General features: G+C 53.9%; 51 protein-coding genes (1 of these 51 only partly in view). 48 read left to right on the plus strand and 3 right to left on the minus strand.

The window, feature by feature from the left end; translation table 11 throughout:
• The first annotated feature begins 77 nt into the window (after positions 1–77).
• From pseB to ypfJ, 34 genes are all read left to right on the plus strand, one after another.
• Positions 78–1,088, plus strand: coding sequence for a UDP-N-acetylglucosamine 4,6-dehydratase (inverting) (pseB, locus tag KI810_RS08560; RefSeq protein ID WP_214175089.1), 1,011 nt, complete (start codon positions 78–80; stop codon positions 1,086–1,088).
• 12 nt (positions 1,089–1,100) lie between these two features.
• Positions 1,101–2,270, plus strand: a complete 1,170-nt coding sequence (gene pseC, locus KI810_RS08565; protein ID WP_214175090.1) for a UDP-4-amino-4,6-dideoxy-N-acetyl-beta-L-altrosamine transaminase — start codon at positions 1,101–1,103, stop codon at positions 2,268–2,270.
• The gene (pseF, locus tag KI810_RS08570) at positions 2,267–2,959 is read left to right on the plus strand and encodes a pseudaminic acid cytidylyltransferase (RefSeq protein WP_214175091.1); all 693 of its coding nucleotides are present in this window, start codon (positions 2,267–2,269) and stop codon (positions 2,957–2,959) included. Before pseC ends, pseF begins: the two co-directional genes overlap by 4 nt.
• Positions 2,941–4,041, plus strand: a complete 1,101-nt coding sequence (gene pseG, locus KI810_RS08575) for a UDP-2,4-diacetamido-2,4,6-trideoxy-beta-L-altropyranose hydrolase (protein WP_214175092.1) — start codon at positions 2,941–2,943, stop codon at positions 4,039–4,041. Before pseF ends, pseG begins: the two co-directional genes overlap by 19 nt.
• Positions 4,038–4,694: a formyltransferase family protein gene (locus tag KI810_RS08580; protein WP_214175093.1), complete on the plus strand. Its 657-nt coding sequence runs from the start codon at positions 4,038–4,040 to the stop codon at positions 4,692–4,694. The genes pseG and KI810_RS08580 overlap by 4 nt, the downstream gene beginning before the upstream one ends.
• On the plus strand, positions 4,694–5,749 hold the full coding sequence (gene pseI, locus KI810_RS08585) for a pseudaminic acid synthase (protein WP_214175094.1): 1,056 nt from the start codon (positions 4,694–4,696) through the stop codon (positions 5,747–5,749). Before KI810_RS08580 ends, pseI begins: the two co-directional genes overlap by 1 nt.
• 87 nt (positions 5,750–5,836) lie before the next feature.
• Positions 5,837–7,120, plus strand: coding sequence for a flippase (locus KI810_RS08590; protein WP_214175095.1), 1,284 nt, complete (start codon positions 5,837–5,839; stop codon positions 7,118–7,120).
• A 4-nt stretch (positions 7,121–7,124) separates the two neighbouring features.
• Positions 7,125–8,201: a polysialyltransferase family glycosyltransferase gene (locus KI810_RS08595; protein ID WP_214175096.1), complete on the plus strand. Its 1,077-nt coding sequence runs from the start codon at positions 7,125–7,127 to the stop codon at positions 8,199–8,201.
• 2 nt (positions 8,202–8,203) lie between these two features.
• Positions 8,204–8,998 carry a DUF268 domain-containing protein gene (locus tag KI810_RS08600; RefSeq protein ID WP_214175097.1) on the plus strand — a complete coding sequence of 265 codons (795 nt, stop codon included), beginning with the start codon at positions 8,204–8,206 and terminating at the stop codon, positions 8,996–8,998.
• A 250-nt stretch (positions 8,999–9,248) separates the two neighbouring features.
• The gene (locus KI810_RS08605; protein WP_214175098.1) at positions 9,249–10,145 is read left to right on the plus strand and encodes an alpha-1,2-fucosyltransferase; all 897 of its coding nucleotides are present in this window, start codon (positions 9,249–9,251) and stop codon (positions 10,143–10,145) included.
• An 18-nt stretch (positions 10,146–10,163) separates the two neighbouring features.
• Entirely contained in the window at positions 10,164–11,108 is a 945-nt protein-coding gene (locus tag KI810_RS08610; RefSeq protein ID WP_214175099.1) for a glycosyltransferase family 2 protein, read from the plus strand.
• A gap of 32 nt (positions 11,109–11,140) precedes the next feature.
• Entirely contained in the window at positions 11,141–12,196 is a 1,056-nt protein-coding gene (locus tag KI810_RS17575; protein ID WP_214175100.1) for a glycosyltransferase family 4 protein, read from the plus strand.
• A gap of 23 nt (positions 12,197–12,219) precedes the next feature.
• Positions 12,220–13,296 (plus strand): glycosyltransferase family 4 protein, encoded by a 1,077-nt coding sequence (locus tag KI810_RS17580; protein ID WP_214175101.1) that lies wholly within the window; start codon positions 12,220–12,222, stop codon positions 13,294–13,296.
• Between the two features lie 102 nt (positions 13,297–13,398).
• Entirely contained in the window at positions 13,399–14,463 is a 1,065-nt protein-coding gene (locus tag KI810_RS08625) for a hypothetical protein (protein WP_214175102.1), read from the plus strand.
• A 19-nt stretch (positions 14,464–14,482) separates the two neighbouring features.
• On the plus strand, positions 14,483–15,610 hold the full coding sequence (locus tag KI810_RS08630) for a glycosyltransferase family 4 protein (RefSeq protein WP_214175103.1): 1,128 nt from the start codon (positions 14,483–14,485) through the stop codon (positions 15,608–15,610).
• Positions 15,594–16,184, plus strand: coding sequence for a sugar transferase (locus KI810_RS08635; RefSeq protein ID WP_214175104.1), 591 nt, complete (start codon positions 15,594–15,596; stop codon positions 16,182–16,184). The genes KI810_RS08630 and KI810_RS08635 overlap by 17 nt, the downstream gene beginning before the upstream one ends.
• A gap of 67 nt (positions 16,185–16,251) precedes the next feature.
• Entirely contained in the window at positions 16,252–16,518 is a 267-nt protein-coding gene (locus KI810_RS08640; RefSeq protein ID WP_246525382.1) for a four helix bundle protein, read from the plus strand.
• 122 nt (positions 16,519–16,640) lie between these two features.
• Positions 16,641–17,270 (plus strand): acetyltransferase, encoded by a 630-nt coding sequence (locus tag KI810_RS08645; RefSeq protein ID WP_214175105.1) that lies wholly within the window; start codon positions 16,641–16,643, stop codon positions 17,268–17,270.
• 57 nt (positions 17,271–17,327) lie between these two features.
• Entirely contained in the window at positions 17,328–18,569 is a 1,242-nt protein-coding gene (locus KI810_RS08650) for a DegT/DnrJ/EryC1/StrS family aminotransferase (RefSeq protein ID WP_214175106.1), read from the plus strand.
• Between the two features lie 325 nt (positions 18,570–18,894).
• The gene (locus KI810_RS08655; protein WP_214175107.1) at positions 18,895–19,155 is read left to right on the plus strand and encodes a type II toxin-antitoxin system Phd/YefM family antitoxin; all 261 of its coding nucleotides are present in this window, start codon (positions 18,895–18,897) and stop codon (positions 19,153–19,155) included.
• Positions 19,152–19,427 carry a type II toxin-antitoxin system RelE/ParE family toxin gene (locus KI810_RS08660; protein WP_214175108.1) on the plus strand — a complete coding sequence of 92 codons (276 nt, stop codon included), beginning with the start codon at positions 19,152–19,154 and terminating at the stop codon, positions 19,425–19,427. Before KI810_RS08655 ends, KI810_RS08660 begins: the two co-directional genes overlap by 4 nt.
• Before the next feature lie 246 nt (positions 19,428–19,673).
• Entirely contained in the window at positions 19,674–20,939 is a 1,266-nt protein-coding gene (locus KI810_RS08665; RefSeq protein WP_214175109.1) for an ATP-binding protein, read from the plus strand.
• Between the two features lie 324 nt (positions 20,940–21,263).
• Positions 21,264–23,216 carry a polysaccharide biosynthesis protein gene (locus KI810_RS08670; RefSeq protein WP_214175110.1) on the plus strand — a complete coding sequence of 651 codons (1,953 nt, stop codon included), beginning with the start codon at positions 21,264–21,266 and terminating at the stop codon, positions 23,214–23,216.
• 336 nt (positions 23,217–23,552) lie between these two features.
• Positions 23,553–24,674: an outer membrane beta-barrel protein gene (locus tag KI810_RS08675; RefSeq protein ID WP_214175111.1), complete on the plus strand. Its 1,122-nt coding sequence runs from the start codon at positions 23,553–23,555 to the stop codon at positions 24,672–24,674.
• A gap of 224 nt (positions 24,675–24,898) precedes the next feature.
• Positions 24,899–25,888 carry a UDP-glucose 4-epimerase GalE gene (gene galE / locus KI810_RS08680; protein ID WP_214175112.1) on the plus strand — a complete coding sequence of 330 codons (990 nt, stop codon included), beginning with the start codon at positions 24,899–24,901 and terminating at the stop codon, positions 25,886–25,888.
• 47 nt (positions 25,889–25,935) lie between these two features.
• On the plus strand, positions 25,936–26,214 hold the full coding sequence (locus tag KI810_RS08685) for a type II toxin-antitoxin system RelE/ParE family toxin (protein ID WP_214175113.1): 279 nt from the start codon (positions 25,936–25,938) through the stop codon (positions 26,212–26,214).
• A gap of 12 nt (positions 26,215–26,226) precedes the next feature.
• The gene (locus KI810_RS08690; protein ID WP_214175114.1) at positions 26,227–26,517 is read left to right on the plus strand and encodes a HigA family addiction module antitoxin; all 291 of its coding nucleotides are present in this window, start codon (positions 26,227–26,229) and stop codon (positions 26,515–26,517) included.
• A 29-nt stretch (positions 26,518–26,546) separates the two neighbouring features.
• Positions 26,547–26,921: a 6-carboxytetrahydropterin synthase QueD gene (queD, locus tag KI810_RS08695; protein ID WP_214175115.1), complete on the plus strand. Its 375-nt coding sequence runs from the start codon at positions 26,547–26,549 to the stop codon at positions 26,919–26,921.
• A gap of 87 nt (positions 26,922–27,008) precedes the next feature.
• Positions 27,009–27,215, plus strand: coding sequence for an AbrB/MazE/SpoVT family DNA-binding domain-containing protein (locus KI810_RS08700; protein WP_214175116.1), 207 nt, complete (start codon positions 27,009–27,011; stop codon positions 27,213–27,215).
• Positions 27,212–27,583, plus strand: coding sequence for a type II toxin-antitoxin system VapC family toxin (locus tag KI810_RS08705; RefSeq protein WP_214175117.1), 372 nt, complete (start codon positions 27,212–27,214; stop codon positions 27,581–27,583). Before KI810_RS08700 ends, KI810_RS08705 begins: the two co-directional genes overlap by 4 nt.
• A 30-nt stretch (positions 27,584–27,613) precedes the next feature.
• Positions 27,614–28,366 carry a 7-carboxy-7-deazaguanine synthase QueE gene (locus KI810_RS08710; protein ID WP_214175118.1) on the plus strand — a complete coding sequence of 251 codons (753 nt, stop codon included), beginning with the start codon at positions 27,614–27,616 and terminating at the stop codon, positions 28,364–28,366.
• A gap of 173 nt (positions 28,367–28,539) precedes the next feature.
• Positions 28,540–29,262, plus strand: a complete 723-nt coding sequence (locus KI810_RS08715; RefSeq protein ID WP_214175119.1) for a creatininase family protein — start codon at positions 28,540–28,542, stop codon at positions 29,260–29,262.
• 108 nt (positions 29,263–29,370) lie between these two features.
• Positions 29,371–29,691 carry a hypothetical protein gene (locus tag KI810_RS08720; protein ID WP_214175120.1) on the plus strand — a complete coding sequence of 107 codons (321 nt, stop codon included), beginning with the start codon at positions 29,371–29,373 and terminating at the stop codon, positions 29,689–29,691.
• A gap of 127 nt (positions 29,692–29,818) precedes the next feature.
• Positions 29,819–30,673, plus strand: a complete 855-nt coding sequence (gene ypfJ, locus KI810_RS08725) for a KPN_02809 family neutral zinc metallopeptidase (RefSeq protein ID WP_214175121.1) — start codon at positions 29,819–29,821, stop codon at positions 30,671–30,673.
• Positions 30,674–31,091: 418 nt separating this feature from the next.
• Here the strand turns inward: ypfJ and KI810_RS08730 are convergent, their stop codons facing one another.
• From KI810_RS08730 to KI810_RS08740, 3 genes are all read right to left on the minus strand, one after another.
• The gene (locus KI810_RS08730) at positions 31,092–32,753 is read right to left on the minus strand and encodes a cytochrome C (RefSeq protein ID WP_214175122.1); all 1,662 of its coding nucleotides are present in this window, start codon (positions 32,751–32,753) and stop codon (positions 31,092–31,094) included.
• A gap of 342 nt (positions 32,754–33,095) precedes the next feature.
• Positions 33,096–33,728, minus strand: coding sequence for a response regulator (locus KI810_RS08735; RefSeq protein ID WP_214175123.1), 633 nt, complete (start codon positions 33,726–33,728; stop codon positions 33,096–33,098).
• A complete protein-coding gene (locus KI810_RS08740) occupies positions 33,700–35,055 on the minus strand; it encodes a sensor histidine kinase (RefSeq protein ID WP_246525384.1) in 1,356 nt (451 codons plus the stop codon). Before KI810_RS08740 ends, KI810_RS08735 begins: the two co-directional genes overlap by 29 nt.
• Positions 35,056–35,474: 419 nt before the next feature.
• Between KI810_RS08740 and KI810_RS08745 the strand changes: the two genes are divergently transcribed.
• From KI810_RS08745 to waaF, 14 genes are all read left to right on the plus strand, one after another.
• Entirely contained in the window at positions 35,475–37,535 is a 2,061-nt protein-coding gene (locus tag KI810_RS08745) for a S8 family serine peptidase (protein WP_214175124.1), read from the plus strand.
• A gap of 226 nt (positions 37,536–37,761) precedes the next feature.
• Entirely contained in the window at positions 37,762–39,543 is a 1,782-nt protein-coding gene (locus tag KI810_RS08750) for an FKBP-type peptidyl-prolyl cis-trans isomerase N-terminal domain-containing protein (RefSeq protein WP_214175125.1), read from the plus strand.
• A 28-nt stretch (positions 39,544–39,571) separates the two neighbouring features.
• Positions 39,572–39,985 (plus strand): hypothetical protein, encoded by a 414-nt coding sequence (locus KI810_RS08755; RefSeq protein ID WP_214175126.1) that lies wholly within the window; start codon positions 39,572–39,574, stop codon positions 39,983–39,985.
• Positions 39,986–40,048: 63 nt separating this feature from the next.
• Complete coding sequence (locus tag KI810_RS08760) at positions 40,049–43,717, plus strand: multicopper oxidase domain-containing protein (protein WP_214175127.1); 3,669 nt, start codon at positions 40,049–40,051, stop codon at positions 43,715–43,717.
• Positions 43,718–43,951: 234 nt separating this feature from the next.
• Positions 43,952–44,836, plus strand: coding sequence for an FKBP-type peptidyl-prolyl cis-trans isomerase N-terminal domain-containing protein (locus KI810_RS08765; RefSeq protein WP_214175128.1), 885 nt, complete (start codon positions 43,952–43,954; stop codon positions 44,834–44,836).
• 188 nt (positions 44,837–45,024) lie between these two features.
• Positions 45,025–48,213: a multicopper oxidase domain-containing protein gene (locus tag KI810_RS08770; RefSeq protein WP_214175129.1), complete on the plus strand. Its 3,189-nt coding sequence runs from the start codon at positions 45,025–45,027 to the stop codon at positions 48,211–48,213.
• Positions 48,214–48,369: 156 nt separating this feature from the next.
• Positions 48,370–50,508: an SLBB domain-containing protein gene (locus KI810_RS08775; RefSeq protein ID WP_214175130.1), complete on the plus strand. Its 2,139-nt coding sequence runs from the start codon at positions 48,370–48,372 to the stop codon at positions 50,506–50,508.
• Between the two features lie 12 nt (positions 50,509–50,520).
• Positions 50,521–51,750: a GumC family protein gene (locus KI810_RS08780; protein WP_214175131.1), complete on the plus strand. Its 1,230-nt coding sequence runs from the start codon at positions 50,521–50,523 to the stop codon at positions 51,748–51,750.
• Between the two features lie 20 nt (positions 51,751–51,770).
• Positions 51,771–53,261: a flippase gene (locus KI810_RS08785; RefSeq protein WP_214175132.1), complete on the plus strand. Its 1,491-nt coding sequence runs from the start codon at positions 51,771–51,773 to the stop codon at positions 53,259–53,261.
• Between the two features lie 30 nt (positions 53,262–53,291).
• Positions 53,292–53,984, plus strand: coding sequence for a class I SAM-dependent methyltransferase (locus KI810_RS08790; RefSeq protein ID WP_214175133.1), 693 nt, complete (start codon positions 53,292–53,294; stop codon positions 53,982–53,984).
• Between the two features lie 52 nt (positions 53,985–54,036).
• Positions 54,037–54,972, plus strand: a complete 936-nt coding sequence (locus KI810_RS08795) for a class I SAM-dependent methyltransferase (RefSeq protein WP_214175134.1) — start codon at positions 54,037–54,039, stop codon at positions 54,970–54,972.
• Positions 54,969–55,913, plus strand: a complete 945-nt coding sequence (locus tag KI810_RS08800; RefSeq protein ID WP_214175135.1) for a glycosyltransferase family 2 protein — start codon at positions 54,969–54,971, stop codon at positions 55,911–55,913. The genes KI810_RS08795 and KI810_RS08800 overlap by 4 nt, the downstream gene beginning before the upstream one ends.
• A gap of 8 nt (positions 55,914–55,921) precedes the next feature.
• On the plus strand, positions 55,922–57,346 hold the full coding sequence (locus KI810_RS08805; protein ID WP_214175136.1) for an O-antigen polymerase: 1,425 nt from the start codon (positions 55,922–55,924) through the stop codon (positions 57,344–57,346).
• A protein-coding gene (gene waaF, locus KI810_RS08810; RefSeq protein ID WP_214175137.1) for a lipopolysaccharide heptosyltransferase II crosses the window boundary here: on the plus strand, positions 57,346–57,671 show its 5' portion. 835 nt of this gene lie beyond the right edge of the window; 326 of the gene's 1,161 nt are visible here — the first part of the coding sequence; it begins with the start codon at positions 57,346–57,348; its stop codon lies off the right edge, out of view. Before KI810_RS08805 ends, waaF begins: the two co-directional genes overlap by 1 nt.

Below are 57,671 nucleotides of genomic sequence, written 5' to 3' on the forward strand. Positions count from 1 at the left end.
GATTCTAGAGATTTTACAATTTACGAAAATTTGAGCTAGCTGGTCCTTATAATTATTTAAGTTGGATTGGAGAAACAATGCTGAAAGGTAAATCAATTCTTGTTACTGGCGGCACCGGTTCGTTTGGAAAAAAATTTGTCGAGACCATCTTGTTTAGATATCCAGAAATTGAAAGAGTTGTTGTTTTTTCCCGCGATGAACTGAAGCAGTTCGAGATGGCCCAGCAGTTCCCAACGGAGAAGTACAAGCAGATACGTTACTTTATAGGTGACGTTCGCGATAGGGAACGGCTGGTAAAGGCCATGGAAGGAATTGACATCGTCATTCACGCTGCTGCATTGAAACAGGTGCCTGCCTGTGAGTACAATCCGTTTGAAGCAATCAAGACAAACATCCATGGTGCACAGAATGTCATTGAGTCTGCAATTGACCGCGGCGTGAAGCAGGTAGTAGCCCTTAGTACGGACAAGGCGGCTGCTCCCATAAATCTCTATGGTGCCACGAAGCTCTGTTCCGACAAGCTTTTTGTGGCAGCCAACAATTTTAAAGGGAAACATGACATCAAATTTTCGGTAGTGCGTTATGGAAATGTAATGGGCAGTCGCGGAAGCGTTATACCCTTTTTTCTCGAAAAGAAGAACGATGGAGTATTGCCAATTACTGATGAAAGAATGACTCGGTTCAATATTACCCTTGAAGATGGGGTAAAGCTGGTTCTTTATGCACTTGAAAACATGTGGGGTGGCGAAATATTTGTCCCTAAGATTCCCAGCTACAGGATCAATGATGTTGCGGAAGCGATAGCCCCCAGCTCAATAAAGAAAATCGTAGGTATTCGCCCCGGAGAAAAACTCCATGAAGAGATGATTACCATAACGGATGCCCTGTGTACTGTGGAATTTGATAAATATTTTGTGATCCTACCATCTATACAGTTGTGGGATGTGGATAAATTTGTTTCTACTTTTAACGGCAAACTCTGTGAGGACGGTTTTTGTTATAACAGTGGAACAAACAGCGAATGGCTTTCTGTCGATCAGATACGTGAACTTATCAAGTCCCACGTGGAACCCGATTTCACCGTTTAAGGGAGTTGACTTATGACGAATCCGATTATTCCCTATGGACGACAATCTATATCTGAAGCAGACATTAATGCGGTTATCGACGTTCTCCGTTCCGACTGGCTGACCCAGGGTCCGGCAATCGAGCAGTTCGAGCAGGCGGTTGCGGCGTACAGCGGCGCCAGCTATGCGGTTGCCGTCAACAGCGCCACGTCGGCCCTTCATATAGCCTGCCTGGCCGCCGGTCTCGCTAAAGGGGACACCCTCTGGACATCTCCAAATACCTTTGTTGCTTCGGCAAACTGCGGCCTCTATTGCGGCGCGGATGTCGACTTTGTCGATATTGACCCCCGTACCTATAACCTGAGCGTTGCCGAACTGGAAAAGAAGCTGGTGCAGGCCAGGGAAAACGGCACCCTCCCCAAGGTCGTGGTTCCGGTCCATTTTGCCGGGCAGTCGTGCGAGATGGACAGGATTACCGCTCTCGCCAGGGAGTACGGTTTCAGCGTCATTGAGGATGCATCCCATGCCATCGGCGGGAAATATCAAGGGGCTGCCGTTGGCAATTGCCGCTTCTCCGATATGACGGTTTTCAGTTTCCACCCGGTAAAAATCATCACCACCGGCGAAGGGGGAATAGTGCTCACCAACAGGCGCGATCTGTACGAGCAATTGGTCCGCCTGCGCAGCCACGGCATAACCCGCGACCCGGCGCTGATGGAAGGGGACTCTCATGGCCCCTGGTATTACCAACAGATCGAACTCGGTTTCAACTATCGGATCACCGATATCCAGGCGGCGCTCGGGTTGAGCCAGATGCAACGGCTGGATGAATTCGTGTACCGCCGGCATGAACTTGTCGAGCGGTACAACGTCGAACTGGCATATCTGCCGCTTGTCCTCCCTTTCCAGCATCCCGATACCTGGTCCGCCTTCCATCTTTATGTAATCCGCCTACAGCTTGACCGGATAGCCAAGACGCACCGCCAAGTCTTCGAAGAGCTGCGGGAGGCAGGGATTCTGGTCAATCTGCACTACATACCGGTGCACACCCAGCCGTATTACAGGGCGCTCGGCTTCCGGGACGGCGATTTCCCTGCTGCGGAGAGCTATTATCAGGAAGCGATCAGCATCCCGCTGTATGCATCGCTCACCCGTGTTGACCAAGACCGCGTCATTGCCGCGCTCCGCGAGGCGCTCCGATGAATGTGGCGGTCATCCCTGCCCGTGGGGGGAGCAAGCGGATACCCCGCAAGAACATCAGGGAGTTCTGCGGGAGACCGATGATCGCCTGGTCCATCGAGGCGGCCGTGAAGAGCGGCTGTTTCAGCCGGATTATTGTCTCAACCGATGATGCGGAGATAGCCGATGTTGCACGGCAATGCGGTGCAAAGGCGCCGTTCATCCGCCCTGCGGAGCTGTCCGATGACCACACCGGCACCATTCCGGTCATTCGTCACGCCGTCGAATGGTTTATACGGCAGGGGGAGAGACCGGATCACGCCTGCTGTATCTATGCCACGGCCCCTTTTATCACTCCCTCAGATATCAGGCGCGGGCTTGATATCCTGACTGAAACCGGCAGCGAGTATGCCTTTTCTGTCACCAGCTACCCATTTCCGATCCAGCGGGCCATCCGGATCACGCCGCAGGGGCGTACCGAGATGTTTAACCCAGAACAGTTCAATACCCGTTCCCAGGATCTGGAAGAGGCCTTTCACGACGCCGGCCAGTTCTACTGGGGACAGGCGCGAGCCTGGCTTGCAGAGAAAATGATCTTTTCTCCGGAATCGGCACCGGTGCTCCTGCCGCGTCATCAGGTGCAGGATATCGACACCATGGAAGACTGGGAGCGGGCGGAATTGATGTTTGAGGCATGGAAGAAAACCATATGAACGTAATTTTTCGCACCGACGCCTCACTGCAGATAGGGAGCGGCCATGTCATGCGCTGTCTAACCCTGGCCGGTGAACTGAAGCAGCGAGGGGCGGATGTCATGTTCGTCTGCCGTGAACACCCCGGTAACCTGATCGGCCTGATCGAAGGGAAGGGGTATCGGGTAGAGCTCCTGCCGCAACCGCCTGCTGACTATATTGCCACAGCGGAAGATGTCGCCCATGCACCATTGCTCGGCGTCCACTGGAATCAGGACGCCGCGGAAACAGTCGCTGCGCTGGATGGGGGGCAACCGCACTGGCTGGTTGTTGATCACTACGCCCTAGACCGACGATGGGAACAGATTCTGCGCACCCGTGTCGGGAAGATCATGGTGATAGACGATCTGGCCGACAGGCACCATGATTGTGATCTCCTGCTGGACCAGAACCTCTATCAAAACATGGAGACACGCTATGATGCGCTGGTCCCTGAGAACTGTGTAAAACTGCTTGGCCCCCGCCATGCCCTGCTCAGGCCGGAGTTTACGGCTGCCCGCAGGAGCCTTCGCCAGCGTGACGGAGTGATACGGCGGGTGTTTGTTTTTTTCGGCGGTGTGGATCCGACCAACGAAACTTACAGGGCTTTGCAGGCACTAGCAGGCATTGCTGACCGAAGGTTTAGCGTCGACGTCGTGGTCGGCGGCGGTAACCCGCACAAGGAGCAGATCCGGGAGTTCTGCGCAGCTCATGATGGCTACATCTACCACTGCCAGGTTGACAACATGGCGGAGTTGATGTCTGTGGCTGACTTGGCCATAGGTGCCGGAGGTAGCACGACTTGGGAACGGTGCTCACTCGGATTGCCAGCTATCATTGTGGCCTTGGCGGAAAACCAGATCAATATCGCTGAGTCAGCGCATAGTGCTAACGCCCTAATATATATAGGTAAAGCAGCAGAAGTTAATGCTGAGGAGATAGCTAAACATATCACTGCCGTATTAAATGATGCTCCTCTAATAAAATTTCTTTCACAAAGAGCGCAGCAACTTGTCGAAGGAACTGGTGTAGTCCTGATTGTTAACTTTATGGGATTGACATGAATATTTCCATCTTGTGCTCCAATAAGGAGCATCCAGTATTTCCTACTCTTGAGCAATGGCAACAGGCCTGGCAGCACCTGCATGAAATAGAGTTGGTGCAAACCCGGCAGGATCTGTCGGGTGGAGACATTCTATTTCTTATCTCTTGTAGCGAACTGATAAAACAGGATGTGAGAAATCGCTACCGTGCAACACTGGTAATACACGCCAGCGACTTGCCACAAGGTCGGGGATGGTCACCGCACATTTGGCAGATTCTTGAAGGTAGGAAGTCAATAACTGTATCCTTACTCGAAGCGGAGGATAAAGTCGACAGTGGTGCGATCTGGGCTCAACGTGAATTGCTTTTGGAGGGCCATGAGCTATACAATGAAATCAACGAAAAGTTGTTTTCAATCGAAAAAGAGTTGATGGACTTCGCTTTGTTAAACCTTCAGACGATTGTTCCCACGCCTCAACGTGTTGAAGACCCAAGCTATTATCGAAAAAGAACACCTATAGATAGCCAAATCGACCCCCATCGTAGCATAGCAGAACAATTTGACTTACTTCGAGTGGCTGATACTGTTCGGTTTCCCGCTTTTTTTGAATATAGAGGTCACTACTACCGAATAATTATAGAGAAAATTTCTAATGTCGGAGAACTTGAATAATGTCAACAGTTCTTTCAATTGCAGGAAAAGCTATTGGTAGAGGTTGCACTCCGTTTATCATTGCAGAGATGTCCGGCAACCACAACCAGTCGCTGGAGCGGGCGTTGGAAATCGTCGATGCAGCGGCTGAATGCGGCGCCCATGCCCTGAAGCTGCAGACCTATACCGCGGATACCATGACGCTGGACATCGACGAGGGGGAGTTTTTCATTGCCGACCCCAACAGCCTCTGGAAGGGGACGTCACTCTACAAGCTGTACCAGGAGGCACATACCCCCTGGGAATGGCACAAGCCGATCTTCGACAGGTGCCGAGAGAAGGGGCTGATCTTTCTGAGCACCCCGTTTGACGATACCTCGGTTGATTTCCTGGAGTCATTGAATGTCCCCTGCTACAAGATCGCCTCGTTCGAAAATACCGATATCCCCCTGATCCGAAAGGTGGCAGCGACCGGCAAGCCGATGATCATCTCCACCGGCATGGCGACCGTGGCAGAACTGGACGAAACGGTGAGGGCGGCCCGGGAGGCCGGCTGTCGCGACCTGATCCTGCTCAAGTGCACCAGCACCTATCCGGCTACTCCGGAGAATACCAACATATTGACTATTCCCCATCTATCCGAGCTTTTCGGCTGCGAGGTCGGTCTCTCCGACCACACAATGGGTGTCGGGGTATCGGTGGCTGCTGTCGCCTTAGGCGCTACGGTGATCGAAAAGCATTTCACCCTGCGCCGGGCCGATGGCGGGGTCGATTCTACCTTTTCCCTAGAGCCGGAGGAGATGAGGCAACTCGTTGTTGAGACTAACAGGGCCTGGCAGGCGTTGGGCAAGGTTACTTACGGCCCAACCGAAAAAGAAAAGGCATCACTTCAGTTCCGTCGTTCGCTTTACATCGCGAAGGACATGAAAGAAGGCGACATCTTTACCTCTGAGAATCTGAGAGCGGTAAGGCCAGGATTCGGACTAGCACCAAAGTTTTATGAGATTTTCCTGGGAAAACAGGTTCGTCAAAATGTGAAAAAAGGCACACCAATATCATGGAATATGCTTTTATAATGACAAGAACAGGCTTTAACAACCCGTCTGTTTTGGGGAGAAGTTAATGCGTAGGTTTCATACCCGAACTCCGCAATTGTTACTGCAATGAGCAATGTGCGCGCCTTGCTGCAAAATGCAGCAGTATATTCCGTTTCGAATATCCTGAATGCCGTCATACCCTTTTTACTGCTGCCGATTTTGACACGTGTGTTGCCGCCGTCGGAGTATGGCGTGATAGCCATGTTTACCGCAACACTGGGGATTATGGGTGCCTTTACGGGGCTTAGCGTCCATGGAGCGGTAAATGTGCGTTATGTCGATCGGGATAAAATTGATTTCCCACGATATGTGGGCTCATGTCTTTGGGTTCTATTATCGAGCACCTTTATAACTTTGGCTGTGGTCACTGTTTTCCTGGCGCCGTTGAGCAAATTTGCCGCTGTCCCACCGTTCTGGCTTCTGATAGCGGTCCTGGTTTCTTGTTGCAATTTTTTGAACCAGATCCGTTTGGGTATCTGGATGATGGCAAGCAGGCCTGCGCTTTATGGGGCCTTTCAGGTAGCACAGAGTGCCGTCAATATGGGGCTCTCACTGGTGTTTGTATTGATTATGCATCAAGGGTATGCAGGACGATTGTGGGGACTGACCCTGGCTACGGTTCTGTTTGCGACCAGTGGAGTTGTTTCGCTCGCTAAGGCCGGTTGGGTGCGCTTTTGTCCACATCTGGAGTATATGAGGGAGACTTTGTCTTTCGGGTTGCCGCTTGTCCCCCATGTGCTTGGCATTTTCCTCATGGGGGTTGTTGATCGATTTGTCATAAATCAAAAGTTCGGGCTGGGTCAGGCTGGTATTTACATGGTTGCTGTACAACTCAGCTTAGGTATGAGTGTTGTAGCTGATGCATTTAATAAAGCCTTCGTCCCATGGTTATACAGCCTGTTAAACAATGATGACCTGGTGTCAAAACACCGCCTGGTCAGAGGCACATGGATCTATTTTCTTATTGCGTTGGGAATTGCTGGAACGGTAGCACTGCTTTCACATTGGATTATTTATATTGTTGCGGGAGCAAAGTACGTTGGTGCTGCTGGAGCGTTGTCTGGTCTGGCTTTCGGTCAGGCGTTCGGAGGAATGTATTTAATGGTGACGAATTACATTTTCTACGCTCGTAAAACCCGTCCCCTTGCAATGGTGACATTTGTTTCCGGTGTACTTGGTTTTGGGCTTCTTTGGGTTCTGATTCCATTACTTGGAATTGCAGGTGCCGGTTTGGCTAATGCCATTACAATGTTTGTGCGATTTCTCCTGACATGGGCACTGGCACAAAGAGTCTGTCCCATGCCATGGCTTTCATTTGGCAAAATTGAAGTTAAAACGCAGGCAATCTAATTATATGCACGATCAATCATTTAAAAAAATTGCTTTGGTATGGACAGAATTCCAAGCAAATATTTTAATGTCTATAATGAATTCATCAGGCATTAGCAGATTTGATATAGTTTTCCTACGCGACAAAATCGCCTCATCTACTCGATTAAGTGAGTTTGCCGACCGCGTAGTAATACTTAAAGATATTTCTTTGTCATATCGGAATATGCTTCTGATAAGATCTGAGGTAGCTACCAAAGTCATTCCTGCAATACCTGAAGTCCCCTTCGATTTATGGCTATGCAATTATACGTTTCCTTCTAGCCGTCGCCTGATGTTTGATAAGATGTGTAAATCTATTACCTTATTTGAAGAGGGTACCGGTTGTTATGTTAATACCGGTGTAATGAATTCTATTTATGGCAATAGAGCTTTTATTTCAGCATTTTTGCTCAAAATCTCATATCCTGACTATGGTGGCTCCATACGTTATTTACCAAAGGCAAAAACAAAGGGGAAATGGGGTTTGTTTTCTGGTTGTTTTCCTGAGCTTGATTTGCCAGAGCGTTGTATAGACCACCTAGACTTTGAAAGAACGCTTGACAGCATTATGTGTGGTAACAGAGAGGCGTTCACTGTTCCACCTGGATCAGCAGTTTATGTGCCATCGCCATTTGGTGATATTAATCTGCTAAGCCAGGAGATAGACTATCAAATCAACAGGGAATGCCTTCTGTCATTTATCAAAGAATACAGGGGAACCAAACTGATATTATGGAAGCCTCATCCTCGTTGCATAATGGCAAATGATATCGAAAAAGCTAAAAAATTGTCAGATTTAACAGGTATAGAAATTCGGATTGTTAAGGAGCGGAGTAATTTCGAAGAATTTCTATTTTCGATAAGATGTATTTCGTCTTTACCAGTATTTTCCACTACGTCCTCATCCCTGTTTATTGCGAAAGCTTTATCTCATAGGGGACTGGAGGCAGTAAGCATCAAGAGTATTACACAGCTTGACTGTATGAATAGCTCTCAACTAATTTATGATGTATTTAAGCGAGTTGGCGTTAAGCTAATTGATTCGTCACAAGGAAGATGAAGATGCGACAATTATTGAGAAGAATATACAGTCTATCACTGACGTTTGGGTTTAACCACCGCAAGACCATACAGGCTTTAAAGGGTTTGTTGCCATATTATCTTGATCTTCGAACACTAAAGCGACAGGAAACATTTGCAAAAATAAAGTTCGCTTTTGGAAAATCTTACTTATGTCTTGAAGATCGCTTACAACAAAGTGGCACGATCAAAGGTCACTACTTCCATCAGGATTTACTAGTAGCGAGGAGAATATATTTAGATAATCCAGGTACTCACGTTGACGTCGGCTCAAGAATCGATGGGTTTGTTGCGCACGTAGCTTCTTTTCGATTAATTGAGGTGCTCGATATTCGTCCTCTTTCAAACAGCATACCGAACATTAGGTTTATGCAAGCCGACCTAATGGCACCTGTAGATAAGAATCTAGAAGACTATGCTGACTCAGTGTCTTGCTTGCATGCATTGGAGCACTTTGGTTTGGGTAGATATGGTGACCCAGTAAATTATGATGGATATCTTCTCGGGTTAAATAATTTGTTACTCATTTTGAAAAAAGGAGGAAAACTTTACCTTTCGGTTCCTATTGGACCACAAAGAATTGAGTTCAACGCACAAAGGGTTTTCTCAGTCAGTTTTTTGCTGAAATATTTTTCTGGGAAATGTCATATCAAACAATTCTCGTTTGTGGATGATCAAGGAAATTTACACGAAAATGTACCGATCACTGTTAATGAAATAAATAGCAACTTTAACTGCATATTTGGATGCGGCATTTTTGAATTGGAAAAATTATGAACTAAATAATGACCGACAATGACGTCCACCCTTGAAAATAGTTCGTCCAAAAGTAGAGATTTCTGGCATATTGCACCACAAGAGGAAGAGCACTTTGCCATGAAGAAGTCGAAATTCACGGAGGAGCAGATTGTTTTTACATTGCGCTAATCATAGGCCAGAACCCAAGTCACAGAAGTATACCGCATAATGGGATTTCCGAATATACCAAGTTTTAATGGAAAGATATAACTGATCTGGATACTAATTTATGATTATTGTAAAACTGATAGGTGGCCTTGGAAATCAGATGTTTCAGTATGCTGTGGGGAGGAGTCTTGCCTTAAAGCACGCAACTGAGCTCAAACTTGACCGGACTTTCCTTGACAGCGAGCAAAATGGATACACACGACGTAAGTTTGAGCTGAATTGTTTCAACCTGAATGTACAATTTGCATCACCTTGTGAACTTTTAAAATTTGCTGTCAAAGACAGTTCAGTGCTGGTCAAGCCGCATTTATGGCTTCGCAGGCTCTGGAATAATGTTCTGTTGAAATCATGTGTTGTTAAAGAGAAGCACTTTCAATTTGATAGTACTGTAATGCAATGCCATGATAACAGCTATCTTGCGGGATACTGGCAAAGCGAAAAGTATTTCCAATCAGTTATAGATGTTATAAGGAACGATTTTACATTTTGTGATCCTCTGGAAGGAGTAAATTATAAACATGCCAATCTGATAACTACAACAGAATCTGTTTCACTGCATGTACGTAGAGGGGATTTCATTGCAAACAGTAAAGCAATTAATTTTCATGGGACCTGCGATCTGGCGTATTATCAACGTGCCATTTCTCATATTGCTCCAATAATTTCTTCGCCACATTTTTTTCTGTTTTCAGATGATCCTGAATGGGTCCGTGTAAATCTGCAACTGGATTTTCCTTCGACCATCATTGACAATAACACGGGCAGTGCTGGACATCATGACATGCATCTTATGAGCCTTTGTAAGCACAACATCATTGCAAACAGTTCTTTCAGTTGGTGGGGGGCCTGGCTTAACCGCAATCCCGATAAAATTGTGCTTGCTCCAAAGAGATGGTTTAATGACCCATCTATAAACACGGAAGATATTATCCCTGGATGGTTGCGAATCGAGAATTAACTATAGAGGTCATCAATAGTGTATCCTTTGTTTTCAGCGATAATAACTGTATATAATAAAGAAAAATGGGTTGCTCGATCTGTTACTTCGGTACTTAATCAGGCAGAAACAAATCTTGAACTGATTATCGTTGACGATGGCTCTACTGACGGAAGCATGAACATTGTCAGCAAATTTGATGACCCGCGGATCAAAATAGTCCGTAAATCAAATGGTGGCCTGCCTTCTGCCCGGAATGCTGGTATTGAGGTGGCAGAGGGAAGTTACATCGCTTTTCTCGATGCGGACGATGAGTGGCTTCCGTGGCATCTCACGACTACATTAAAGGCGTTTGAAAGCCACCCGGATGCGGTAATTGTGGGTAACAGGTATATAGAGATCCAGTCCGCAGATCCCGCTGGTCCGACTGACCACGGAATTGCATGTCCAGAATCATGGTATGTCGAAAAACTGGATAATTACATTAAAATGATTGCAAGTGACCGATTTTTATTCTGGGTTTGCTCTGGAGTCATAGCAAAATCGGCATTAGATCGCAGCGGTGAGTTGTTTGACACAGATTTGAGTATTGGCGAAGATCTCAATTTCTTCATTCGCATGTCTTTGTTTGGAGACATTTATCTTTCTGACGTTGTCTCGGTAATATACCATCGCTGTGACAACAACAGCATGATGAATTATTCCGGGCAGAAGCCAAAGGTTACCCCTGATTTTTTTAAAGGTGTCAGTATCGACAAGATGTCGAAGGAAAATCTGCGACATGCAAGGAAATTCATGTTTCGTGAGCACCTTAAAAGGGGGTATCAGAATAGAAGTTTGACCTTTAGTTTTCGAGAACTGAGCCAAAATAACTATGTCGTTGCCCCTGGAGCTACAGGTCAGTTGGCCTATGTCATTGTCAGATTTATGCCCGAATTTCTTCTTCGAGCCATTATTTCAGTTAAACATAAATTCAGTGTATGACCTGTCCAAGCGTCACAAAGGATAGCCTGAAAGTGCAAAAGATCGGTATTCTATCCCCAAGCTTCAACATATGGGGAGGCGGCCAGATATATATTGAACAGCTTTGTCTGCACATCTGTAAAAATGGTTTCCAGTGCAGTATTTACACCGCAGAACCGACAAAATTCCAGTGTGCGGTACACGCCATACCAACCATAAACACACCTCTCAAAAGATTGTCGAACGTTTTTTCCATAGCAAAGACCATGCGGGTTGATGGCGTATCACATGTAGTTCTTAACGATCTTTCTTCGGCGTGGCTGGCGCCTTTCTTTCGTCTTTCCGGTCTCAAGGTCATTTCACTTCTGCACATACCGCTCAAACTAACAAGGGGAACTCAGAAGGGGCACAAGTGGTTTTCTTATCATTCGATCAAGTGGGCGCTTCGCTTGGGCGCCCACAAAATATTGAGTGTGAATATGGACAATCTGCAGATTGCCCCTGGTAAAGCGGTTTTCGTAGGCAATTTCGTGCCTGCTTGGGCTTTTTCTTCTGAGGCTGCCGAGATAAAATATGATGTTTGTTTTGTCGGTCGGTTTTCCTGGGAAAAAAATGTTCCTTTACTATTGCGTATTGTCGCAAATGCACGTTTATATCATGGCCGTGACTTGAAGGTCCTTCTTGTGGGCGACGGGCCGGAAAAAGGAGAAATCGACAGGCTGGTCGTTGAGCTTGGTATAACAGACCTTGTAACCATGTCCGGTTGGCTTTCACGAAAAGAGTTACTATCTTCATTACGTTCTGCACGATGTTTTGCTGTCACGAGTCACCATGAGGGCTTTGCAACGACTCTTCTCGAAGCACATGCGTGTGGACGCCCAGCTTTTACAACGAATGTTGGCTACTGCGGAACCTTTGTCGAACATATCGGCAACAAAACTGGTTTTGTATTCAATGCTGAAGAAATAGATACAACTGAATTTTATACAAAATTATTTTGTATAATCGACAATTATTCAGATTTTGCCGATGATTGTATCGCCAAAGCGGTGCTGTTTTCCGAGGATAAAGTAATCGGTAAGATATTAGCAGCAATAATTTCCTGTTAATGCAGTCTGTAATGAGGAGTATTGTGATTAAATGCATACATCTCATACCGCGTGACGGTTTAGGTGGTGTTGAAGCTGCAGCACGTTCGTGTGTTGAAAATGCCTCTGATAACAAAGATATTGATTTCAAGCTAATGTTGTTGGAGCGTAACGCATATTTGTTACAACAATCTATACATAACCACAACAGAGTTATCGCTTCACGCTTCAAGTCCATCAATAACCCGCTCGCTTATATTTCAGCATTGTTCAAATTGATAGTCGAAAAGCCATCCGTGTTGGTATGTTCATTGTGGCGTACGATGCCCATAGGAATTATATATAAATTGTTGTTTCCAAATGTTAAGTTTGTCTGTTTTCTACATTCAGCGAAGTATGCTCATTTTGTCGATAAAATTCTAAGTCACCTTGGCATGTTTTTCGCTGATGGCATTTATACGGATTCAGGTAAAACACTCTCTTCGCGTGTCCCCGTCAAATTCCATCAATGTAAGAGATTGCGTATTGTTTCTTTTGTTTTGCAAAAAGTGGATGTTCGCAGTCTCCCTAACAATTCTCCAGTATTTGTTTCGTGGGGGCGTCTCAATCTCAGGAAAGGAATAGATCGCGCTTTACATGTGTTTGCACACATTTTGGGAAAACGTCCAGATGCCGTTTTTTATATTTATGGGCCAGACGGGGGCGAAGAAAGCAAATTGCGGAACCTGGCTGTTGAGCTGAATATATCTGCAAGTGTTATGTTTCTGGGGAAAACTCGCTTCGAGGAGATCAAAGAGATAGCGACCAAATTCTCATATTATTTGCAGTTGAGCAGGGATGAAGGAATGTCAATTTCCGTCGTCGAAGCTATGCAACTTGGGCTTGTCCCCATAGTCACGCCGGTGGGAGAGATTGGAAATTACTGTAAAGATGGTATCAATGCCATAGTAGTTAACGATTTTGACGGAATTGTTGAACGAGTCATTGCTGTTCTAGAAGATGACAGTAAGTATACAGCCATGCAGAAACATTGTGTTGCGCATTGGCAAAATGTGCCGTTGTATAATGATGACTTTAGAGCTGCAGTTGCAGAATTGGATTGCAATAGTTCTAAACAATAGATTAATGGAATATTCATAATGACATTATCCGGATATGTTTTTCTATTGCTTTGCATAAACATTACTATAGTAATTAGTTATAGTAATTTGATCAGAGCCAGAATGTTCCCATGGATAATCTTTATATACCATACTTTCTTTTCTCTTCTTTACTGGAGATATTCACTTAGCCATTCCGCAGACGCCGCCAGGTACTTTTCCGCAGTCAATAAAGTTACGCCATTCAAAATCGGAACCGGCTTCATTGAATGGCTCGTTAACCGGCTTTATGCTATTTTTTCCGGGAGTTATCTGGATTATTTCTTTTTGTTCACTCTGCCTGGCTTTATCGGCCTTTGTTTGCTGTATCGCATCATTATCGACACCATCCCTTTCGAACTTCCCCGGCGTGTTCAATTGGCAGCTATTTTGTTCGTTATGCTGCCTGGAATGAATTTCTGGACAAGTGCAATCGGCAAGGACAGCACTATTTTCCTGGGCATCATGCTGTTCATATGGGGGATGGTTATGCCATTCCGGCGTGTACCGGCATTAATGGCTGGGATGCTGGTTGTATTTCTTATAAGGCCTCACATGGCAGCCATTATGGGACTTTCACTCATTTCGGCGTTGTTATGGAGCAAACGGGTATCTTGGGCTTTAAGGATTATAGGCCTGTCGGCCATAACTCTTTTAATTGTAGTGATGTTGCCTACAATCACGAACTATATAGGCATTTCTTCAACCAACCCCTCTGACGTAGTGGACTATATCGAGTCACGCCAGGGGCAAAATATGGAAGGAGGCAGTTCAGTAAACATAAGTCAGTATCCGTTGTATCTACAGGTGTTCACCTATCTGTATCGTCCGTTGTTTATCGACGCAAATAGTGCACTGGCACTTGTGGTTTCCCTGGAGAATCTTTTGTGGCTGTACGGCTCGCTCCTGTTATTAACCGCCGCTTTCCGCAATGTCGTCAAGAACCACTACAATTCATTGTTCATTTATTTTAATATTTTCTATGTCATGTTTGGCACCATCGTGCTGGCAACCACAACTCCAAACCTTGGTATTGCTATTCGCCAAAAGACAATGCTTCTGCCCAGCCTTGGCCTGTTGATTTTGATGACTTACGCTGTCAGGTTGCGCGAGAAAATGTCAATACAAAGCAATAACACTTCAATTTAAGCAAACAGAGTTTTGACTATTGAAAAAGATTGTAATCATAGGCGGGTTGGCTGAGTCCCTCATAAATTTTCGTGGATCTCTTCTGGCTGAAATGGCATCGCAGGGTTTCGAGATCCATGCCTGTGCTCCGGCAGCGCCCCAGCAAGTCCAGGAGAAGCTTACCGCTCTAGGTGCTCATTACTACGATATACCTCTCTCCAGGACAGGCATCAACCCAATACACGACTTTTTGACAGTGCGGGCTATCTACCAGTTGCTGCGAAGCGTGCGGCCGGACTTTGTCCTCAGCTATACGATCAAGCCAGTAATTTATGGTTCTCTGGCGGCTCGTTTTGCTAGAGTTCCCGGTATCTTTTCCATTATAACCGGCGTTGGCTATCTCTTCTCGACGAAAGGTGCCAAACCATGGCTGGCAGGAAAGGTTGCAAGCTTCCTTTACCGTGCAGCACTTCGACATAATCGAAGAATATTCTTTCAAAACCCTGATGATCGCGATTTGTTCTTATCACTCAAGTTGATCAAATCGGAGCAGGTGGTGATTGTTAATGGATCGGGAGTTGACACTGACTATTTTCAAAGAGTGTCGCTGCCGGTATGCCCGGCATTTCTGCTGATCGCGCGTCTACTGAACGACAAGGGGATACATGAGTATGTGGAAGCCGCAAGGGTACTGAAAAGAACATTTCCCATGGCAACATTCGCACTTGCCGGGTGGCTGGATGAAAACCCGGCATGCATTAAACATGCAGAACTGCAATCCTGGATCGATGAAGGACTCATCAATTATCTTGGTCGGCTCGATGATGTCCGACCGGCACTGGCTGCGTCTTCAGTGTATGTCCTTCCATCTTACCGCGAGGGAACACCACGCACGGTTCTTGAAGCCATGGCCATGGGTAGACCGATTGTAACAACCGACGCGCCAGGCTGCCGCGAGACCGTCAAAGATGGAGATAACGGCTATCTTGTCCCGGTGAAGGATGCAACGGCCCTTGCAGCAGCGATGGAGAAGTTCATACTGCAACCGGAATTGATCGAACGGATGGGGAGACGCAGCAGAGAGATTGCTGAAGAAAAGTACGATGTGCATAAGGTGAATTCAGTGATTATGCATCACATGGGCCTATCGAATGAAACGTGCATTTGATGTCATGACAACCTTTACTGGTCTGCTTCTTTGCTGGCCACTGGTTTTGATTCTTGCACTGCTGGTACGAATCCGGCTCGGTTCCCCGGTTTTCTTCCAACAGAGCCGTCCTGGTCAGCATGGCAAGCCGTTTCTGATGTACAAATTCAGAACAATGACCGAGAACCGAGATGGGCAAGGCAATCTGCTGCCGGACAGTGAGCGTCTGACCGCCTTCGGCAGATTCCTCCGCAGCAGCAGCCTGGACGAACTGCCGGAACTTTTGAACGTGCTTAAGGGTGACATGAGCCTTGTCGGCCCCCGGCCGCTCCTGATGGAATACCTGCCCCTCTATACCCCCGAACAGGCCCGCCGCCACGAAGTGCGCCCCGGCATCACCGGCTGGGCCCAGGTGAACGGCCGCAATGCCATCAGCTGGGAAGAGAAGTTCAAGCTCGATGTGTGGTATGTGGACAATCAGTCCTTCTGGCTCGACCTGAAGATTCTCTGGATGACCTTTATCAAAGTGTTCAAACGGGAGGGGATCAGCCAGGAGGGGGAAGCTACTATGTCAAAATTTATGGGCAAATTTTGATATCAATTTTGAATTTTGAATTTGAATTGAAAAGCAATTTAAAGCAATTTTGGATTTTGGGTGAGAAATGAAAGAAGACAATATTATTCAGAAGAAAAGCTATGACTTTGCTCTTATGATCATTGCTCTTTATCGGCAACTCTGTAAGTCAGGCGAGTTTGTCTTGTCGAAACAATTACTCCGGTCTGGAACCAGCATTGGGGCTAATGTTGAGGAAGCGCAAGCTGGGCAGAGTAGAGCGGACTTTGTGTCGAAGATTTCAATTGCCTCAAAGGAAGCACGAGAAACCTGCTACTGGTTACGGCTGCTGCGAGATAGCAACATGATTCAATAAGATGAAGTGGTACCTCTTTTGTCCGAGGCAGAATCCATCGTCAATATTTTAACTTCAATTGTCAAATCAACGAATCAGAATAATTCAAAATCAAAAATTCAAAATTCAAAATCGGATTTTTTATGAAAGAAAAAATCTTCGTCTTCGGCGCAAGCGGTCATGCCAAGGTGGTAATCGATGTCATCGAACAGCAAGGGGTGTATGATATTGCCTTCCTTGCGGATGATGACCCTGCGCTGAAGGGAACGCACATTTATGGATACCCGGTGATCGGCGGGAAGGCTGATCTGCTTGCCAGCGGTATCAAGCGGGGCATTGTCGCCATAGGGAGCAACAAGGCCCGCAGCAGTGTTGCCGCATGGCTGTCGGGCAACGGCTGTGAACTGGTGAGCGCCATTCATCCGTCGGCGCAGCTGGCGCGCGGCGTAACCATAGGGAATGGCACGGTGGTCATGGCGGGGGCGGTGATCAATTCCGATACCTCCATCGGCTTTGACGTGATCGTGAACACGCGGGCCAGCATCGACCATGACTGCATCATCGGCAGCGGCGTGCACATCGCTCCCGGTGTGACCCTGTGCGGGACCGTGGCGGTAGGGGCGGGGAGTTTTGTCTGTGCCGGTTCGACCATCATCCCCAACCTGACCATCGGCAGCAACGTCACCGTCGGCGCCGGCTCGACGGTCATCAGGGATGTGCCGGATAAAGTGACGGTGGTGGGAAGCCCGGCTAAAGTTGTAAAGAAATTTTGACCCAGACTGCGGGCCTAAAGAGTTTTGGATTTTGAATTTTGAATTGAAGGCGTGACTATGAATTCGAAAAAACTTGCTATAGATGGCGGTACACCTGTCCGCTCTACCCCTTTCGCCCCCTGGCCCTTCTTCGATGCCGATGAAATAGCTGCTGCAACGGCCCCCTTGCAGTCCGGCAAGGTCAATTACTGGACTGGGACGGAAGGGCGGGAGTTCGAGAAAGAATTCGCCGCCTTTGCCGGCTGTCGCCACGCCATTGCCCTGGCCAACGGTACGGTGGCGCTGGAACTGGCCCTGTACGCTTTGGGGATCGGTCCCGGCGACGAGGTGATCACCACCAGCCGCACCTTCATCGCCTCGGCCAGTTGCATCGTCATGCGCGGCGCGACGCCGGTCATTGCCGACGTGGACCCGGTCAGCCAGAACGTGACTGCCGATACCATCCGCCCTTGCATCACCCCCCGCACGAAAGCTATCATCGCCGTTCACCTGGCCGGTTGGCCGTGCGACATGGATCCGATCCTGGAGTTGGCCCGGCAGCGCGGCCTCAAGGTCATCGAGGACTGTGCCCAGTGCCACGGCGCGACGTATAAGGGGCGGCCGGTCGGGTCGCTGGGTGACGTGGCGGCTTTTTCCTTCTGCCAGGACAAGATCATGACCACGGGAGGGGAGGGGGGTATGCTGACCACCAACGACCCTGCCCTATGGGAACGGGCCTGGGCATTCAAGGACCACGGCAAGAGTTTCGATGCGGTCTACAATCGCCAGCACCCACCCGGATTCCGCTGGCTCCACGAATCCTTTGGCACCAACTGGCGGATGACCGAGATGCAGTCGGCCATCGGCCGGGTGCAGCTGCGCAAGCTCCCCGAGTGGACCCGCATCCGCAATCGCCACGCCGCCATCCTCACCGAAGGATTCTCGCACATCCCGGCCCTGCGGCTCACCATCCCACCGCCAGAGATCGGCCACGCCTATTACAAATACTACGTCTTCCTCCGCCCGGGAACGTTCGAGAATTCAAAATTCAAAATTCAAAATTCAAAATTCCCATCTTTTCGGGATAGGGCCATGGCGGCAATTAACGCCGAAGGTATACCCTGCTTCAGCGGCAGTTGCAGCGAGATCTACCTGGAGAAGGCGTTCGACGGCCTGCGGCCCATGGAGCGGTTGCCCGTGGCAAAGGAACTGGGGGAGACGAGTTTGATGTTCCTGGTGCATCCGACTCTGGGCGACGAGGATATGCGGGACACGGTTCGGGCTGTGGAGAAGGTTATGAAGGCAGTTTTGAGTTCTTAGTTTTGAGTTTTGAGTTAAGGGCTTTTGACGCAGAGGCGCAAAGACGCAGGGAAAAACCGTGGCGAAAAACTTGTCTCAGAGCATAACCCCCCTCAATCCCCCCTTATCTAAGGGGGGAAGCGAGCGGAGCGGAGCAGGGGGGGTACTGATTCTCTCCGCGTGCTCTAGTGAACGGAGCGAACGGGCGAGAGAAAGACAGTTTTGAATTTTGAGTTTTGAGTTGAAACCCGGATCCCAGGTCCCGAGTCCCGGTCTGCGGATTGACAAACCGCTCTGTCAATAGTACTATTAACCGCACGGTGACAAGTCTTGTCGGAGGTGCGGTGTGAAGACGATTGCTGCGAACGAGTTGAAGACCAAAGGTGTCTCTTCCATCGAGAAGGCCCTTGAAGAGAATGGTGAGGCAATCATTTCGGTGCGTGGCCAGGACCGCTATGTGGTCATGGCCATGGAGGAGTACAACCGGTTGCGGGTCTGCGAACTGGAAGCCGCGCTTTACGAAACCCGCCAGCAACTGGCTGCCGGTGAGTTCGTGGAGGAGAGCGTGGAGGAGCATATCGCGCGGATCAGGCCTGCCGCGAAATGAGCTTCCGCATCGTCTATACCCATAGCTATCTGAAACGCGCCGCGAAGTTCATCAAGCGTCATCCCGAACTCCTCCCCCAGTACGAAAAGACCCTCAAACTGCTGGAACTCAATCCGATGCATCCGTCATTGCGGCTGCATCGCCTGGGCGGCCCCCTGCGGGACCTCCATTCCGTGTCGATCAACATCAGTTACCGCATCACCCTGGAATTTGTGCTGGAAGACGGGAAGATCGTCCCCGTGAATGTCGGCAGCCATGATGAGGTGTATTGAAAAGACAGTAAACCATAACCCCCCTCAATCCCCCCTTATCTAAGGGGGGAAGCGAGCAGAGCGGGTTACAGCTTCTCTCCGCGTGCTCGCTGCGTTCAAGGTGTTACCGGTCCTTTAGGCCCGTTTCTTGGTTCCGAGTACCGGCTGTTTTAAATTCCCTCACATATTTTTACATTTCAGGCACTATTTATATTGTACTGCACAAAATATTGATTTATTGTGCATAACGTCATGAAGAATATCGTAATGAGTCATAAAGTTGAGCGCGACGAGCTGCTGAAGGGTAGCTTCGTCCCGCGTGCAGGTCTTGCTGAAGCGGTGCAGAGCATGGCCGGCGGACTGATCAAGGTTGTTATCGGGCCGCGCCGCGCCGGTAAATCGGTCTTTGCCCTGCAGATGCTGACAGCTGCAACCGGTGCCGACTTCGCCTACGTTAATTTCGATGATGAGCGCCTGATGCAGCCGCTGGATCTGGATGAACTGCTGAAGGCCATGATTCAGGTATACGGCGACAACCGAACCATCTTTTTTGATGAGATCCAGAACGTGACGGGATGGGAGCTGTTTGTCAACCGGCTGCAGCGGCGCGGTTACAACATTGTCCTGACCGGTTCCAATGCCCACCTCCTGAGCCGTGAACTTTCCACACACCTGACCGGCCGCTATCGTGAATTTCGCCTTCTGCCGTTTTCTTTTGCCGAATTCCTGGCTGCCCGCTCCTTTGTGGTGGATGAAACCCTGGCTGCGACCGAACGGCAGGGACTGATACTGAAACAGCTGGACGATTTCCTGCGAATCGGCGGTTTCCCTGAGGTGGTGGTGCGGGGGACCGAGCCGGCCGGATATCTGACGGCTCTTTTCGACGGTATTCTCTTCAAGGATGTGGTCAAGCGTTACGGTGTACGTTACTCAGCCAAACTACACGATGTGGGGCGCTGGCTGATCGGCAATGTTGCGCGGGAATACACCTGCACCAGCCTGAAAAACGCCCTTGCGTTCCGCAGCGTCCATACGGTTGAAAACTATGTGTCATACCTGGTGGAGGCTTTTCTCTTCATGTCGGTGACGCGGTATTCACCCAAGGCAAAGGTGCGCATGTCGGCACCCCGTAAGATATACGCCTACGATACCGGGATGGTCAATGCGGTGCGCTTCCGCACCGGCAGCGATGCCGGACGGCTTCTGGAAAATCTGGTGGCGGTGGAATGGTACCGGCGGGGAGTCGAGTTTTTTTCTTATAGGACTGGCGGCGGCAAGGAGGTGGACTTTGCCGTGCGGACAATTTCCGGAGCATTCAGCCTGTTTCAGGTCTGTTACGACCTGTCGGATGCGAAAACCCGCAAAAGGGAGTTTGCGGCTTTAGCCAAGGCTGCTGATGAATTCGGCGTTGCGGGTGGTACGGTGCTGACCTGGGACGAAGAGGGCGAGGAACTGCTCGGCGACTGCCGGATATTGCTGATACCGGTCTGGAAATGGTTGTTAGGGCAGACTAAAGGCAATTATGAAGTATGAATTGACGGCTCGTTCCAGGTTTTGGAAGTTACCGGTCCCCGGTCCCGGAAGTTAGAGCGAACGGGCGTGAGGTAAAGGTTCAACTTGGGGTTTCTGTTTATATGTTGAAATCTCGTTGTTACCGGTCCCCGGTCCCGAGTCCCGAGTCCCGGTCTCCCGTCATTTCACGGCATGCAATTTCCCTGTTAGTGCTGACATACAGTTCCTGGAAATATTTCCGTTGTAAATCAGCCCCTTATAATTGTTGGGATTTTTCTCATTTTTGGTGTAAGTATTGCTTGTTTTACTCTGATTTAATTTTCATGTAATATTGGACACTAGCCCATGCCCCCTGCCTCTTCCAACCCCCACAAGTACGCCCTGATCGACCCGGAAACCCTCTGGGACCGCCTCCGGAGGCCGTCGGCCCTGAAGCGCTTCCTCTTCTTTTTCCTGGGGGATATCCTGCTGATCGCCCTGTCCCTCTACCTCGCCTTCGCCTTCCGCTTCGACTTCAGGATAGCCCCCCCTTTCCGCCATCTCCTTCTGGATGCCCTTCCCCTGTTCATCCTGGCAAAGCTCGTGCTGCTCGCCCTTGCCCGGGTCTACCGGATGACCTGGCGGTTCGTCGGCCTGAGCGACCTGTTCAACATCGGCATCGCCCTGTTCGCCGCCGAGGCGGCGCTCATGGCCTACATCTACATGCCCCTGTCGGTGGACACCCACAGCCACCTCCACCCGGACGGGTTCCCCCGGAGCGTGTTCTTCATCGATCTCGTCCTGTCGTTCATCCTCATCAGCGCCCTGCGCATCTCCCGCCGGATCTACCTGGAGGTGATCCGGAAGAAGACGAACTTCGTCCAGGGGAAGCGGACCCTGATCGTCGGGGCGGGGGTGACGGGGGAGCTGGTGCTGCGGGACATGGCCCAGCGGGACTTCGCCGAGTTCTACCCGGTCGGCTTCCTGGACGACAACCCCATGAAGGTGGGGTCCTATATCCACGGGGTGCGGGTGCTGGGGGTGACGGACCGGCTGGCGGAGGCGGTGAAGCGGCGCGACGTGGAGGTGGTGATCATCGCCATCCCGTCGACCCATTACAAGGCGCTGCGCAAGATCCACCACGCCGCCCGGGAGGCGGGGATCCAGCGGATCAAGATCGTCCCCCAGATGTACAAGCACCATGAACGGTTCGAGGTGCACCTGAAGGACCTGAGCGAAATCAGCATCGAGGACCTGATCGGCCGGCAGGCGGTGGAGGTGGAGTACGACCGGATCGAGCAGCTGTTGACCGGCAAGGCGATCATGGTGACCGGCGCCTGCGGCTCCATCGGCGCGGAGATCGTCCGCCAGGTCTGCGGCTTCAAGCCGGCCAGCCTGATCCTTTTCGAGATCGACGAGACGGAACTGCACAACCTGCGCCTGCAGCTGAACCGCAGTTTTCCCGACATGGCTGACCGGCTCCACTACGTGGTGGGGGATGTGCGGGATGCCGAGCGGGTAGGGGGGGTGATCGGGACCCACCGCCCCCAGATGGTGTTCCATGCCGCCGCCTACAAGCATGTGCCGATGATGGAGGACAACTCGTCGGAAGCGGTGAAGGTGAACGTCTTCGGCACCCGCAACCTGGCCCGGGCCTGCCTGCAGTACGGGGTGGAGCGGTTCGTCATGATCTCCACCGACAAGGCGGTGATGCCGACGAGCATCATGGGGGCGACCAAGCGGGTGGCGGAGTACATCTGCACCGCCTTCAGCCGGGAAGGGGGGACGGAGTTCACCTCGGTCCGGTTCGGCAACGTGCTCGGGAGCCGGGGGAGCGTGCTGCCGCTGTTCATGGAGCAGCTCAAACGGGGCGGCCCCCTGACGGTGACCGACCGGGAGATGCAGCGCTACTTCATGACCATCCCCGAGGCGGTCTCCCTGGTGCTCCAGGCGGCGGTCATCGGGAAGAACGGGGAGGTGCTGGTGCTGGACATGGGGGAGCCGGTGCGGGTGGTGGAGCTGGCGGAGGAGCTGATCCGCCTGCACGGGCTGAAGCCGTACGACGACATCCCCATCGAATTCGTGGGGTTGCGGCCGGGGGAGAAGCTGTTCGAGGAGATCCTGACCGCCGAGGAGGGGACGGAGGCGACCCGCCACCAGAAGGTGTTCGTGGCCCGGAACAGCGCCGCCCATACCCCCGACGAGATCGACCGGATGCTGGCGGAGTTCGCCGCCCTGCCCGACACGGCGCCGGGAATGGACGGCGGGCAGGTGGTGAAGGAGCTGCTGATGCGGCATGTGCAGCATTACAAGCGGTAAGGCCGGGACCGGGGACTCGGGACCAGGGACCAGGGACTAGGGACCAGGGACCAGGGACCAGGGACCAGGGACCAGGGACCAGGGACCAGGGACCAGGGACCAGGGACCAGGGACCCATAACGTCCAAAACCAGAATAGTCGTCAATTCAAAATTGCTTTTATGATTTTACTGGTCCCCAGTCCCCGGTCCCCAGTCCCCGGTCCCGGTTTTGCTGGTCCCTGATTTAATTAAATGTTGGATTTACCGTGTATTTTGTGGTAATGTGCGGCGTCCGGTTGTTAGGACTAGAGCCGGGCCCATGTTCGATTTTATGACGATGACGAGGAGGTGTTTTTATGACCCAGAGATTTTTTGTGCTGTCGGTGCTGCTGTTGAGCCTGGCCCTGGCCGGGCCGGCCGCTGCCGCCATCAAGGGTGGGGAAGGCTCCCTTACCCTGGGGGCGGGTGGATATGTCTTCGACGGTCAGGAGCACTTGCATGCCGGGCCGGAACTGCTGGTCCGCCTCGGTTACGACATCACGGAGTACGTGGGGATCGAAGGCTCCTTCGGCTACGTGAATACGGAAGCGACGCGACGGACGAAATTGAGCGGCTCGGACCTCCAGGCCCATACGTACCTTTACCGGGCCGATGCACTGTTTTACCTCATGCCCCGTTCGACCTTCGTTCCGTTCCTGGTAGCCGGGGGGGGCGTGAAGCAGGAGATCGGCTCTTCCATGTACGGGAATCGGACCAGTGCCCTCCTGAACGCGGGAATCGGCGCCAAGCTTTTCGTCAGCGACAACGTTGCCCTGCGGGGTGAGTATCGACAGATCGGAACCACCGATTACGCCCAGCACCTGAACTACGAGGCGGCCATGGGGATTACCTGGTACTTCGGCCGGGAGAGCCGTCCGTCTGCGGCACCCAGGGAATGGACGTTGACAGACCCCGCCGCGATGGCTGCCAAGAGGCCGGCACCGGTACCATCTCCCGAACCCGCACCCGCTGCCGCACCCACGGAGCCGGCAGTCGAGATCAAACCGTCAGAAACCGCACCGGTCGCAGAGCCAATGGTACAGCCCGCCGCCAAGCCTGTTGCAGAAGCTGTTCCTCCTGCCGTGCCGGTTGCGCTCGCCGACAAGCAGCCGGAAACGATTTATCCCTCGACGACGATCCCGGTCGTCAGGAAGGTCGTGGTGGTGGGGAACACCATCGCCATCCACACCAGTGCCCCGGTCTCATCTTACAAGACCATGACCCTGGAGAAACCGGCCCGTCTGGCGATTGACCTTTTCGGCGCCGTCAACGGCATGACGGAGAAGAAAGTCGCGGTGAACCAGATGGATATCAAGGGTGTGCGGATTGGCACGCATCCGGACAAGGTGCGGGTGGTCATCGACGCAGCCGGCAGCCGCCTGCCTCCCTACCGGCTGGAAAAGAGTGCGACCGGGCTGGATCTGGTCATTACGTATTAAGCTTAGTTTTGAGTTTGAATGTTCTAAAGCCAGGCCGGGATATCCCGCCTGGCTTTTTGCCTTTACAATCGGGACACGGGTGGGCTAAGAATAGAAAGGCAATTTGAGTTATGAATTTTGATCAAAACTGCGGGCCTGAAGAATGTTGAGTTAACGACGTTCCGGATTTAGAAGTTACCGGTCCCGGGTCCCTGGTTCCGGCCTCTAAGAAAGGATTTTGCTCCATGAGTACTGAACATGTTCTGGTCACCGGCGGGGCGGGCTACATCGGCAGCCACGTGGTGCGGCAGCTCTCGGAGGCTGGTTACCGTGTGATCGTGTACGACAACCTCTCTACGGGGAGCGCTGAGGCCCTTGTCCATGGCGAGACGCTGGTGGTGGGAGACCTGGAGGATACCGGCAAGCTCGATGGAGTGTTCCGGAGTTATGCTCCCGCGGCGGTGCTCCATTTCGCCGCCGCCATCGTGGCGCCGGAATCGGTAAGCGACCCCTTGAAGTACTACGCCAACAACACGGCCAATACCCTCCGCCTCCTCCAGGCGTGCGTCCGGCACGGGGTAGGGCGGTTCATCTTCTCCAGCACCGCGGCGGTGTACGGCTTTCCCGAGGGGGGGATTGCGGCGGAGTCGAGCCCGACCGTTCCCATCAACCCCTACGGCACCTCCAAGCTCATGAGCGAGTGGATGCTGCGGGACACCGCCCTGGCCCATGGCCTGCGCTATGTGGCGCTCCGCTACTTCAACGTGGCGGGAGCCGATCCCCAATCCCGCATGGGGCAGCGGACCCCGGAGGCGACCCATCTCATCAAGGTGAGCTGCCAGGCGGCCCTGGGGATGCGTCAGGGGGTAAGCATCTTCGGCACCGACTACCCGACAGCCGACGGGACCGGCATCCGCGACTACATCCATGTGGAGGACCTGGCCGCTGCCCACCTGGCCGCCCTCGCCTATTTGGAAAGGGAAGGGGAGTCGGATACCTTTAACGTGGGGTACGGCAGGGGGAGCAGTGTCCGGGAGGTGATCCGGGTGGTCAGGGAGGTGAGCGGCATCGACTTCCCCGTAACGGAAGCGGCCCGCCGGCCGGGGGACCCGGGCGAGCTCGTGGCCCGCGCCGACCGGATCCGGAACGTGCTCGGCTGGGAGCCGAAGTTCGACGACCTGCAGACCATCGTGGCCGACGCCTGGCGCTGGGAGCGGAAACTTGCGGGGGTTTAGTATTACGCTTGACGTAATACTTGTTGTTAGATAGGATAAGTCATACGATGATAAAAACCTTCCGTGACAAGGATACCGAAACGCTCTTTAATGATACAATGGTACGGCGTTTCACGTCGATTGAACGACCGGCGCGACGTAAATTGTACTACCTGCACAGGGCAAGGTCATTGCAGGACCTACTCGTTCCTCCAGGTAATCGGTTGGAAGGATTGAGTGGAAATAGGACCGGACAATACAGCATCAGGATAAATGACCAATGGCGTATTTGTTTCACATGGAGTGACGGAGATGCCTACGACGTTGAGATTGTGGATTATCACTGAAAGGCTTGCACTATGAAAACCTCACTATCTCCTATTCACCCAGGTGAAATATTACTCGAAGAGTTTCTCAAACCTATGGAGATCAGTATTAACAGACTGGCCCGGGAGATTGATGTTCCCCCGGGAAGAATAAGTACCATAATTAATGGCAAGCGATCTATAACCGCTGATACAGCACTCCGTCTGGGGCTTTATTTTGGAGTGTCTCCGGAATTATGGTTGAATCTGCAGACGGATTATGATTTGAGGATAGCACGGCAGAAGACCGACCTTCGCATTACACCGCTTAAACTGGCTTCCTGAAAGAAAATATTCATCATAGGACACCATCAATGTACAAACTGAAAATCCATACCTCCTTCGCCGCCGCCCACAACCTGGTCCACTACCAGGGGGATTGTGAAAATCTCCATGGCCACAACTGGAAGGTGGAGGTGACGGTCACCGCCCGGGAGCTGGACAAGTCGGGGCTCGGCATCGACTTCAAGATCCTCAAGTCGGAGACCAATACCCTGCTCAAGACCCTCGACCACAAATACCTGAACGAGCTTGCTCCCTTCACGGGGCTCTCCCCCTCGTCGGAGAACATCTCCCGCTACCTGTACGGGGAGCTTTCCAAGCGCCTCAACAGCGATAATATCGAGGTGGTGGAAGTGACGGTATGGGAGTCGGACGTGGCCTGTGCGTCGTACTATGAAGAGCGCTGAATAGAATAGAGTGCTGCAATCGTCTGCTTGACACGGCCTATCGATGGATGTATCGTTCTACCACTACATTATCGATATGGAGGCGCGATGGAAGCAGTAAAAATATCACCCAAATTCCAGGTCGTCATTCCTCGTGACGTACGGGAGAAGCTTCGTCTCGTCGCCGGCCAGACAATGCAGGTTGTGGCCTATGGCAATCGGATTGAGTTGATCCCCGAGAGGGAAATCACCGAGATGCGGGGTTTTCTCAAAGGGATAGACGTTACTGTCGAACGTGAGTCGGACCGTCTATGAATGTGGTCGATTCCTCAGGCTGGCTCGAATATTTCGCTGACGGACCGAATGCCGGCAAGTTTGCTCCTCCCCTTGAAGACAGAACCTCTCTCGTTGTCCCCTCCATTACCATTTACGAAGTGTTCAAGGTGGTTTGCCGCCAGAGAGGCGAGGATGCCGCGTTGCAAGCTGCGGCATTGATGCAGCAGGGGGCGGTAGTGGAATTGGCGCCGTCACTGGCGATGATCGCGGCAAAAACCAGTCTTGAGTTTTCACTCCCCATGGCGGACAGCATCATTCTCGCAACGGCTCGCCTCTATGGTGCACAACTTTGGACCCAGGATGAACATTTCAGCGGTCTGCCCGATGTACAGTATTTCCCTCGATAACTAAACGTTTACATTTTCCCGAGGTTTTCCATGAGCAATCGTACCGCCGACTGCATCGAACTCTTCTCCTCCATCCAGGGTGAGGGGATGCTGGTGGGGCTGCGGCAGGTGTTTCTCCGCTTCCACGGCTGCAATCTCTCCTGCGACTACTGCGACACCGTCAGCCCGGCTCCCCCCGCGGTCTGCCAGCTGGAGGGGACGCCGGGACGGCGCGATTTCCTTCCGGCCGCCAACCCCGTTGCGCTCAACCGGATCGTCGGCATCCTGGAAGGGTGGGAACGGGGGTGGCCGGGACTCCACCATTCCCTCAGCCTCACGGGTGGGGAACCGCTCCTCAATCACGAGACCCTGCAGGAATGGCTGCCGGTCCTTCGCCGCCAGCTCCCCATCTATCTGGAGACCAACGGCGTTCTCCACAGCGCGCTGGAAAGCGTCATCCAGCATATCGACCACGTCAGCATGGACATCAAGCTTCCCTCCACCTCCAACTGTGGCGACCTGTGGGACCGCCACCGCGAGTTCCTCCGGGTCGCCCGGGATAAGAAGCTCTTCGTCAAGACGGTGATCGGCTCCTGCACCGAGGAGTGGGAGATCTCCCGCACCTGTGAAACCATCGCCGCCATCGACCGGACCATCCCCCTCATCCTCCAGCCGGTTACGGACAGGGAAGGGGGGGTGAGCATCCCGCCGAAACTGGTACTGGAGCTGCAGGAGCTCGCCTGCCGGTATCTGGCGGAGGTGAGGGTTATACCCCAGACCCACCGGTTCATGGGACAACTTTAGAGGCCGGGACCCGTGGTCCGGGACTCGGGACCCGTAAAGGCTTGAAAGCAGGGATCCGGGACCGGGGACCAGGCAAATACAAAACTTACCAACATAAGGGTTTTACTGGTCCCGGATCCCGGGTCCCGGCTTACAGATCCCGAGTCCCGGATCCCGGTCTCCAGGAGGTTGAGATGATTATCGAAGAGATGACCATGGACGAGTTTGCGGCGGGGGTGGAGCGGACCCGGACGGTATTCATCCCCTTCGGCTCGGTGGAGGAACATGGCAGCCATCTCCCCCTTTCTACCGACACCATCCAGGCATACGAGGTGGGGAAAAAGGCGGCTCTCCAGATACCGCTCTTCGTCGCTCCCCCGATTCACTATGGCAACTGCCGCTCCACCGCCCGCCATCCCGGCACCATTTCCATCACCACCACTACCTTAAAGTATTTATTGAAAGATATCGTTATATATCTCCGAAATCACGGATTAAGGAGTTTCATCGTCCTCACCGGACATGCCGGCGGCGCCCACCGGATGGCGCTCCAAGACGCGGGGGAAGAGCTGATCACGGAGTTTGCCGATATCCGGATGGCGGTGGTGACCGAGTTTGAGCTGGCCAGCCGGGAAGGCGCGCCTATCGTGGAGACCGATGGGGACTCCCACGCCGGCGAGATCGAAACCTCCCGCATCCTCCATACCCATCCGCACCTGGTCAAAGGGAGCGGCGTCCGGGAGTTTCCCCATTTCCCTCCGGGGGGGATCCTGGTGCGGGACAAGCAGAAATACTGGCCGGGGGGCGTGTGGGGGGACCCGACCAAGGCCACGGCCGACAAGGGACGCCGCCTGGAGGAACTGGTGGTGGCCAAGGTCGTGGAACTCGCCCGGAAGCTTGAAGCGTTCGACTGGTAGCGAAGACAAAATTGATCGTGATATCCACATTGTGCATCGGCACGGGAAAGCTATACTTCAACAGTATATCCCCGACTGTCAGGGGTACATCGCGGCCAGGAGGAGATCATGAAGAGATCATGCGGGATCAGGGTATGCCTTGTCGTTAGTGTCATGTTTGCTGCCGGATGTGCGAGCAAGCCCCCGACCTTGGGTGAGAAAATGCTTGCCCATGGCGTAAGCGCCCAGGAGCTGGCGAAGATGTGGACTGAAGGAAACGAACTGTTTATCGAAGGTGAGCAGTTGAAGAAAGAAGGCCTGAAACTGATTGAAAAAGGACAGATCAAAGTCGAGGAAGCAGATGAGATGATGGCAGAGGGAAAACGCATGATGAATAAAAGCGAAAAGACCTTTGCCGAGAAATATCCTGACGATCACTCATTGAAATAGGTAAAACCAGACACAAGTATTTAAATCAGCATATTAATAAATAAAGGTAAAGCTCTACATTAACTATTACAGCTGCTCGTCGTGGGGGCGTATCCCCATCAACTCTCCGTTTCGGGTGGAGGTGTGCATGCGCTGGGAGGATGGACGACGGAGTGATAACGTGGAAGACCGCCGCGGCAGCAAGGTTACCCGCGGTGTGGTCGGCGGAGGGGTGGGCACGGTCATCCTGGTGCTGGTTGCCATGTATTTTGGCGTTGACCCGTCGTTTCTCCTGAATATGGCATCCACGGAATCCAGCCGTCCCGGGGTCACCGGATCTGCTGCCCGGCCTGCCGATGAAAACAGAATGGCGGAATTTGTTTCGGTTGTGCTCGCCGATACTGAAGATACCTGGCGCGAGCTGTTCAGGCAGGGTGGGAATACCTACCGGGAACCAAAGCTGGTGCTGTTCACCGGCGTCGTACAGTCCGCCTGTGGCACGGCCGATGCCGCCGTCGGGCCTTTTTACTGCCCCGGTGACCAGAAGGTGTACATCGATCTGGCGTTCTACCAGGAATTGAAGAACCGTTTCGCGGCACCCGGCGATTTTGCCCAGGCCTACGTGATTGCCCATGAGGTCGGCCACCACGTGCAGAATCTGCTGGGGGTCTCGGATAAGGTACATGCCGCTCAATCCCGGGCAAGCAGGAAGGACGCAAATCGTCTGTCGGTTCTCCAGGAACTGCAGGCTGACTGTCTTGCCGGTGTCTGGGCGAACCATGCTGACAAGGCTCGCCACATACTGGAATCGGGCGATGTGGAGGAAGCTCTCAATGCGGCGAGTGCCATCGGCGACGACCGTCTACAGAGACAGTCCCAAGGTACGGTTGTTCCCGATGCCTTTACCCATGGAACGTCCGAACAGCGGGTTCGCTGGTTCAACAATGGCTTGAAAACCGGCGACATCAACCAGTGCAACACCTTCAAGGCTGCCCAGCTCTAATCTCCCCACCTTAAAACCGCTCAGGCAATGCTTCTAGACAGGCGGCTTCCAAATTTGCGTTCTGAGCGGTTTTTTCCCGGCAACCAATACAGAGACATGTCCGCATACAGGTGAGATGGGATTGATTCGGCAGTTTACCGGATGTAAGGGCATGTTTTGCGTCCCATAAGATATATTATGTAAAGTACAGTCGACTGGAATGTACTGGCCTTGTCAGCGCCAGATTGATTCAGATATGCCACCTCTCCTGTATCCCGTTTCGTCGATTGAGCCGGAACACCTGCAACCGACGAAACGGGATTATGCACCGGGACATGATCGTGTTGGCATTGTCCATGTTCGTGAACGAGTCACTCCCTTTCCCATCATCATACTCAGGGTTATTTGGCGCCGCGGCAGTCGCTGTCTTGAGAAACCTTCACCTCCTGGGCCAGTCATGGCATTCATAGCATCCGACCATCTCGCCCTTGGCGTATATCTTCACGTCAGGACCGGTGGTCCGGAAGCTGCGTGCGGTAAACGTCATGGAGAGTCTGGTTCCCCGGTAGTCCTTGCCGTGGCAGACAGTGCATGCTTCCGGAGAGGTTTTGGCTGCGCGTACATGGGTATATACCCAGGTATCGCCGATGGTGTGGAGACCGTGTGGTCCGCCGGCATCACTCTGCGGCAATTCCCGCAGATGACAGACGGAACATTCAGCCAAGGTCCCTGCATACCCCTGGAGTTTGATGCTCTGCATGTTGTCGTTGTCTTCCGAGGAGGAATATTCGGCATGGGTTGAACCGTGACACGCTTCGCACTGCATGCCTCCATGGGTCGCTCCGACTTTGAAGAGTGCTGGACCTGTCGTGAAGATGCTTACCGTCTGCCGGAAGTTACCGGAAGCATCGAGGGCTGAGGTGTCACGCACGTACGTCCCGTCCACTGTCTGGTAATGACAGTAGTGGCACTTGGGGAGGTCGACCCAGCCGGCTCGTTCCGATCCGCCGACGACAAACATGGAGCCATGACAGCTCTGACATTCGAGTGTGGCAGAGCCGTCAGTGTTCCTGGCGTTTCCCATGACACCGCGCAGGCACTGGGTCGTGGAGCCGGGATGGCAGTAATAGCACCCTGTCCGGTCCATGGTATCACCGAGGCGCATCCCCGTGTTGTCATCCATGGCGTTGATCCCGTGCCACGAGTGCATTGAGCTCGTAAGCTGTTTCACTCCGACAACCCCTTTCGTCCCCAGGGCGTTGGACGGATGGCACGTGGCGCAGAGGATCGGGGTTCCCCCGTCGGAGGTGGCCAGGAGCCCGGCAGCTGCATACCCCTGCTGGGCCAAGGCGTCTGCATAGAGGGGGTTTGCTGCGTTCCTGGTATCATGAAGAAGAAGGATGTTTCTCCGCCAGTCTTTGACGGGACTGGAATCATAGACCCAGTCCGGCGACGGTTGGGCCATCGGATCACCAATCCCCGACGTGTGGCAACGGCTGCACGCCAGTTCATCGCTGACCGGCAGCACCGTGACGGTCGTCGCAATGACTTTTCCCCGGTCATCCCTGGCCTCGACCTTTATCATCGGGTAATAGTTGGTGGCACCGGCATCGTCGTAGGGGACGATCGGGATGCCTTCAGCCTTCCAGAAACCGGCTGACGGGTCATAGGCCATGGGCGCAGGTATGGTCCCCGGCGTTCGATTCCCCGCCAGACCGGTATCCGTCGGCAGGGTAGTTCCGAAAAGGGCAGCCACCCACTGCCAGAAGTTGGTTTTTCCCTGGCTGGTGGAATTCGTGGAGCCGTGCGTGTCGGTGGTCGCTGTGTAGGTTACGGTAACGCCCGTTGTTACCTGCTTCCCGGTAAGACGGTCAATCAGTTGGGCATGAAGGTTGTTGTAGGGGGGAAGAATCGCAAAGACCGAATAGTCGTTGTCTATGCAGTGCATCCCCAGGTCGTTCCAGGCGATCAGCGAATACTTGCCGGCGGCGGCACCCCCTACCTTCGTATCTGAAACAGGCGAGGCACCGACGTCTCCGCTACATCCACTCATGCTGAACACAAGCGAAAGGATAGCTGCCGTGAAAAATAGATTTTTCATACCTCCTCCTTCAGATGAGCTTGGGCTTACCATGGCTGTTTTCGGAGTTCGAGCACTACCCAGAACCCCGCTGTCTCTCACTGCAATTCGACAATTCACTCACGAAAAAACTTTGTGTAAAAATATTCTAACAAATCTATTTTGAGCAGGAATGAGGGCAATGTCTGATTTTCTCATAAGACATTCGGACAGAGAGATAGGGTGTTTGAAGAGGGGATGTGCTGCTTCTTGGTCCTACAAGGATAGGGTGAGCGTGAGACGTTGGGATACGTCCTCAACTCGCGGCACTCTTGGTCTTTTCAAGGTTGCGCAGGAATATAGGGATCAAGTACCACGGGTGTTTTAGAGCAATTTGTTTTCTATGACGAACCTCGTCAGTTCAGCATTGTTCTTCATGTTCAGCTTGCGCAGGATGTGGGCACGGTAGGTGCTGACGGTCTTGACGCTCAGGGCGAGCTCGGTGGCGATCTTGCCGACCGGCTTGCCGGAAGCTATCAGGCTCATAACCTGGTATTCACGGTTGGAGAGACTGTGGAGCATATCCTGCTGATTCGTTTCGCTGAGACCGTTGACGAGTGATTCCGCCAAGGCGGAGCTGACATATTTTTTCCCCAGCGAAATTTTCTGCAACGCTTCGAGGAGTTCGTGGGACGGGCTTCCCTTGGTTAGATAGCCGGAAGCTCCCGATTTGTAGGCTCGGAGCGCATACTGCTCCTCGGGGTGCATGCTCATGACGAGCACCGGCAGTTTCGGCCTGATGCTTTTCAACTCCACCAGGACATCGAGCCCGTTCCTGCCGGGCATGGAAATATCGAGAATCACCAGGTCGAAATTGTTGTTCTGTACCTTGTTCAGAAGCTCCTGGCCGTTGACCGCTTCGTCCACAACGGTCATGTCGACAGTCGAACCGATAACCTGCTTGAGCCCTTCCCGAAAAATGGCGTGATCATCGGCTACGAGTATCCTGGTGGGCATTCGTCTCCCCCTCCCTGTTCAATGGAATTCGTGCAACAACTGCGGTTCCCCGTTGCGGAGAGCTGCATATCCTCAGCTTCCCTCCGAAGGCCCCGGCCCGCTCCCGCATCCCTGCGATACCAAGGGACCGGAGTTCCTTCTTCTCTGTTTCGGCAATCCCCCGTCCGTTGTCGAGCACCGTCAAGGTCAGCCAGCCTTTCCTTTCCACCAGGTTCACCTGGACATTGGTGGCACCTGAGTGGCGAATGACATTGCTCAACGCTTCCTGGAAAATCCGGTAAATCGCTGTCGACACGTTGCGGTCCAGCTTCTTTTCGGCGAGCAGTACGATGGTCTTGCAGGGAATCCCGCTCCTTTTCTGAAATTCCTTGGCCTGCCATTCAATGGCGTCGGCAACCCCCAGTATGTCAAGCATTACCGGACGCAGTTCCGAAGATATCCGTTGCACGGTCATGATGGACGTGGTTATCAGTTGTTCCATCGTGTTTACCCTGGCGACAAGCAGGGGGTGGTCGCGATATTCCTGGGCCACGAGCGACACGTTCAGCTGGAGAGCTGCCAGCATCTGGCCCAGCTCGTCGTGGATTTCATGGGCGACCGCCGTTCTTTCTTCTTCCCGTGCGGACATGATATGTGTCGCGAGTTTCCGCTGCATCCTCAGGGAATCGTTCAGCGAATCCTCCCATTGTTTACGGCGGAAGACCTCCTGTAAATTCTCTCCGGACTGTTCCTGCGCACGCTTGTGTGGATCTCGTTTCGCAGGAGTCCGTCCTGAGTCTCTCCGGTCGGTGATATCGATCATCGCGATACGGCACTCGTCACCCGACGCAGCGCAAACCCCCTCGCAGCGGATAAGGGACCGCTTCCCCGCAATGGTGTATTCCATGTCGCAGGTGGCTTTCTGTTCTCCACCGAGCATGTTGTCGAAAAATTCCGCATAAACCGCTCGTGCGGAATCGGGGAGAAGGCGTTCTAAACGCTGCCCTATCAGGTCGGCACGTTCCCTCCCCAGAAGGGTTGCCCCCACATGATTGACCGTCCGGATGACACCGTTTCGCCCCAGGATGACACCGGCGACCGGGGCATGGTCGAATATGTCGTTATACTTTTGCAGTACCTTTTCAGACTCGTTCATTGCCTGGAGAAGTTCAGCGTTCTGCATTTCCAGCTCGTTTCTCTGCGCTTCGAGCTCATGCAGCAGCATCTGCACCTCGTCCTCCGTCTGGCAGGAAGATATTGCCGGCAGAGGGGGAACCGGACGATCCTTCGAAGTGCGGCTCAGTTCGGTGGATATGGCTGGCACGTTCCCGTCATTATCCGTTTCCAATGGTTGACCTCGCATGCCCGCTGTGCATCTGCCTGCACAACGGATAGTATACCCGATGGTTGGCGGTTTGTCTCCAAGGCTATACTGGCCTCACGGGAATAATAACAGGCTGTTTGCTGCCAGGGTATGGGCAACTGTCCGTATTTGCGCTAAGATTTAGTGATTGAAGCAGATAGGCCGGATTGCCGAGGGATATACGATTTTGTCTTAGATAATCTCCCATTTTTCAGTTCCGCGACCTGTCGTAACGCCACATCGACCCGTGCTTCTCTGTACACGGATGCCCACCGTTGCGCGTTCCTGTGCAGTTGATACAATTCAAACTAGCATGACATCGTGAACTCAAGGCGTAACATCAAGGTGGTGGAATGAATATCCGCGGGCCTCTTCATTATGTCTCAGTCGTGTGCTGTGCGATCATGCTGATTTTATCCGGGATGAAGGATCCTGCCGTGGCGGGAACCGTCGCTCCCCCCCTCCGGACAGCACTCGCGACTCTCGGCCCGGACGACGACGTTCCGGTAATCATCAAACTGACCGGCACGGTCAATCTTGAAACGATCAACGACAGGGAGAAAAGCGTCAGGAGATCGAAGATCGTTACCTCCCTCCGTGAATCGGCGGCTGTTTCCCAGAAGCAGCTGGCAACCTTTCTCCGGAACAACAGGACCAAAAAAATCCGGCAGCTCTGGATCATTAACGGGCTGGCGGTAACGGTACCGGCATCGCTGGTTGATGAGATCGCACAGTTTCCCGGGGTGGCGGCTGTCATGCCGGACGGGGTCACCCACGCTCCGGTAACCTCCTATGGCGCTGCTGCGGAACCGGAATGGAATATAGCGGCGATTCATGCCCGGAATATCTGGAACCTGGGGTATACCGGGCAGGGGGTCGTGGTGGCGAACATGGACAGCGGAGTCAACCTTGACCATCCGGACCTGCAGGGGAGATGGCGCGGCGGAACGAACAGCTGGTTCGATCCGAACGGCGAACATGCTGTTCCCGCGGATGTGGATGGCCATGGAACGCAGACCATGGGGATCATGGTCGGGGGTGATGCGGGGGGGAGTTTCATCGGTGTAGCCCCTGGCGCCCGATGGATCGCGGTAAAGATATTCAACGATGCAGGCGACGCATCAGACAGCGTTATTCACGAAGGGTTCCAGTGGCTGCTCGACCCCGACGGGGACCCCGCCACCAACGACGCCCCCGATGTCGTCAATATTTCCTGGGGATTTAAGGACCCGACCCATGGCTGCATCACGGAATTTCAACCCGACGTGCAGGCCCTGAAAGCTGCTCAAATCGCCCTCTCCTTCTCGGCGGGCAACGACGGGCCAAATCCGGCGACGAGCCTGAGCCCCGCCAATTACGCCGAGTCCTTTGCGGTCGGAGCGGTGGATGCTGCCCATACGATTGCCGGTTTCAGCAGTCGCGGCCCGTCGGCCTGCGGCGGCATTTATCCGAACGTCGTTGCGCCGGGCGTGAACGTCTTGTCGTCTGGTTTGAATACGGGCATTCCCGGTGCGGAATATGCAGTTGTCAGCGGCACCTCGTTCGCTGCGCCACATGTGGCGGGTGCAATGGCACTGCTGCTGAGCGCGGTTCCGTCACTCGATGTATCAATGCTGGAAGCGGCGTTGATGAACTCTGCCACTGACCTGGGTAGCGGCGGACCGGACAATGCTTACGGAAACGGGCTGATAGAGCTATCGGGAGCGTATCGTTTCTTGAAAAAGGACAGGGTTGCCGTGTACCGTAACGGCTTGTGGTATGCAGACCGCAGTGGTAATGTTCAATGGGACGGTGAAGTCATAGATAGCTTATATCGGTTTGGCTTTGCGGACGCCCTCCCCGTCTCCGGTGACTGGACGGGCGACGGGGTCGGCAAACTCGGCCTGTACCATAATGGCGCCTGGACTCTGGATACGACCGGCAGTGGCACCCTGAATGCCGGCAACACGACCTGCAGCTTCGGTGTCGGCCTGAAAGGGGCTGCACCGGTGACCGGCGACTGGAAAGGCACGGGAACCACGAAGATCGGCGTGTATGCCGACGGAACCTGGTATCTCGACCTGAACGGCAACGGAGCATGGGATGGCACGCCGACGGACGGCAGGTATTCTTTTGGCGTCGGTCTCGCCGGGGCCATTCCGGCGACCGGCGACTGGACAGGCACGGGATCCACGAAGATCGGCGTGTATGCCGACGGTACCTGGTACCTCGACCTGAACGGCAACGGAGCATGGGATGGCACGCCGACGGACGGCAGGTATTCTTTCGGCGCCGGTCTCGCCGGGGCCATTCCGGTGACCGGCGACTGGACAGGCACGGGATCCACGAAGATCGGCGTGTATACCGACGGAACCTGGTATCTCGACCTGAACGGCAACGGAGCATGGGACGCTACCCCGACCGACGGTGCCCATACCTTCGGTTCTGGCCTGTCCGGAGCGGTACCGGTCGTTGGCAGGTGGTAACATTGGTTGACGGCAAGTGCGTATAGGACAAACGCCTAGGCAGACGCGCCCTAACCTCCTATATTAAAAACAGATGGCCACTGAATGTATTATGTTGCGCGTTCGGGTATAGTTGCTACAATTACAAAATAAGAACAACGCCTGTGTCCCCGCTTTTTCTGCTCCAAACCCTTTTTGCAGACCATAAAAAAGCGCGTTCCTTCAGGTTTCGAGAGGAGTCCCGTTAATGAAATTCGTCATTCCCGTTCTCTTCTCGTTTCTGCTCACCGCTATCATAACACCGTTTGTCATTCGTTGCGCGTCAGCGTGCAGATGCCTTGATATCCCAGGCGAGCGGCGACTGCACGACAAGGCAACTCCCCTGTGGGGCGGCGTGGCTATTTTTGCCGGCGTGCTCCCCTTTCTGTTCATGGAGAACGGGAACCGTCTGCTGACGTCGTTCATAGCCGCCTCGTTCCTGCTGGTCGCTACGGGAATGCTTGACGATCTCATTTCTCTTGACTGGAAGGTCAAGTTTCCCGTCATGGCGGCGGCCGCCACGCTCGTCATATTCGGCGGGGATGTCACCATTCATCACATAGGGGTCTACGGCTCACTGGGGCGGGCGGAACTCGGGATGTTCAGTATCCCCTTCACCTACCTCGGCATCATCGGCATCACCAACGCCATCAATCTCCTCGACGGTCTCGACGGTCTCGCCGGCGGCGTATCGCTTCTGGGATTCCTCTTCATGGGGATAGCCGCTCTCATGGCAGGCAATGTCATGGTCGCAGTCATCTGCTTCGCCCACGTGGGAGCCCTGGGCGGGTTCCTCCTGTACAATTTCCCCCGCGCCAGAATCTTCATGGGAGACACGGGAAGCCTCTTCCTCGGCTTTTCCCTTTCCGTCACGGCCGTCCTGCTGACGCAGGATGCGACATCGACGGTGGATTCCATGTTCCCGGTGCTGGTGCTCCTCGTCCCCATATTCGATACGCTCCGTGTGATGCTGGTGAGACTTCTGAACGGAAACAATCCGTTCAAGGCGGACAACCTCCACCTGCATTACCTTATGACACGCAAGAACATCTCGGCGGTGAGCGTGACGCTCCTGTTCTGGTCTGCAACGGCGGTATTCGGCGTCGTCGCCCTCTCCCTGGCCGACCGGACGTCGGCGTCCTATCTCATCTTCGCGCTGTATGCCGTATGGTTGCTGAACCTGTTTGCCCGACGCCTGACGCAGTCCCCCCGGATGCCGCTCCCCTCCGGCAGTGGTGCGGAAGAGGTTGAATTTGCCCGCTTCGACTCTGCCAGGCCTGATTTTGCCCGCAAAGGAGGCACGATGACGTTGAAATGGATGGTAGTTCTGGGAATTGTACTTCTTCCGACGCAGATGTTCGCCGAGGAACCGACGGTTCTCAAGACACAACGGGACAAGGTCAATTACGCCATCGGCGTCAACATGATCGGCAACTTCAGGCAGCAGGGTATCGAGATTGACCTGGACCTCGTGATAAAAGGGATGAAAGATGCCCTCGCAGGCGAGAAACTCCTTATGCCCAATGAGGAAGTGCGCAAAGTCATAGGGGTGTATATCGACGCGGCACGGCAGAACCAGGCAAAGGCCAGGAGTGTCGCCGCGGAAGAGAACCGGAAAGCGGGCGAGGCGTTCTTGGCAGAAAACGGCAAAAAAGAAGGGGTGGTAACCCTGCCGAGCGGACTCCAGTACAGGATCCTCAAGGCAGGCGACGGCAGGAAGCCGACGGATGACGCTACGGTGGAGTGTTCCTACCGGGGGACCCTCATCAACGGTACCGAGTTCGACCGGTCCGATTCTGGCAAGCCAGCTACCTTCAAGGTTTCCGGGGTCATCGCCGGATGGTCCGAAGCCCTGAAACTGATGCCGGCAGGCTCCACGTGGCAACTTTTCATTCCTTCCCGGCTCGCTTATGGAGAGCGGGGTCAGGGACGCAACATCGGGCCGAACGAGACGCTCATCTTCGAGATAGAACTTCTCGCCGTCAAGTGAGATGTCGGGCGGCACGGGGAGGTATACCATGGACTTCATACGGATAATCATAGTTGCCGGAATGGCGGCGTTCCCTGCCCTGGCCATGGCGAGCGACTGCCATGTAGTTGAATATCCCGATCATTACGAGGCGGTGTGCATTGGGCATGAATCACCGGTAGCGGCCCAGGGAAAAGCAGGTGCGACGACCACGCGGAATGAGGCTCCCCAGGCTCCCGTGGCAGCTCCGGCACCTGCAGCCCGGGGCAGCCAGTCGATACCTGGCGGAGCGGCCGCCCCTCGGTCGGATGCGGTAAAATCGCTCAGCGACTACTGGCAGCGGGAGTCGAGAATAGCAACCAGGGATGCCGCAAAGGCATCGAGAATGAGACTTATAAAGGAAGGGCTGGCGAATCAGGCCGGCAGCGCACCCGTTCAGAGCACGACAGGGTTGAAACCTTGAGAGGGGTTTACGCTAAGCAGCAGTGAATCGGATGTACCGTCTTTCAACGACAAAGGAGGAAACATGAGCAGACGCAAAATCTTCGCATGGTCGAGTCTGGCACTGGCGATAATCGCCCTTGCCGGGGGAATCGACGAGGGGCACGCGCGCCCCGTGACAGTGCCGGGCGGAATCCCGGATTACTTCGAGACCCCGAACTGGGCGAACAGCCCTCCCCTCCGCAAGTTCGTCGATACGCTCCCCCCCTTGGGGTGCACCACGACGAACAATCTCGGGCAATGCATTCCCGTTGCCGTGCCTGATCAGACAACGTATCAGGGTTCCGATTACTACGAAATCGAGCTGGTCGAGTACCGCGAGCAGATGCATTCGGACCTTCCTCCGGTCGTCGGCAACAAGATGACGGCAACGAGCGGCGGCACCAAGCTGCGCGGTTATCGGCAGGTCAATACGACGGATCCGAACCTGTTGACACCCCACTACCTGGGGCCGCTGATCGTTGCCCAGAAGGACCGGCCGGTGCGGATCAAGTTCATCAACAAGCTCCCCACGGGAACCAGCGGCAATCTCTTCATTCCGGTAGACACCACCGTCATGGGTTCTGGGGAGTACAGGATCAATTACGACCCCGCCACCATGGCACCCGTTCCCGAGGTTAGCGGCACGTTTTCCCAGAACCGGGCGACGCTCCACCTCCACGGCGGCCGCACACCGTGGATCAGCGACGGAACTCCTCACCAGTGGATCACGCCGGCCGGCGAGAGCACAGGCTACCCGAAAGGGGTAAGCGTGCAGAACGTCCCCGACATGCCCGATCCGGGTCCTGGCGCACAGACGTTCTACTACACCAACCAGCAGAGCGCCAGGCTGATGTTCTACCACGACCATGCCTGGGGGATTACCCGCCTTAACGTCTATGTCGGTGAAGCTGCCGGCTATCTGATTGAGGACCCGGTCGAAAAGGCGATGATCAACGGCGGCACCATCGGCGGCAAGACCTTCACCGCGGGCACCATCCCCGCTGATCAGATTCCCCTGATCATTCAGGACAAGACTTTTGTTAGAGCAACAAATCCTGCCACAGACCCAATGTCAATTCGCAACACCGACCCGACCTGGAACTGGGGATCCACCCCTGGAACGCCGGTTAACGGCGACCTCTGGTGGCCCCATGTCTACATGCCGGCCCAGAACCCCTTCAACCCTGACCTGAGCGGTATCAATCCAATGGGACGCTGGCACTACGGCCCCTGGTTCTTCCCGTCCACTCCGACGTGCGGTTCCTCCCCGGACGCGGTAAAACCGTTCTGCGTCGACCACGGACCGGTCGCCAACATCTATTACGACTGCGGCCCTGGCGGCGCCTGCACCAACCCGGGTCAGCCCCCCGAGATGCCCGGCACCCCCAATGTGTCATGGGGTGCGGAAGCGTTCCTGGACACCATGGTGGTGAACGGAACCGCCTACCCGTCCCTCACGGTTGATCCGAAGGCCTACCGCTTCAGGATTCTGAACGCCGCCCACGACCGGTTCCTGAACCTGCAACTGTACCAGGCCGATCCGACCTACACCCCCTTCGACCCCGTAACCGGCCTGGCTAACCCCGGTTACCAGAAGGAAGTGAAGATGGTTCCCGCATCACCGCACCCGGACTGCAGCGCAACCGTCACGACGAACTGTACCTGCGTCACGGGATTCACACCAGCCGGATGCTTCCCGGCAACCTGGCCGACGGACGGCAGGGAAGGCGGCGTACCCGATCCTGCCCTGAGAGGCCCGGCCTGGATCCAGATCGGTACCGAAGGCGGTTTCCTGCCGGCGCCGGTAGTCCTGAACAACACACCGGTCAAATGGAATGTGGACCCGACCATGTTCAACGTCGGCAACGTGCTCCAGCAGGCCGACGGTGGCGGTACCCTCTTCCTGGGTCCGGCTGAACGGGGTGATGTCATCGTCGACTTCTCCCAGTATGCCGGCAAAACCCTGATTCTCTACAATGACGCTCCCACGGCCTTCCCGGCGCTCGACCCGCACTACGACTACTACACGGGTGCCCCGGATCGTACCGACATCGGTGGCTACACCGCCATACCGGCAGGCTACGGCCCCAACATCCGGACCGTCATGCAGATCAAGGTGAATGCGGGAGCCAACAGCACGGCGACTCCGGATTACTACAACCCGGCAACCTTGACCGCGCTGCAGGATGCCTTCAAGACCACGGCAACGGCACCGGGAGCCTTCTCGCTCGGGCAGGATCCCATCGTCGTCGGCCAGACCGCCTACAATTCCACCTACAACACCACCTTCCCCGCCACATGGCCGAACTGGGGCGTATCGAGGATCTCGGACGGTGCCATCAGCTTCCAGAAAGTCGACGGGACCATTGTCAGCAATTTCCCCATGAAACCGAAGGCCATCCATGACGAGATGGGCGCTACCTTCGACGACTACGGGCGGATGAGCGCCAAACTGGGGCTGGAACTCCCCTTCACCAACGCCGCGATTGCCAACTTCATCCTCCAGAACTATGTCGACCCGGCCACCGAAGTCGTGAAACCTGGCCAGGTGCAGATATGGAGAATCACCCACAACGGCGTGGACACGCACCCCATCCATTTCCACCTGTTTGATGTACAGGTGCTCAACCGGGTCGGTTGGGACGGGTTCATCAGACTCCCCGACACCAATGAGCTGGGATGGAAGGACACCGTCAGAATGTCACCGCTGGAGGACACGATCGTCGCATTGAGGCCGGTCATGCCCACCGTTCCCTTCCCCCTTCCCGAGAGCGTTCGGCCTCTGAATCCCATGACCCCCCTGGGGGACATGATGGGATTCTCGCAAATCGACACGACGGATGGAGGAAATCTGGCTCCCCCCATGACGAACAGGCTGGCCAATTTCGGGTTTGAGTACGTCTGGCACTGCCATATCCTCAGCCATGAAGAGAACGACATGATGCGGCCGGTGGTCCTGCGGGTAAAAGACAGTCTCGGCGTATTCAACAACGGTGACTGGTACCAGGACTACAACAGCAATGGCGCCTGGAATACCGCCATCGACAAGATCCTTACGTTCGGCACGGCCGGGGACATTCCCGTTTCCGGCGACTGGAACGGTTCCGGGACGAGCAAGCTCGGCCTGTTCAACAACGGCACCTGGACACTGGATACGACCGGCAGTGGCGTTCAGGGTGCCGGCAACACGACCTACACCTTCGGCATCGGCATCCCCGGGGCTGTCCCGGTCACCGGAGACTGGACCGGAAACGGCAAGGGAACCACGAAGATCGGCGTATTCACCAACGGCACCTGGTATCTTGACCTGAACGGCAACGGTGCCTGGGACGGCACGCCTACCGATGCCATCTACAACTTCGGCACCGGCCTCGCCGGCGCCATACCGGTTACCGGAGACTGGACCGGAAACGGAACCACGAAGATCGGCGTATTCGTCAACGGCACCTGGTATCTCGACCTGAACGGCAACGGCGCCTGGGACGGCACGCCAACCGACGCCATGTATGTTTTCGGTGCAGGAGTTGCTGGTGCACTGCCGGCTACCGGCGACTGGACGGGAACAGGGAGCACAAGGGTCGGCATATATGCCAACGGCACCTGGTATCTTGACCTGAACGGCAACGGCGCCTGGGACGGCACGCCTACCGATGCAACCCATATCTTCGGCGCAGGCATGACCGGAGCAGTACCGGTCATCGGCAAGTGGTAACATCTGGTTTCATGCAGTAAAGACAAGGGTGCGTCTCCTTCGCGGGACGCACCCTTTTTTCTGACAGATAGGACAAAATCTGAGTGTGTCCTAAAGAAAGCACCGATACTGAATTCGGATATACCCCGAATATACACAGCGATCCGGCCGTGTACACTTGATGTACTGAAAACTGGCTCTCCGGCCCGCAGCCCGCGTCAGGCCACACACATACCATGTATCAGGAGGAGATCCATGCAATCAAGCCGTTTCACGCTCCAGGGACGTCGTGCGATGCACGCCTTTGACTGGCCCGCCATGAATTTTCTTGGCCCTTTCTCCAGCTGTTCCCATCCTTCTGCAAGCACTGCAACCCGTACTTCGGCCATTGAACAGTTCATCCGCCGAAGCAGCACTCTTGCCTGTTTCAACCCAATCGAAAAATTTCGCGCCTTGAAATGCGCTTTTCTCGGATTTACCTGCCTGATTCTATTGCCCGGCATCAGCATGGCAGCCGGGAGCATGGAACTCAAAACCGAAGCAGAAAAAATCAACTACAGCGTAGGTTACCAGATAGGTGGCGACTTTAAGGCACAGGGGGTGGAACTCACTCCTGATCTGCTGGTGCAGGGGATTCGGGATGCCCTCGCAAAAACTGCGCCGCTCATGACCCCGCAGCAGATGACGACGACCCTCGTCAACCTGAAGAAGAAGATTGTTGCCGATCAGCAACGCCAGGAAAAAAATGCGGCTGAGGAAAATCGCAAGGCGAGTGCCGCCTTCCTGAAAGAACATGCCAAGCAGAAAGGGGTAACGGCCCTGCCGAGCGGGGTTCAGTACAAGGTCATCAAGGCAGGGTCCGGCAGGAAACCGACCCTCCAGGACAGCGTAAGCATCAATTACCGGGTGACGCGCATCGACGGCACGGAAATCGCCCGTACCGAAGCTGGCGCACCCAGATCGTATCCCGTTGCCAAGGCGATCCCCGGTCTGCAGGAGGTCCTGCCGTTGATGGAAGAAGGTGCCAAATGGGAGATAGTCCTCCCCACCGCAAAAGCTGCGGGTGGCCACGAACCCCTCGATGACATGGGTGTTATCATCTACGAACTGGAACTTGTCTCCATCCTTCCAGCCAAGTAGTGGATGGGAAGCATGTGCAATGAATCGGGAAGTACTTATTTCGCTCGTGAGAAAGGGGGAAACATGGGTACCATCACCTCAATGACCGGATTGCGCACCATTATCCAACGATATCCCAGGACATCACAGCTGCCACACTGGATTGGCGCCGACAAGCGCACTATCCCGGATTCAGAAGGAGGAGCTTCATGAAAAATAATCATCTGCGATGGCATGTGACTGTTTTACCCATTGCCGCCCTCGCCTTATTGAGCCTGGCGGCGATTCCGCCCGCCCTTGCCGTCCCTCTCCCCGGCGGAACGCTTGACCCGCTGACCATTCCAAAGTATGTGACTCCGCTCGTCATTCCACCCGAAATGCCCAAGAGCGGTGCTGCGTCACCGGCTCCCGCAGCCGATTACGACATTGCAGTCCGGCAGTTCAAGCAGCAGATCCTCCCCGGTGGTGTATGGGGGACTTCTTTCCCCAACCCGCTGGGTACGGTACCCGCAACAGTAGGCCCCTTCCCCGCGTCAACCGTCTGGAGCTACGGTCGTGCGTCCGACCCCCCCCCCGATTCAACTGCCAAAGGTGGTGGTGCGGGGATTGCTCCTGCTCCTAACTCCAGTTTCAACTATCCGGCCTTCACGGTCGAAGCCGCCACGGCTACGCCGACCAACGTGCGCTGGATCAATGACCTGGTCACGGATCCGGTTGCCTGCGGGGCATCAGCCGACAAGACCATTGCGGCCTGCAATTTCCTCCCCCACCTGTTCAGTGTCGACCAGACCCTGCACTGGGCCAACCCCCCCAAGGCAAACTGCATGATGATGCCCGCCAACCGGACCGACTGCCACACCGAGGTCGCGGCTCCCTACACCGGCCCGGTGCCGATCGTGACCCACGTCCATGGCGCCCACGTGCAGCCCCACAGCGACGGTTATCCGGAAGCCTGGTGGCTGCCCGGAGTCCCCGGCACCAAAGGCATCCCCGCCAGTTATGGTGATCGCGGGTCGATCTTTACCCAGTCCAACAACGCCAACACCGTTTCCGGCTCCGCATACTACAGCTATGAGAACACCCAGCCGGCAACCACCCTCTGGTACCACGACCACGCGCTTGGCCTGACCCGGCTGAACGTCTATGCCGGGCCCGCCGGCTTCTGGCTCCTCCGGGGAGGCAGCCACGACACGGCGGCCGGGGTCCTGCCGGGACCGGCCCCGAGCGGTGCCGGCGACCCGAACTTCAATGCATCGTATCGCAACGCCATACGCGAAATTCCGGTGGTTATCCAGGACCGCTCCTTCAACACCGACGGTTCACTCTTCTTCCCGGCTACCCGCACCTTCTTCGACGGTTATACCGGCCCCTTTATCGGCGGCACCGGCACTCCGGCCGGCCCTTCGGACATCTCCGGCATCTGGAACCCGGAAGCTTTCTTCAACACCATGGTGGTCAACGGCACTACCTGGCCGACGATGAATGTTGCCCCGGTCCGTTACCGCCTGCGCCTGCTCAACGGCTGCAATGCCCGGACCCTCAACCTGTCGATGTTTGTCATGAACAATCTGGGCGCCGATAACAAGCCGGGAACTGCCGATGACACCATCGGACCAGACCTCCTGCCCGCGACTGCCGATGATCCCCTCGGTGCAGAAATTCCCTTCTATCAGATCGGCGGCGACCAGGGATTCCTCCCCAAGGTCGTTAAAATCACAACCGGCTTTACCACTACTCTTCCTGGCGGCGGCGGTGCGGGAACTCCGGTCGCAGCTCCCGACGCACGCCAGGCCCTTCTCATGGGCCCCGCGGAACGAACAGACGTGATTGTCGATTTCTCCGGCCTGGCTCCCGGCACCCGGGTCCGCATGATCAATACCGCACCCGATGCCCCCTTCGGTGGTTTTCCGCCGCAGCCATTTCTCCCCGGCGATGTTGCCGATCCTCTTACCACCGGCCAGGTCATGGATTTCGTCGTCAATTTGACAGGTACCGATACAACTACCCCACCGCAAAACCTGACCCTCCCCGCAGAGGGAGCGCTCGGCGCCACAACGAACACACGTCAGGTCTCGCTCAACGAGTTGTCATCCGATCAGGTCTGTGTTGAGCAAAACATCATCGACGGAGCGATCATCGGTACGCTTTTCAGCACCTTTGCCGGCGACCCGAATTTCCTGGCCAATTGCGCTGCAGCTGCTGTTGCTCCCGGCAATTTCGCGACACCCATGGGGCCCCGCATGGCACAGTTGGGCGTGCTGACAACCGATGCCATGGGCAACGTTATGGCCGTGCCGAAAAAGTGGGGTGACGCTATAACCGAGACCCCTGCCCTGAACAGCACGGAAGTATGGGAAATTTACAACACCACCATGGACGCCCACCCGATCCACCTCCACCTGGTGCGCTTCTCGGTAGTCGAACGGCAGAACCTTGATATGGTGACCATGCTGCCCGTCGCCGGGACAGTGACCCCGGCACTCCCCAACGAACTCGGGTACAAGGACACCGTGATCGCCTATCCCGGCCAGATTACCCGGATCAAGGCGAAGTTCGACATCGCCGGCCTTTACGTCTGGCATTGCCACATCATCGATCACGAAGACAATGAGATGATGCGGTCGTACATGGTAATAGCCCCTGACAAAATCGGCGTGTACAACGGCGGAACCCTGTACCTGGATATCAACGGGAACAATGCATGGGACGGCACGCCTACCGACCGTCTCTTCTCCTTCAACTGGGGATTCCCCAATCCGGTGGCCGTAAACGGCGACTGGACAGGCACGGGCATCAAAAGGATAGGTTTCTATTCCAATGGAACCTGGTATCTCGATCTGAACGACAACGGGTTGTTTGACAGCACCCCGACGGACGCCATGTATACCTTTGGTGTCGGTCTCACCGGAGCCATACCGGTGACCGGCCACTGGGCGGGAATGGGAACGACTTCCCAGCTCGGCGTGTACGACAACGGTACCTGGTATCTGGACCTGAACGGTAACGGCGCCTGGGATGGCACACCGACGGACGCCATGTACACCTTCGGTGCCGGCCTTACGGGAGCTGTTCCCGTGACCGGCGACTGGACGGGAACCGGGACTACCAGAATCGGCGTATACCATAACGGCGTCTGGTATCTGGACCTGAACGGCAACGGCGCCTGGGATGGCACGCCGACGGACGCCATGTACACCTTCGGTGCCGGCCTTGCCGGGGCACTCCCCGTGACCGGCGACTGGACGGGAACCATATCCTCGAAAGTCGGCGTGTACGACAACGGCATGTGGTACGTTGACCTGAACGGCAACGGCGCCTGGGACGGCACTCCGACGGATGGCCTGTATACCTTCGGTGCCGGCCTTGCCGGGGCGTTGCCTGTTGCAGGCAAATGGTAATGACTCGATAGAAGTCAGTGACGTTCAATGGAGATACAGGGTGCGTCCGCATTCACGGACGCACCCTTTTTTCATGAAACTCTGGAATATTTTCGCAAATGCTCTATAATTACGCCATTGCATAAAATCCCTCTCTTGAAATGAACCTATGCCCCTATGAAAAGACCACGTGAGTTCGTCGTTATTGTCTGCACCCTCGCAGCATTTCTTCTCTTCGCACCCTTAGCCCTTGCCGTGGAGGCCTCGTCCGGGCCGACTCTTCCCAGTGCCTCCCCTCCCCCCGCTGACCAGGAAAAATCCGCCCACCAATTGACCACGTCGGGGTATCAGGCGTATGACAAACCGTCTGATGTGCGACCTTCCACGGTCCAACCTGCACCAGGTGAAAAATCCGAGTTTGAAAAATACGTTTCCGGCAAGGGCCCATCGGCGACATCGCTCGACATCAGCCAGTTCGGGTACGACCTCTTCGCGAAGCCGCCGTCCACCTTTGCGCCGACACTGTACGTGCCGGTCGGCCCCGATTATGTGGTTGGCCCCGGCGACACGATCAAGGTCGACGTATGGGGCAAGTTCGAGGGGAGCTGGAATGTGGTCGTCAACAACGACGGCAACATCAGCCTACCCAAGGCCGGCGTGTTCGGCGTCACCGGGCTTTCCTTCAAAGAACTGAAAGAGCTTCTGCACAAAAATTACTCGAAATACTACACCGGCTTTGAAATGAACGTCAGCATGGGCCCCCTCAGGACCATCCAGGTCTATGTCGTAGGGAATGCACAGCGGCCGGGAGCGTACACCATATCCTCTCTCTCGACCATCATCAACGCCCTGTTCGAGGGGGGTGGCCCCTCAAAGACCGGCTCGATGCGCAACATCCAGGTGAAAAGAAACGGCAAGACCGTGGTGACGTTCGATCTCTATGACTTCCTGTTGCAGGGGGACAAGACGAAGGACGTCCGCCTCATGCCGGAAGACGTTATCTTCATCCCGCCGGTCGGGCCGCTCGTGGGAATAGCGGGAAACGTCAAAACCCCCGCGATCTACGAACTGAAAGGCGAAACCCGCCTGCTTGACCTTGTCGAAATGGCAGGCGGCATCACCGGCATCGCCTTCAAAGGTCGGGTACAGGTGCAGCGGGTCGAGAACCACCATGCCCGGACCATGTTCGAGGGTGACCTGATCGATGTCGAGAATACCCCCGCCAAGAACTTCATTCTTCAGGATGGCGATCTGGCAAAGATATTCGCGGTCGCCGACACGGCGAAGACGGTCACCATCGCCGGCGCAGTCGCCCATCCCGGCCAGTACGGCGTCAATCCCGGCGTGACAAAGGTCAGCGACATCATCTCCCTGGCAGGCGGGGTGCTCTACTATACCTCCAACCAGGCGGAGGTGACACGGGTAACGGTGACCCAGTCAGGACCGAAGACCGACATCTTCGTCGTCGACCTTGCCAGGGCGATGCAAGGCGACCCTCAGCACGATGTGCCGTTGCAGATGAATGATTACCTGCTGGTACGGACCGTCCCCGAATGGAATCTCTACCGGACCGTCACGCTCAACGGCGAAGTCAGGTTCCCCGGAACCTATACCTTCAAACAGGGTGAAACACTGTCGTCGGTCATCGAGCGGGCCGGCGGTTTCACCGGCCGCGCGTACCTGCGCGGCGCCATGTTTACCCGTGAACGGGTGCGGGAGCAGCAGCAACGGCAGATTCAGGAGATGGTGGAACGCCTTGAACGGGAACTGAGCGGTTCCGGGGCTGCCCAGATTGCCACCGCGTCGTCACCGGACGATGCCCGCATGGTCCAGCTGGAACTGGAACAGAAGAAACATTTTATTGCACAGCTCAAGACCGTCAGGGCCAAGGGGCGGATCGCCCTGAACATCACGGAAATGGCCACGTTCCGGGGATCCGCGTACGATATCGAACTCGAACAGGGGGATACCATCACCGTTCCTTCCGACCCGAAAACGGTCCAGGTAATCGGCTCGGTCTACAACCAGAGCGCCTTTGTCTATGAGCAGAATAAGGAGTATGACTACTATGTGAATCTCGCCGGCGGCTATACCTCGAATGCGGACAAGGGGAACACTTTTGTCCTGCAGGCGAACGGAACCGCCATCAAGGCGGGGGGGAGCTTCCTCGGCTTCGGCGAACACCTGGGCTCCGGAGACACCGTCGTCGTACCCGAACAGATCGAGCGGGTCGCCTGGATGCGCCACATCAAAGACATAACGCAGATCATGTACCAGATCGCCGTGACCGCCGGCGTCCTGATCGTCGTGTTTTAACAAGGAGAGCAGATGCTGGAAGGACAAGAAGCAGGGCAGCGACCGAATGTCACATTCCTGGACTATCTCATCGTCCTGCTCAAATGGAAAAGGCTTATCGTGTGGATTACCGCGGGCGCTGTCGTGCTGTCGGCGATCGTGAGTCTGCTGATACCCAAAATTTTCAAGGCCGAAGCACGGATATTGCCGCCTCAGCAGGCTTCCTCCGGAGCGGCGGCACAACTGCTCACCCAGCTTGGTGGACTCGGTGTATCGCCCGGTCTGGTCGGGATGAAAACCACGAACGATCTCTATATCGGGCTGATAAAGAGCAGGACCGTTCTCGACCGGATGGTGGACAGATTCAAGCTGCTTGACGTGTACGACGTGAAATATCGCGAAGATGCGCGCCGTGAACTCTTGAGGGCCTTGAAAATCCAGGACGACAAGAAAAGCGGTATCATCGCCCTTGGTGTTGAAGACAGAGACCCGAAACGGTCCGCGGAGATGACCAACGCCTTCATCGAGGAGTTGAAGCGTTTGACCCAGTCTATCGCCATAACCGAGGCGTCCCAGAGAAGACTGTTCTTCGAGGAACAGCTCAAGAGCGCAAAAGATGCACTCATACAATCTGAAGAGTCGTTGAAGGGGTATCAGGAAAAAACAGGCGCAATTGAACTGAAAGAACAGGCAAAGGCGATCATAGAGTCCGTTGCGCACTTGAGGGCACAGATAGCCGCCAAGGAAGTTGAGCTGAAGGTGCTCAGAACCTATGCCACGTCGCAGAATCCCGATATGCAGAAGATAGAAGAACAGCTGCGGGGGATGAGGGAGCAGCTCTCGAAGCTCGAAGCCAAGGGGGGAAGCAGCCCCGACCCGATCATGTCGGCGGGAAGAATGCCTGAGGCCGGTACCGGCTATGTGCGGAAAATTCGCGACCTCAAGTATTATGAAACGCTGTATGAGCTCCTGGCAAAGCAATATGAGATTGCCAAAATGGACGAGGCGCGGAATGCGGCAGTAATACAGGTGCTGGATCAGGCCATGCCGCCGGAGAAAAAGGTTAAGCCGAACAGGACGATGATGGTTGCCATAGCAGCGTTTACGAGCTTGTTTTTGTCTGTGCTGATGGCCTTTTTCCTGGAGTATCGGGAAAAGCTCCTCAGCAATCCTGATAATCGTAACAGCGTCGAACAGTTGAGAAAGTATGTGCGCACGGACGCGACGGAAATAAGCTTCCTGGGAAAATGGAGGCAGAAATAAACAGTCCCACGCAAACTCCCTTGCCCGCGGGACGCCTTCTTGCCCGTAATGCGACGATCAACCTTATCGGCCAGGGAATACCGCTGCTCGTGGCATTTTTTTCCATCCCCCCGCTCATGCGAGGGCTCGGCATCGATCGTTTTGGTGTGCTTACGCTGACCTGGATGGTCATCGGTTATTTTTCCCTGTTCGATCTCGGATTGTCACGGGCAACGACCAAGTTCGTTGCCGAAATGCTGGGGAAGGGAGAAACCGAAGCGCTCCCTCCCCTCGTCTGGACCTCGTTCGTCGTCCATCTAGTGCTCGGCCTTGGTGCTTGCCTCGTTTTGTCCCTGCTGACGCCCTTCCTGGTCGAAACCGCACTCAAGATTCCTGCCACGATGAGATATGAAGCAAAAGGCATTTTCTTCATTCTCTCAGGTGCTCTGCCGGTTGTTCTCGCATCCACGGTCCTCAGGGGAGTTGTCGAAGCGGGCCAGCGTTTCGACCTGATCAATATGGTGCAGATCCCCGCGGGGGCCGCGATGTTTTTGCTTCCCCTGGCAGGCATGTACCTGGGCTTTGGCCTTGCGGGGATCGTGTCCCTGCTGATAGCCGCCAGGCTCGGAACGGCGATAGCTTTCGCGCTTTTGTGCCGCAATATTTTCCCGTCGCTTCGCAACGGATTTTCGTTCGATGCACGGCTCATTCGGCCTCTTTTTTCTTTCGGCAGTTGGTTGACCATATCCAATGTCGTTGGCCCACTGCTTCTCTATCTCGACCGCTTCATGATCGGCTCCATCATATCGGTAGCCGCAGTCACCTACTACACGGCACCTTACGAAATAATCATACGGCTGATGGTCTTTCCAACGAGCCTCGTCATGGTTCTGTTTCCCGCGTTCAGTTCTCTTGGCACTACGTCCCGGGATACGGTCATCCGTCTCTACACCCGATCGATGAAATATCTCGTTCTGCTGATGGGGCCCCTGGTATTGACCATGATCCTGTTTGCAGAAACACTGTTGCGTCTCTGGCTGGGAGTCGAATTTGCCCAGAAGAGCACACTTGTACTGCAGATCCTTGCGTTCGGCATGCTTCTGACGCCGGCACAGATTTCCGTCAGCCTTATACACGGCCTCGGACGGCCGGATATCACCGCAAAGTTCTATCTGGTCGAACTCGTGCTGTACGTACCGATTGTATGGTTCTTGGCGGCACGTATGGGTATAGCGGGTGCTGCCCTGGCGTGGACCATGAGAGCTGCTCTGGACACTGTTCTTGTCATCTACGCTTCGGGCAGGATTTGCTCGATACGTTTCCGGGATTTCGCTGATCAAGGAGTTTTCCGTGGCATTCTGGTTCTGGCGGCACTGGCGTGCGTGTTTTGGGCGACCTGGATTAGTGCACTGGCTGTCGTTACCCAGGCGATCGTTGCCACCATCGGCATACTGGCATTCTGCTTCGTTTCCTGGAACTACATTCTGGACACCAGGGACCGGGAGATTCTCAGTTTCGGGAGAATAAAGTAGGCATCTGAGCGACAAGGAGCAACGGTTACCATGTGCAACATACATTGTCTCCGGTTTGGAGAACACAATCTGACGCGGGAAGAAATAGCCGGGAAACGCATTATCGAGATAGGCTCCTACGATGTAAATGGCAGCCTTCGAACCTATGTCGAATCGCTTCACCCTGCCGAATATGTCGGGGTAGACATCGAGAAGGGATACGGTGTCGATGTCGTCTGTACCGGCGAAGAGATACGGGAAAGATTCAAGGATGAGAGTTTCGACGTGGTCATATCAACCGAACTCATGGAGCATGTGCGGGATTGGCGAAAAGTGATTTCGAACATGAAACATGTCTGCAAGCCGAACGGGGTGATTCTCATTACCACCAGGTCGCACGGATACCCGTATCATGGCTGGCCCTACGATTTCTGGCGTTTTGAACAAGCGGACATGGCGGAGATCTTTGCCGATTTTCAGGTTCAGGCCCTGGAGAACGATACGGAAGAACCGGGGGTTTTCATCAAGGCCAGGAAACCGGCAACATTTGCGGAACGTGATTTAGCCGGAATAGCCCTGTATTCGGTCGTTACAAACAGCAGGGTCAGGGAAATCGATGAGGACGTCCTGCGGGAATATCTGACCATGCATGCGGATGAGTATCGGCTGCTTGAACGGCAGACCCTGCGGGGCAAGGCACGAAAATTCCTGCGTGACACCTACTGGCGCGTGAAAAGATCGTAAAGGTTCTGTTATGGCTTTCATCTGCAGGATCTGCAACTCTGACAAGAACAGCATGTACACCGTCCGCGAAATGTACTTCGGTACGCGGGAAGAATTTGACTATTTCCAATGTTTACAATGCGGTTGCCTGCAGATAGCCGCCCTCCCCCATGACATGAGCGGCTTTTATCCGGACGGATACTACTCTTTCACAGCCATTGACGAGGCTTCGCCAGGTAAAAAACTGAGGCGCTTTATCAGCAGAAAGAGAAATGAATACGCCCTGTTTCGCAGAGGACTGGTGGGCAGGTTGTTATACGCCCTGCGACGGCCGGTCATGCCCTTTGAATCGTTGCACGAGGTCCAGGGGTTAAAGGATAAAACGGTTCTGGACGTGGGTTGCGGCAGTGGAGAGTTTGCGCACTACCTGACGGAATTGGGCATACACATCATCGGCATAGACCCGTTTGTCAGGCAGGATATACTCTACAACAACGGGCTGAAAATTCTGAAAAAGTCCCTTGTTGATTTCAGTAAAGAAACCGAGCGATTATTTGACCTGATTATGTTCAATCATTCGTTCGAGCATATGCCTGACCCTCAGGAGACGCTGCATGCTGCAAGCATCTTATTGCAGCACACCGGCACGATCATAATCAGGATACCGACAGTGAGTTCCTATGCATGGGAGCATTACCGGACGAACTGGGTGCAACTGGATGCGCCCCGGCATCTTTTTCTGCACTCGGTGGAGTCGATGCGAATCCTCGCAGCACATGCAGGACTCGTGGTAAGCGGTATCAGGTATGATTCCGATGAGCTTCAGTTCTGCGGCAGCGAGCAGTACCTGAAAGACATCCCGCTGACGTCGCCACACTCATACAGAATATGTAAAGAGTCCGCCCTGTTCAGCAAGAAAGATATGGAGCGCTATAAAAAGCAAGCTGCCGAGCTGAATAAACAGAATCGCGGTGACATGGCTGCGTTTTACCTTACGAAAAGACCTTGACCGAACCAGGATTCGACATGTTGCCCAGAGTGGTAATTATTATCCTTAACTGGAATGGCAAGGACGATACGTCCGAATGCCTTGAATCGCTTAATGCCCTGACCTACTCTAACTATGAAATTATCGTGGTCGACAATGGTTCGACTGATGGCTCTCAACGCTATATTAAAGAAAAGTACCCGCAGGTTTTGCTCATGGAAACCGGTCAAAATCTCGGTTTCACCGGTGGCAATAACAGGGGAATTACCGCTGCACTTCAGAAAAACGCAGATTACGTGCTTTTGTTGAATAACGATACGGTTGTGGATGGACAATTTCTTGATGAATTGGTGTTTGCCGGTGAGTCGAGAAAAGATGTGGGGATTCTGAACCCCAAAATATATTATTACGATGAGCCTCGCCTGCTCTGGTATGCGGGGGGAAACATATCGCTGTTGCAAGGTCTATCCAGGCATTTCGGTTTTCAGGAGATTGACCATGGCCAGTACGATACTACGAGAGAAGTTAACTTCATCACCGGATGTGCATTTCTGATCAAGCGGGAAGTCATCGAGAAGATTGGACCGTTGGATGATAATTTTTTTTGCTACTCGGAGGATGCCGATTGGAGCTTACGCGCGATAAAAGCCGGATACAAAGGTCTTTATGTACCGTCGTCCAGGATATGGCACAAAATCGGAATCTCTGCCAACGTCAAAGGTACGGAATTCAGCATGCACATGGGAACCAGAAATGCCTTGTACCTTGAGTACAAGCACGCTTCCAGGATGCAATTTGCCAGCTTCCTGTTGGTGTTCTCGGTAAACTGGCTGTTGCGTAATGCGGTCAAAAGCTTGTTGAATCACGATTATCCCGCAATGCGAGGTATGTATACGGGGGTCACAGCTTTTTGGTCGATGCCAAACAAACAAAGATATAGAGTAACCAGATCAGAAGGATGATGCACGCAATGCGCCCTAACATTGACAGGGAAGAGACCCAATTCTTTCGCAAAGCAGGCTATGTCATACTCTTTGTGAGCATTGTCATAGGATATTCCCTGTCGCATATAGAGCCTCGTGTTCTTGTCAGCGAAATGCTGATAATGGTATTGTTCATTTTATGTATCGCGCCACTATTGTACAACCTGAAGAATAATTCTTTCGATATTTTCAGCACGATCGTATTCATCCCTTTGATCTATTTTATTTATTTTGGGCTAGGCCCTTCTTTTTATATGCTGAGAAGCAAACTCTCGTTGCTGGCAAATGTGGTGCCTGATGAAATGATCAACCCTGTCATTCTTCTGTCCGTTGCAGGTATCATATTTTTTTACAGTGGCTATTTTTTGGGAAGCATATTTTTTGGAAAAAAGGTTAGCTCACCCCCTGCCCTGCGTGGAAGATGGAACCAAGCGAGCCTTTTCTACGGAGCATTGTTTACGCTTGGCTTTTTTTTATGCATGAATATGCTCTTCTGGAAAAGTGGCGGCGGGATTCCAATCCTGATAGGCGATTATTACAAAGAGACAAAAACTGAACTGATGGCAGGTAAAGGATATTATGAATTTATTGCCCTGTCCATTGTTCCCCTGACGCTCCTCATCGTTAACTGTTATTTGAGCACTAAGGGGAAAATACAGACACGACTCAAACTGATCGTGTTCATATTGTATGTAACAACAGCATGTCTCATAATTCTCAACATGTATCGTGGGTTGTTTCTTACTTTTGTTGTTTTGTCCCTCATAAGCTACCACTATATGCGTACAAGGATAGGAATCAAGAAATTGATTGTCATATTTATGATGCTGGTGCTGCTTGCATCGGTTGCCGGTTATCTCAGGAGCCAGCAGTGGAGTGAGGCAGAATGGAGTGTGGTCAACGTTTTGCTGCTGGAAGCTGCCGTAGAATTCGATAACTATGCCAAAACAATAGAAATCGTCCCCCAGCAACTCGAATTGCAGATGGGCAGGACCATTTTGCCCATACTGACCACTCCTATTCCTCGTGCATTGTTTCCCCAGAAAGACACGATAAAACCGGCTCAAGTCATCATAAAAGAATTTCTCGGCCACGATTTTCTCCGGATAGGTGAAAGGCTTACCTTGCTTGGAGAGTTGTTCATGAATTTCCATCTATTCGGTGTGGCAATCGGAATGATGCTCTACGGTTTGCTTGCCGCATTGGTTCAGCATTGCTTTTATCCAGTTGACAAGGACCCGGTTAAGGTAACTATGTATGTCATTACGCTGGTCGCAGGTCTCGCGTATCAAATACCAGGAGACATAGCGAGTGTTACCATTGGGTACCTTCAATTTATTCTACCGATAGCTGTCGTAGCTCTTGTGTGGTCGGTTCGCAGTGTTATTTTTAAAAACGGGTACGAGTTGTAATGGTGAATGCCAAAAATCTACTAAGAAATGCCGTCATAACACTTGGCAATCGCTTTTTTCGTTATTCCCGGCCACCTGCCGTGCCCGATGGTTACTGCAACATTCTCGTTTTCTGCAGGATGGCAATCGGTGATATTGTAATGGCAATACCCTCATTCAGGGCCTTGCGTCACTCGTTTCCCAACGCTCGTATAGTTTTTGTCACCATGGAGTGGAACCGGGAAGTAGTCCGGTCTCTCGATTATTTCGATGAGGTGGTTTACTTAACCAACGCCATAGTTATGCATAGGGATATAGGGGGATTACTTAGATTCATCGTATGGTT

Origin of the sequence: Geomobilimonas luticola (genome assembly GCF_018476905.1) — a bacterium.
Classification (GTDB): domain Bacteria; phylum Desulfobacterota; class Desulfuromonadia; order Geobacterales; family Geobacteraceae; genus Geomobilimonas; species Geomobilimonas luticola.

Excerpts from the sequence above, each read along its gene's own strand:
- KI810_RS08705 (WP_214175117.1), top strand. The coding sequence starts at position 27,212 with ATGAATGTGGTCGATTCCTCAGGCTGGCTCGAATATTTCGCTGACGGA.
- KI810_RS08745 (WP_214175124.1), top strand. The coding sequence starts at position 35,475 with ATGCTGATTTTATCCGGGATGAAGGATCCTGCCGTGGCGGGAACCGTC.
- KI810_RS08665 (WP_214175109.1), top strand. The coding sequence starts at position 19,674 with ATGAGTCATAAAGTTGAGCGCGACGAGCTGCTGAAGGGTAGCTTCGTC.
- KI810_RS08635 (WP_214175104.1), top strand. The coding sequence starts at position 15,594 with ATGAAACGTGCATTTGATGTCATGACAACCTTTACTGGTCTGCTTCTT.
- KI810_RS08675 (WP_214175111.1), top strand. The coding sequence starts at position 23,553 with ATGACCCAGAGATTTTTTGTGCTGTCGGTGCTGCTGTTGAGCCTGGCC.
- KI810_RS08580 (WP_214175093.1), top strand. The coding sequence starts at position 4,038 with ATGAATATTTCCATCTTGTGCTCCAATAAGGAGCATCCAGTATTTCCT.
- pseC (WP_214175090.1), top strand. The coding sequence starts at position 1,101 with ATGACGAATCCGATTATTCCCTATGGACGACAATCTATATCTGAAGCA.
- pseG (WP_214175092.1), top strand. The coding sequence starts at position 2,941 with ATGGAAGAAAACCATATGAACGTAATTTTTCGCACCGACGCCTCACTG.
- KI810_RS08760 (WP_214175127.1), top strand. The coding sequence starts at position 40,049 with ATGAGCAGACGCAAAATCTTCGCATGGTCGAGTCTGGCACTGGCGATA.
- KI810_RS08775 (WP_214175130.1), top strand. The coding sequence starts at position 48,370 with ATGAAAAGACCACGTGAGTTCGTCGTTATTGTCTGCACCCTCGCAGCA.
- KI810_RS08690 (WP_214175114.1), top strand. The coding sequence starts at position 26,227 with ATGAAAACCTCACTATCTCCTATTCACCCAGGTGAAATATTACTCGAA.
- KI810_RS08765 (WP_214175128.1), top strand. The coding sequence starts at position 43,952 with ATGCAATCAAGCCGTTTCACGCTCCAGGGACGTCGTGCGATGCACGCC.
- KI810_RS08600 (WP_214175097.1), top strand. The coding sequence starts at position 8,204 with ATGCGACAATTATTGAGAAGAATATACAGTCTATCACTGACGTTTGGG.
- KI810_RS08805 (WP_214175136.1), top strand. The coding sequence starts at position 55,922 with ATGCGCCCTAACATTGACAGGGAAGAGACCCAATTCTTTCGCAAAGCA.
- KI810_RS08750 (WP_214175125.1), top strand. The coding sequence starts at position 37,762 with ATGAAATTCGTCATTCCCGTTCTCTTCTCGTTTCTGCTCACCGCTATC.
- KI810_RS08640 (WP_246525382.1), top strand. The coding sequence starts at position 16,252 with ATGAAAGAAGACAATATTATTCAGAAGAAAAGCTATGACTTTGCTCTT.
- KI810_RS08790 (WP_214175133.1), top strand. The coding sequence starts at position 53,292 with ATGTGCAACATACATTGTCTCCGGTTTGGAGAACACAATCTGACGCGG.
- KI810_RS08685 (WP_214175113.1), top strand. The coding sequence starts at position 25,936 with ATGATAAAAACCTTCCGTGACAAGGATACCGAAACGCTCTTTAATGAT.
- KI810_RS08795 (WP_214175134.1), top strand. The coding sequence starts at position 54,037 with ATGTACACCGTCCGCGAAATGTACTTCGGTACGCGGGAAGAATTTGAC.
- KI810_RS08595 (WP_214175096.1), top strand. The coding sequence starts at position 7,125 with ATGCACGATCAATCATTTAAAAAAATTGCTTTGGTATGGACAGAATTC.
- ypfJ (WP_214175121.1), top strand. The coding sequence starts at position 29,819 with ATGCGCTGGGAGGATGGACGACGGAGTGATAACGTGGAAGACCGCCGC.
- KI810_RS08770 (WP_214175129.1), top strand. The coding sequence starts at position 45,025 with ATGAAAAATAATCATCTGCGATGGCATGTGACTGTTTTACCCATTGCC.
- KI810_RS08755 (WP_214175126.1), top strand. The coding sequence starts at position 39,572 with ATGGACTTCATACGGATAATCATAGTTGCCGGAATGGCGGCGTTCCCT.
- pseI (WP_214175094.1), top strand. The coding sequence starts at position 4,694 with ATGTCAACAGTTCTTTCAATTGCAGGAAAAGCTATTGGTAGAGGTTGC.
- pseB (WP_214175089.1), top strand. The coding sequence starts at position 78 with ATGCTGAAAGGTAAATCAATTCTTGTTACTGGCGGCACCGGTTCGTTT.
- KI810_RS08625 (WP_214175102.1), top strand. The coding sequence starts at position 13,399 with ATGTTCCCATGGATAATCTTTATATACCATACTTTCTTTTCTCTTCTT.
- KI810_RS08780 (WP_214175131.1), top strand. The coding sequence starts at position 50,521 with ATGCTGGAAGGACAAGAAGCAGGGCAGCGACCGAATGTCACATTCCTG.
- KI810_RS08735 (WP_214175123.1), bottom strand. The coding sequence starts at position 33,728 with ATGCCCACCAGGATACTCGTAGCCGATGATCACGCCATTTTTCGGGAA.
- KI810_RS08700 (WP_214175116.1), top strand. The coding sequence starts at position 27,009 with ATGGAAGCAGTAAAAATATCACCCAAATTCCAGGTCGTCATTCCTCGT.
- queD (WP_214175115.1), top strand. The coding sequence starts at position 26,547 with ATGTACAAACTGAAAATCCATACCTCCTTCGCCGCCGCCCACAACCTG.
- KI810_RS08715 (WP_214175119.1), top strand. The coding sequence starts at position 28,540 with ATGATTATCGAAGAGATGACCATGGACGAGTTTGCGGCGGGGGTGGAG.
- galE (WP_214175112.1), top strand. The coding sequence starts at position 24,899 with ATGAGTACTGAACATGTTCTGGTCACCGGCGGGGCGGGCTACATCGGC.
- KI810_RS08710 (WP_214175118.1), top strand. The coding sequence starts at position 27,614 with ATGAGCAATCGTACCGCCGACTGCATCGAACTCTTCTCCTCCATCCAG.
- KI810_RS08645 (WP_214175105.1), top strand. The coding sequence starts at position 16,641 with ATGAAAGAAAAAATCTTCGTCTTCGGCGCAAGCGGTCATGCCAAGGTG.
- KI810_RS08660 (WP_214175108.1), top strand. The coding sequence starts at position 19,152 with ATGAGCTTCCGCATCGTCTATACCCATAGCTATCTGAAACGCGCCGCG.
- pseF (WP_214175091.1), top strand. The coding sequence starts at position 2,267 with ATGAATGTGGCGGTCATCCCTGCCCGTGGGGGGAGCAAGCGGATACCC.
- KI810_RS08605 (WP_214175098.1), top strand. The coding sequence starts at position 9,249 with ATGATTATTGTAAAACTGATAGGTGGCCTTGGAAATCAGATGTTTCAG.
- KI810_RS08650 (WP_214175106.1), top strand. The coding sequence starts at position 17,328 with ATGAATTCGAAAAAACTTGCTATAGATGGCGGTACACCTGTCCGCTCT.
- KI810_RS08670 (WP_214175110.1), top strand. The coding sequence starts at position 21,264 with ATGCCCCCTGCCTCTTCCAACCCCCACAAGTACGCCCTGATCGACCCG.
- KI810_RS08730 (WP_214175122.1), bottom strand. The coding sequence starts at position 32,753 with ATGAAAAATCTATTTTTCACGGCAGCTATCCTTTCGCTTGTGTTCAGC.
- KI810_RS08590 (WP_214175095.1), top strand. The coding sequence starts at position 5,837 with ATGAGCAATGTGCGCGCCTTGCTGCAAAATGCAGCAGTATATTCCGTT.
- KI810_RS08720 (WP_214175120.1), top strand. The coding sequence starts at position 29,371 with ATGAAGAGATCATGCGGGATCAGGGTATGCCTTGTCGTTAGTGTCATG.